Below are 57,671 nucleotides of genomic sequence, written 5' to 3' on the forward strand. Positions count from 1 at the left end.
GAAAGCGCCCGCTCGCGCATCGCGCACACGATGGAAGAAGCGCTGGAAGCGCTGGAGTTCACCGGGCTCCCCTCGATCATCCGGCCGAGCTTCACGCTCGGCGGCACGGGCGGCGGCGTTGCCTACAACAAGGACGAGTTCAAGCAGATCGTGGCCGCCGGCCTCGACGCCTCGCCCACGACCGAGGTGCTGATCGAGGAGTCGCTGCTCGGCTGGAAGGAATATGAGATGGAGGTCGTGCGGGATCGCAACGACAATGCCATCATCATCTGCTCGATCGAGAATGTCGATCCGATGGGCGTCCATACGGGCGATTCCATCACCGTCGCGCCGGCGCTGACGCTGACCGACAAGGAATATCAGATCATGCGCAACGCGAGCATCGCGGTGCTGCGTGAAATCGGCGTGGAAACAGGTGGTTCCAACGTGCAGTTCGCGGTCAATCCGAAGGATGGCCGCCTGATCGTGATCGAGATGAACCCCCGCGTCAGCCGCTCCTCGGCGCTGGCGTCGAAGGCGACCGGCTTCCCGATCGCGAAGGTCGCGGCCAAGCTGGCCGTCGGCTACACGCTGGACGAGATCGAGAATGACATCACCGGCGCGACGCCCGCCAGCTTCGAGCCGACCATCGACTATGTCGTGACCAAGATCCCGCGCTTCGCCTTTGAGAAGTTCAAGGGGGCCGAGCCACTGCTGGGCACCGCGATGAAGTCGGTCGGCGAGGTCATGGCGATCGGCCGCAACATCCATGAATCGATGCAGAAGGCGCTGCGGGGGCTGGAAACGGGCCTTTCCGGCTTCAATCAGGTCGATCATCTGGTCGGCGCCCCCAAGGACGACATCATCGCGGCTTTGTCCCAGCCGACGCCGGACCGCCTGCTGGTCGCTGCGCAGGCGCTGCGTGAGGGCCTGACCGTCGCAGAGATCCATGCGATCGCCAAGTTCGATCCCTGGTTCCTGGAGCGGATCAAGGAGATCGTCGACGCAGAGGCAGAGGTGCTGGCTAACGGCCTGCCGCAGGATGCCGAAGGGATGCGTCGGCTCAAGTCGATGGGCTTTTCCGACAAGCGGCTCGCCTGGCTGGCGCTCAAGTCCGCGAATCTGCGCGGCATGGAGCGCGGCATCGCACGCGGCAGCGGCCTGATCCACGAGGCGGTCAAGGCCATGACCGGCGGCGTTACCGAGGAAGAGGTCCGCAAGCTGCGTCACAAGCTGGGCGTTCGCCCGGTCTTCAAGCGCATCGACACCTGCGCAGCCGAGTTCGAGGCGAAGACGCCCTATATGTATTCCACCTACGAAGCCCCGATCTTCGGCGAGCCGGAGAATGAGGCGCAGCCCAGTGACCGGCAGAAGGTCGTTATCCTGGGCGGCGGCCCCAACCGCATTGGTCAGGGCATCGAGTTCGACTATTGCTGCGTCCATGCCTGCTTCGCGCTGGCCGAGGCCGGCTATGAGACGATCATGGTCAACTGCAATCCGGAGACGGTGTCGACCGACTATGACACGTCGGACCGTCTCTATTTCGAGCCGCTGACGGCCGAGGACGTGCTGGAGATCCTGCATGTCGAGATGTCGCGCGGTACGCTGGCCGGCGTCATCGTCCAGTTCGGCGGACAGACGCCGCTCAAACTGGCGCAGGCGCTGGAGGATGCGGGCGTGCCGATCCTGGGCACCAGCCCCGACGCCATCGACCTGGCCGAGGATCGCGAGCGCTTCGCGGCGCTGATCGACAAGCTGAAGCTCAAGCAGCCGGCCAACGGCATCGCTCGCAGCCGGGAGGAAGCGATCGCGGTCGCCAACCGCATCGGTTATCCGGTGCTGATGCGTCCTTCCTACGTCCTTGGCGGCCGGGCGATGGAGATCGTCGACGGTCAGGCGCAGCTGGAGGAATATATCACCACCGCTGTCCAGGTTTCGGGCGATTCGCCGGTGCTGATCGACCAGTATCTGCGCGACGCGGTCGAGGTGGACGTGGACGCGCTGTGTGACGGTGATGACGTCGTGGTCGCGGGCGTGCTCCAGCATATCGAGGAGGCAGGCGTCCATTCGGGCGACAGCGCCTGCTCGCTGCCGCCTTACAGTCTGTCGGATGACATCATCGCGGAAATCGAGCGGCAGGCCGACGTGCTTGCCCGTGCGCTTTCCGTGCGTGGCCTCATGAACATCCAGTTCGCGGTCAAGGACAACACCGTCTATCTGATCGAGGTCAACCCGCGCGCCAGCCGCACTGTCCCCTTCGTCGCCAAGGCGATCGGCACGCCCATCGCCAAGATTGCCAGCCGCGTGATGGCCGGCGAGAAGCTGAAGGATTTGCCGAGAATCGACCGCAACGCCATTTCGCATGTCGCGGTCAAGGAAGCCGTCTTCCCCTTCGCGCGCTTCCCCGGCGTCGATCCTGTCCTCTCGCCGGAAATGAAGAGCACGGGCGAAGTTATGGGAATCGATAGTGATTTCGCCACCGCTTTCGCCAAGGCGCAGATCGGCGCGGGCACCATGCTGCCGACCAGCGGGACCGTGTTCGTCTCGGTCAAGGACAGCGACAAGCCGGTGATCCTGCCGGCCGTGCAGAAGATCGCCGCGATGGGCTTCACCATCATCGCGACCGGCGGCACTGCCAGCTATCTGGAAGCGGAGGGGATCGCCGTCCAGCGCGTCAACAAGGTCGCCGAAGGCCGCCCGCACATCGTCGATCGCATCACCGACGGGGAGGTGCATCTCATCTTCAACACCACCGAAGGCTGGCAGTCGCTGAAGGATAGCAAGGCGATCCGCACGTCGGCGCTCCGTGCGAAGATCGCGAGCTTCACCACCGCCGCCGCCAGCGTCGCCGCCGCTGACGCGATAGAGGCCTTGCAGGCCCGCGCCCTTGAAGTGCGTTCGCTCCAGTCCTATTATCCAGGGTCGCAAGCCTGATCCCCTGCACAAGGAATGCACGCTGCGGGTGGCCTCATGTCGGGGCCGCCAAAGGGAAGTTTTGACGAAGGATTTGCAAGAATGGCGACCGTCGAGAAGATGCCGATGCTGCAGGTGGGCTATGACAAGCTCAATGGGCAGCTCCGCGAGCTGAAGGCGGAACGTCCGCTGATCGTGGACGCCATCGAGGAAGCTCGCGCGCACGGCGACCTGTCGGAGAACGCCGAATATCATGCCGCCAAGGAGCGTCAGGGCCAGGTAGAGGCGACCATTGCCGATCTGGAGGACAAGCTGTCGCGCGCCCAGGTCATCGATCCAAAGACTCTGTCCGGCGACAAGGTGATCTTCGGCGCGACCGTGACCTTGCTGGACGAGGACGACAAGCCGGTCCGCTATCAGATCGTGGGCCAGGCGGAGGCGGATGCCAAAATGGGCATGATCAGCTATTCGAGCCCTCTGGGCCGTGCGCTGATCGGGCGCCAGGTCGGCGACGAGGTCGAGGTATCGGTTCCTTCGGGCGATAAGTTCTACCTCGTCGAAAAGATCGAGTTCATCTGATCCCGTGAAGCTGCCCGCCGGCCGCCTGACCGATGGGGTCGCGGCGATCACCTTCGTCGCGTTCCTGCTGCTGACCTTCAGCGGGCAGGTCGATAATGTCGCGATCGTCGCCGGTTTCATTCCGGCGCGCATTGGTGATCCTGCTTTGCTGGACGGCATGGCGGCCGTGCCGGTCTGGCTTACGCCTCTCAGTTGCACGCTGGTCCATGCCAACTGGCTGCATGTCGGCTTCAACCTGCTGATGCTCGTCTTTTGCGGACGGCAGGTCGAGCATGTGCTGGAAAAAGGCGCGACGCTGCTGCTTTATGTCGTCGGCGCTTATGGCGCGACGTTCGCGCAATGGGCGGTCGATCCCGGCTCGACGAATCCGATGGTAGGCGCCAGCGGCGCCATTTCCGCTGTCATGGCCACCTATGCCTTGCTTTACAGCCAGCAGAAGGTGAGCCGGCTGGGACCTCTGTCTGCCAGCACCGTGCGATTGCTTTGGCTTGCCGGAGGGTGGATCGTGCTCCAGGTCATGATCGGCATCGCTACCTCCGGCGGATTGGAAGGTCTCGGCCGGATCGCGGTGGCCGCCCATATTGGCGGTTTCCTGGTGGGACTGGCGCTGACCCGACCTCTCCTGCGGTGGCGTTTTCGCAAGCGGCAGCAGCCCCAGTCCTGACGTTCAGGTGCTGCGGTTACGCGGGCTTCGGCAGGTCGGGTTGAAGCAGCCGGTGAAGATGAACGATGACGTAGCGCATTTCCGCATCGTCCACCGTCCGCTGGGCCGCGCCGCGCCATGCCTTTTCCGCTGAATTATAATCGGGATATACGCCGACCAGATCGATCGACGAAAGGTCATCGAATTCCAGCGTTTGGGGATTGCTGACGCGCCCGCCCATTACAAGGTGCAGCTTGCTCATGATGTTCCGATATTCTCCCATGGGTGAAGCGCGACAGTAGCAGTGCTGCCGCGCCCATCCAAGGGGAACCGCCACTTTCAGCGGAAGGCCGGTGACTATCGGCGGGGCAGGCGCGCCCGCACGGCTTCGCTGAAGGCATCGATCCTGTCGGCGATGAGGGACGTCACATCCTCCGCAAGGCGCGACGCCTTGCCGCCGAGATCGGCCGAGGCGGCAGTGTCGCGGGCGGCGGAGACGGCATCGCCGGCATTTTCCCTCGCGGCATCCAATACGGTGCCGGCGCTTTCCCTGATCGTCTGCGCGCCTTCCGTCGCTGCCGCCCGGGCGGCCATGGCCGCCTCGACCATGCGCGAGCCGGCTGTCGTGGCCAGGGCAGGGATCGCCTTTATGACGGCCCGGCTCTTCGGGAACATCCATGCGATCACCGCCCCCGCGGCTACGGCGCCGGCGACGGCTGCGATGGGATGTTCCTGGATGATCTCGTTCGCGCGGGTGGCAGCCCGCTGCGTGCGATCGCGTGCACCGGCATAGACGTCGCCAGCCTTGTCGCGGCTCGTTTGCAGCAGGTCACCGGCGCCTTCTCGCGCCTTTTCGGTCGTTTCGCGGATTCGGCCGGATGCGGTTCCGGCGATGTCGTTGGCGGCCTCACGGGCTCGATTCAGCTGCGTGCGAATATCAGACATCGTCACTCTCCGGTTTGCGGTTCCTCAGTCGAACGTACAGCCGTCCGAAAAGTGCCGCCAGCGGGCGACGCGCCAGATAGGCCAGCAATGCGGCGGCCGCTGTTCCGATCGCGATCGGCCGCTGACGTGCCTTTGCGGCCATCCTGCCGACGACGTCGGCAGCCTGCGCCTGGGCGTCTTGCTTGAGTCGGGCGGGGGTGATGCGATCTCTGGCCGCCTGGGCGCTGGTGAGGAAATGCGCCCGCGCTTCCCGGGCACGCGCGGTCGCCGCTTTGTAGTCCGCTTCCCCGCTCATGGCGTGATCGCTTTTTTCATACATTCGATCCGGGCCTTCGCCAATAGCAGAAGCACGAGCGTGGCCAGCAGGGTGCCACCAACCACGGCAAGGGTGGCCCATAGCGGGCCGATGCTACGTTCGAGGGTGAGGATCAATCCCACCAGCAACGCCACGATCGCGGAAAACAGGAGAATGAGTGCCACGAGAGCGAGAACGGCTGCATCGCGCACGCCGGTGCCGAGGATGCCCGCCCGCAGCCTCTGTCGGTCCATTTCCGCAGAGGCGTAAGCCCGACCGTCGGAATAGAGCCGGGCAAGGGTGTCCCGCACGGACTCGTCCAGCGCTTCAGCCTGCGGCATCGCCGGATCGGCTGCATCATCCGTCAAGAAAAACCTCCGCCCTGCTTCTGGGATGCGTATGCGACCTGAAGCCGTGTCGGGCTTCTTCCTTAGTCGTTGTCGTCAGGGCCCTTGGCAAGCCGCATCAGGACGAAACCGACCACAGCCGCCGCGCCGATTGCCACAGCGGGGCTCTTGCGGACGAAATCCCGCGCCTCCGCCATCAACTGATCGACATCCTTGCTGTCCAGCGTTTTGGCCGCGCCGGCCACCGATTCCGCCGCCTGCCGGGCATAGTCACCATATTGTGGACCCAGCTTGGCATCGACCGTGCCGGCCGTGTCGGAGATCAGCTTGGCCAAGCTCTGCATGGCCCCGCCGGTCTTGTCCTTCGCTACGGTTGCGGCTGACTTTGCGGTCTTGCCCGCCTGTTCCTTCAGCGGATCGATACGCGCCTTCCAGTCAACGGACTGCAGCTTTTCCGAGGCGGCCTTGGCGGCCTTTTCCGCCTGCGCCTTGAGCGGTGCGATCTGCGCCGCAAAGCTATGGGAGGCAGCGCCATTGCCGGACTTCGCCGCCGGAGCTTTGCGCGTGGCGGCCGTCTTGACGGGGGCAGCCTTCACCGGCGCTGGCGAGGTCCCGGCCTTGGCGGGCTTCGCTTTGGCGGGCTTGGCAGCGTCGGATTTCCTGCCGCGCTTGACGGGCGGCGTTTCCGGGGTGTCGGCCATGGTCAAGAGTCTCCTTCCAGATCGGCATGGCCCATCGCTGCATGAAGCAGCAGGGCCTTTCCTACCCCAATGCTTCGCGATGACGACAGTTCCGATGCCGTTACTATTTTGAGCATCGGCATTTTTGAGCGCCGCGCAACCCCCTGCATTGCCAAGCCGCAAGGTGGTGGCTAAGCGAAGCCCGAAAACGGCCCAGCAGCAGTTCAGGGAGCGACCATGACCGCTATTCTCGACATCCACGCCCGCCAGATCCTCGACAGCCGTGGAAATCCCACGGTCGAGGTGGACGTCATGCTGGAAGACGGCAGCTTCGGCCGTGCTGCTGTACCCTCTGGTGCGTCCACCGGCGCCTATGAGGCGGTGGAAAAGCGGGACGGGGACAAGAGCAAATATCTGGGCAAGGGCGTGCTCGCCGCGGTTGCCGCGGTCAATGACGAGATTGCCGAGCAGATCATCGGCCTGGATGCAGAGGATCAGGCGGAGGTCGATGCGGCGATGATCGCCCTCGATGGCACGGAGAACAAGTCGCGCCTGGGCGCCAACGCGATCCTGGGCGTCAGCCTGGCGACGGCAAAGGCGGCCGCAGACGCGCGCGGCCTGCCGCTCTACCGCTATGTGGGCGGGGTGAACGCCCATGTGCTGCCGGTGCCGATGATGAACATCATCAACGGCGGCGAGCATGCCGACAATCCCATCGATTTCCAGGAATTCATGATCATGCCGGTCGGCGCGGAAAGCCTTGCCGACGCCGTCCGCATCGGGTCCGAGATCTTCCACACGCTCAAGAAGGGCCTGCATGACAAGGGGCTCGCGACCTCGGTCGGTGACGAGGGCGGCTTTGCGCCGAACATCGCCTCGACCCGGGATGCGCTCGACTTCATCATGCTGTCCATCGAGAAGGCGGGTTACAAGCCGGGCGATGACGTCGTGCTGGCGCTGGACTGCGCCGCGACCGAATTCTTCAAGAACGGCAAATATGAGATTTCGGGCGAAGGCCTTTCGCTCTCGCCGGTCGAAATGGCCGATTATCTCGCTGCGCTGACGGCAGACTATCCCATCAAGTCGATCGAGGATGGCATGAGCGAGGACGATTTCGAGGGTTGGAAGGCGCTGACCGACAAGATCGGCGGCTCGGTCCAGCTTGTCGGCGACGACCTGTTCGTCACCAACCCGGCGCGCCTGTCGATGGGCATCGGCAAGGGGCTCGCCAACTCGCTGCTGGTGAAAGTGAATCAGATCGGCTCGCTGACCGAGACGCTGGCTGCCGTCGATATGGCGCACCGCGCCCGTTACACCGCCGTGATGTCGCACCGCTCGGGCGAAACGGAGGACGCCACGATTGCGGACCTCGCCGTCGCGACCAATTGCGGGCAGATCAAGACCGGCTCGCTCGCCCGGTCCGACCGGCTCGCCAAGTACAACCAGCTCATCCGAATCGAGGAAGAACTGGGCGATGTCGCGCTCTATGCCGGCCGTTCGATCTTTCGCTGAATAACATCCTGAATCGACTGGCCGCACATTAACGCTTTTTCGCTTGCGGCCAGCCGAATCCTGTGATTCACCGGAAGTATGGCGCAACTCGCTAAGCTTCGTTCCCTGCTTTTTTCGACATTCGGTCCGGCCGTCGCGGTTCTGCTCCTGCTGTTCTTCGCGGGATATGTCGTGCTGGGCTCGAACGGCGTGCTTGCTTGGGGCGATTATAGCCGCCAGCTGCGCAATGCCCGGCAGGAACTGAAGCGCGTCGAGGCGCATCGCGCTGAAATGCGCAATCGCGTCGATCTGCTGAATCCCAGGCGTGTCGACCCAGATCTGAGCGATGAACTGATCCGCCGGCAGCTGGGCGTCATCCATCATGACGAAGTGGTCGTTCCGCTCGGCTGATCCCATCATGCGGGGCCGCAGGCGTTGCATTGCGGGTGCTTCTGCCTCTATATCGGGGGCCCTTCCATCCCTACCCACGCAAAAGGATAAGAGCCTTGGCGAAACCTACGACGCCGCGTCCTCCGCGCGCACAGGCAAAGGCAGACAGCCCCGCCGCCGCGGACCATAACCGGCCTCGCCCCGCAGACCCTGCCGACTATGAAGCCACCAAGGAAGAGCTGCTGGAATTTTACCGGCAGATGGTGCTGATCCGCCGCTTCGAGGAAAAGGCCGGCCAGCTCTACGGCCTGGGCTTCATCGGCGGCTTTTGCCATCTCTACATCGGCCAGGAAGCGGTCGCCGTCGGCATCCAGTCGGCCTTGGAGGTCGGCAAGGACAGCGTTATCACCGGCTATCGCGATCACGGCCACATGCTGGCCTATGGCATCGATCCCAAGCTGATCATGGCGGAGCTGACCGGCCGCGAGGCGGGCATATCCAAGGGCAAGGGTGGCTCGATGCACATGTTCAGCGTCGAGCATAAGTTCTATGGCGGGCACGGCATTGTCGGCGCGCAGGTATCGCTCGGTGCCGGACTGGGCTTCGCTCACAAATATAATGGCGACGGTGGTGTGTGCGTCGCCTATTTCGGAGATGGCGCGGCGAACCAGGGCCAGGTCTATGAAAGCTTCAACATGGCAGAGCTGTGGAAGCTTCCGATCATCTTCGTGATCGAGAACAACCAATATGCCATGGGCACCAGCGTCAATCGTTCTTCGGCCGAGGACCAGCTCTATCGCCGCGGCGAAAGCTTCCGCATACCCGGCATCCAGGTCAACGGCATGGATGTGCTGGCGGTGCGCGGCGCGACCGAGGAGGCGCTGCGCTGGGTGAAGGCGGGCAACGGCCCCATCCTGCTGGAGATGAAAACCTATCGCTATCGCGGTCACTCGATGTCCGACCCTGCCAAATATCGTTCGCGCGAGGAAGTGCAGGCGATGCGCGACAAGTCCGACCCGATCGAGGGCGTGAAGAAATATCTGGCCGAGGCGGGCGTCAGCGAGGACGACCTCAAGAAGATCGACCAGGACATCCGCAAGATCGTGAGCGACGCCGCTGACTTCGCAGAAAGCTCGCCCGAGCCTGAAATGTCCGAACTCTATACCGACGTGCTGGTGGAGCAATATTAATGGGTATCGCAATCAAGATGCCGGCGCTCTCGCCGACCATGGAAGAGGGCACGCTGGCCAAGTGGCTGGTGAAGGAAGGCGACGAGGTCAAGTCCGGTGACATCCTGGCCGAGATCGAGACCGACAAGGCGACGATGGAATTTGAGGCTGTCGACGAGGGCAAGATCGGCAAGATCGTCATTGCCGAAGGAACCGAGGGCGTGAAGGTCGGCACCGTCATCGCGGAAATGGCGGGCGAAGGCGGCGAAGCCGCTGCTGTGCCCAAGGCGGCGGAGAGTGCCCCGCCGGCCCAGCCGGAAGCAGCGCCCGAAGCGCCCAAGAAAGCCGAGAGCGGTACGTCCAAGCTCGCTTCGGAAGCCAAGGCGACCGTTGCCGATCCGGACCTGCCCGAAGGCACGGAGTTCGTGAAGACCACCGTCCGCGAAGCATTGCGCGACGCCATGGCAGAAGAGATGCGCGCCGATGAGCGCGTTTTCGTGATGGGCGAAGAAGTCGCCGAATATCAGGGCGCCTACAAGGTCACGCAGGGCCTGCTGGAGGAATTCGGCGCCAAGCGCGTGATCGACACGCCGATCACCGAATATGGCTTTGCCGGCATCGGCGCGGGCGCGGCGATGGGTGGCCTCAAGCCCATCGTCGAGTTCATGACGTTCAACTTCGCCATGCAGGCGATCGACCACATCATCAACTCTGCAGCCAAGACCAACTATATGTCCGGCGGCCAGATGCGTTGCCCGATCGTCTTCCGCGGCCCCAACGGCGCGGCGAGCCGTGTCGCGGCCCAGCACAGCCAGAATTATGGTCCCTGGTACGCTGCCGTTCCCGGCCTGATCGTGATCGCGCCCTATGACGCCGCCGATGCCAAGGGCCTGCTCAAGGCGGCGATCCGTTCGGAGGATCCGGTCGTGTTCCTGGAGAACGAGCTGGTTTATGGCCGCAGCTTCGACGTGCCCAAGGTCGACGATTATGTCCTGCCGATCGGCAAGGCGCGGATCGTGCGCGCGGGCAAGGACGTGACCCTGGTCAGCTATTCGATCGGCGTCGGCGTCGCGCTGGAAGCCGCCGAGAAGCTGGCGGGCGAGGGGATCGAGGCGGAGGTCATCGACCTGCGCACGCTGCGCCCGCTCGACACCGCGACGGTACTGGAAAGCCTGAAGAAGACCAACCGACTGGTAGTGGTCGAGGAAGGATGGCCGACCTGCTCGATCGCTTCGGAGATCGCAGCGGTGGTGATGGAGCAGGGCTTCGATGATCTCGATGCCCCGGTCCTGCGCGTCACCAACGAGGATGTGCCGCTGCCTTATGCCGCCAACCTGGAGAAAGCCGCGCTGATCGACGCCGCCCGCGTGGTCGAGGCGGTGAAGAAGGTGACCTATCGGTAAAAAGGAGGAGGGGGTGGCTAAGGCCTGTGGACATTCAGGATTCCCACGCTGCCTGATTTCTGATTCAGGATTCCCAAGGGGAGTTCTGAATGGACGAGCAGCGATTTGTGGTGACGGATGGGATATGGGCGCGCGTTGAACCCCACCTTCCCGGCAAGAAGAGCGATAGCGGTGTGACGGGTAAGGACAATCGCATGTTTTTAGAGGCGGTTCTCTGGCGTGTGCGCACCGGTCTTCCATGGCGGGATCTGCCGCCGGAATTCGGCAATTGGAACAGCGTGTTCCGGCGCTTCCGACGATGGGCGAAGGGTGGTGTTTTCGAACGTCTTTTCAGAGAGATCCGCGGCGAGCCGGATTTTGAATACGCGCTGATCGACGGTACTATCGTTCAGGCTCACCAGAAGGCGAGCGGCGCAAGGGGGGGACTCACGCTCAGGCCATCGGGCGCTCGCGCGGCGGACTGACCACCAAGATCGTGGCGCTGGTCGATGCGCTTGGAAACCTGTTCAACCTTGTTCTCCTGCCGGGTCAGGCTCATGACCTGAAAGGCGTCGCACCGCTGATCGAGGACGTAGCATTCGATGCGCTTCTGGCCGACAAGGCCTTCGATGCTGACTGGCTGCTTGCCGAGTTGGATGTGCGCGGCGCGAGCGCAGTCATTCCGCCCAAAGCGAACCGCAAGATCAAGCGCAATTACGACCGGCATGCCTATAAGTGGCGACACCTGGTCGAGAACTTCTTCGCGAAGATCAAGGAGTTCCGAGCCATCGCTACGCGCTACGAGAAAACTGCCTGCAGTTACACCGCCAACTGGCACCTCGTCGCGACAATCCTCGCCGCGAAGTGAATGTCCACAGGCCTTAGATGGTCGCCCCCTTTTTCTTAGGACGTGAAATAGTTGCAGGTCGCCTTTGCGTTTGCGGCAAGATTCTGGCCATTCTGCAGGGTCTGAAGCGTGCGGTCGCGGACCGAAAAGGCAGAGGTGTATTTGACCGTGCCGATGTTGAAGAAGCGCCGCGTCATCAAAGGCTGATAATCGTAGAAGATCTGCACGATGATAACCGGATTGCCAGGTTTGGCCGTGATTTGTCTGCCAGTTTCTCCGATCGGATTTGTCAGGACCGCACCTTCGGACCCTATGGTGTCGGCTGCAGGGACGTTGTTTTTCGTACCTTTGCAGCGCTGCCATGTGATTACCTGATCCGTGGTGGGAGTGGTGGTGGCGGCATTGTCCTCCACGGTTGAGATGATGATCCGTCCGTTGGACGTCAGGTTAAGACTGCCGCTGGCGAGCTTGGCACCAGTGATGATGTCATTGATATCATTTTCGTCGATCCGGTCACGCACGCGCGCCACGCCGTCTGCGACCATGCTGGTAATCGAACTGATCCTTGCATGGGTGATCGCTAGATTCGCCATTTCCGCGCCTCCGAGCGTCAGCAGGAGCATGAACGGCACCGCATAAGCGAATTCCACGAGAGCCAGACCGGCTTCATCACGGCAAATCCTGCGCATCAGCATTGTGGCGGGCTGGATCGTCGCCATCGTCAGACTCCGCATTTAATGGGCGGGTCGACGATGCCCGCATAGGGTTCGTTGCGCATGAAGGTCGTACGCGTGATTGTCACGGACCGGCTCATCCCTAACAGATAGGGAGCAGGGGAGATGCGGTCATACGTCACGCTCACCTGATAGCGAACAACATCCTCGGCGGTGCCGATCCCCGATGCGCCCTGACTTGCCGTATCGTAGACGTTGTTCCTGTTGTCGTCGATGAAACAGTCAGGTCCATTCTTATCGTACACGCCATTGCCATTGACATCCGTGGTCAGCTTCTCCGGCTTACCGATCTTGTTATAGGTCAGGAAGTTGGCCGAAGTGATCTGAATGTTCTGACCGCTGGCGATGCCTTTCAGCTGTTGGTTGATATAGGCCTGGATGGTGGAAGCCGTCGCATCTTCGAGCGTGGCCATGCGCGCCGCGGAGTTGACCGTGCCTTGCACCAGCGCCGTCGCATAAGCCTGATAGGCAAGGTCGATGCCACCGAAGATCAGAAAGCATAGCGGCGCCGCGACCACGGCAAATTCCACCACCGTGACACCTCGTTGGTCGGAATGAAGCTGCCTGAACAGTGCGCGCATCATTCGCCCAGCCTCAGATTGCCGACCTTGTCGGAAATGCGCTTGAATGCATTTGCCAGATCGGTCGCGTTGCTGACGTTGATATACTGGCTGGTGTTGGTCGCGCATGCCTTGACCTCCGCATCCGGCGTCGCGCCAGAAAGCACACCGATGACCCAGACATCGATATTATAAGGGTCCGATTTCGCCATGGAGCAGATCAATTGAAGACGGCGTCTATGGATCGCCTCCAGATTGGTGTCCGATGTGCCGGCCGAAGCCGTCCTGCCCGCATATTTCGCGACGCCGTAGGCGGTGTAGGCATCCCTGAACGCCTGATAATTACCATCGGTCATCAAGACAATCGTGCGGCGGACCTTCACATTATTGAACTTGTCGGGATTGTCCGCGCCGAAAATGCCGTCATTGGCGATCAGCCGGAGCCCCCATATCATGCCGATGTCATGGTAGGTGCCGCCGTCTCCCTGCGTAAGAGTATCGACCTGCCCGTCGAATTCCGCCTGGCTGGCCCATGCCTTCAGGCGCACGGCAGGCTTCGGGCAAGCGGCTTTATAATAGCTCGAACCGGTTACAGATCCCATCGACTGTTCGCCCGACGTCGAAAAATCGTATGGCGCCCAGCGAGTGGCATCACTGTCCGGAATCTTTGATACGTTGAGATCGTACGCGTCGCTCGGAATGGTGGTGCTGGTCGAAGTGAGCGCAGTGGAGGTGCTTCGCTCCTCAATGCAACCACTCCAAGTGCTGTCCATCCAGGAAGTTGACCAAGAGGTGGCAGTCTTGAGGTTTCCGCTTCCATTCCGGTATCTGTAAGATGTCAGGACGTAGTCCGAATTAACGGCGCGTATCAGTTTCCCTACATTGGTCGTAATCGAGAAGGGGACGAAACCTATACGCATGCGAAGATTTTTCGATTCGAGCGCCAACTGCGCGGGCCGCAAATTGGTGTACAGCGTCTTCAACGCATTGCGCATCTCCAGCATCTTCGACTTGTCTGTGCCCGAAGTCGGCTTTTCCGTTTCCTGAGCGCAGTTAGTGTCCTTAAGATAGCAGTTCATCGAGCCCGTGGTGTCCAGCACCAGCATCAGGTCGGTGTTGACATAATACTCCTCGCCCAGGCACTCGACGCTCACGCGCATGTCGTTGATACCGACGATCCGCAGCAGGGTAGTGGGAACGGAAGTCGTCGCTTCAAGGTGGAGCTGACCGTCTTGCAGGCTGGACGCGACGTGATTGGGGGCAGTCGCGTCCGTGGTGGACATGGCAGCGGATTCCATCAATCGGGTCGGGAAATTGAAGTTGAAATAGCGCAGAGCTTCGTCTTTATCGGCCTGGGTGAGTACCGTGCCACTCATCGAACGCCGGCCCGCCAAGGCGCCGGCGTCGCAGGCCTGCTGCAAACGCGCCTTCACCAGGTAGGTTCGGCTGAAGTCGACGCCTGCGCCGACGACAGCGACCAGGGGGATCAGCGCCGCCGCAACGATGGCCAGCGTATTGCCTGCGCGATCGCGCATGAGCCGCGTGAGAAATCCCATATGATGCGTGTTCATCTTGCCCATTTGCCCGCAACCACCCATGTCGCACCCATGCCCCCCTTGGAAATGGGCCGGGCAGCTTGCCGGCTTATGCATGGGCTCCGGTTAGAATCTGTATGAGGAAGATGGTTAAAGGTCCGATAATCTGCACAAGCGGCCCCGCATCGAGGTGTATTATGAAGGTGCCTGACGACGCGCTTTCGCCGATGGGGGCGGTGCTTGCGGCATATGCGGGTGCTGGGGTGGATCCACATCGCGCCATATGGGCCTTTGATGCGCGTCTGGCGCAGGTAGTGCGAACCACCAAGGAAACCGCCATTGGACAAATGCGGCTGGCTTGGTGGAACGATGTCCTGGACGACCCCGGCGGAAGCAAGGGGCGGGGCGAACCGCTGGTGGATGCGCTCCGGGCGACGGGCGTGATCGGCGCGGAGGGGCTGGTTGCGATGATCGACGGATGGGAAATCGTGCTGGTGGAGCCGGAGATGGATGCCGCATCCCTGCACGCTTATGCGGCTGGTCGGGGCGGCGGGTTGTTTCGCGCACTCGCCGATACATCGGACCCACCAAGCTGGCTGGATATTGCGGGGCAGGTTTGGGCACTCTGGGATCTGGCGGGCCATGTGGGTGACTCCGCGCTGGCGGGCGCGGCACTTGCGCTGGCGTCCGATCTCCTGCCGCAGGCAGCGGCTGCCCGATGGCCCAGTGCCTGGAAGCCGCTGCGCATTGCCTTCACGATGGCGCGGCAGGATGTGCTGGCAGGCTGTGGCGCTCCTACCGGCATGTCGCGTAGTCACGCGCTGCGGCTGCTGCGGATCGCTCTTGTCGGGCGCTAGCGCATCGGGATAGGCTCCTTTCGGGAGGACGAGGCATGGGCAGAAGTCTGGCAGCCGGAATGGCGACCCTGCTGCTGGTGGCCGCTGGCCTCTTCTGGTGGCAGGGGCGTGCCCGAGAGCAGCCCATTCCGCCGTTTGTTGCCGCGGCCGCGCCTCCGCCCCCGGTCGAAGGGCTGCCCGAAGGCGATCCCGACGCGGTCGGGGACGCGCCGCCGATGCCGGGGGAAGCCAGCCCGCAGAGCCGGGAGCAGAAGCGCTTCGCCCGGTATGACCGCAATCGCGACGGCGTGATTACCCGGATCGAGATGCTGGGCAGCCGCACCAGGGCGTTCAAGGTGCTCGACAAGGACGGCGACAATCTGCTGTCCTTCGAGGAGTGGGCTGTCGCCACCTCCGACCGTTTCGGTGCGGCCGATGCGGACAAGGACGGGAAGCTGACCCCTGCCGAATTCGCTGCCACGGCCCCGAAGCGCGTGGCGACGCCGAAATGCAGATGCTAGCGGAGGTCAGGCGGTTTCCATCTCCCCCAGCCATTCGCCCAGCGATGCCCGCGCCCGCGCGGTATAGGCTTCCTTGCGGCTCTTCTTCTTGACGTCGGAGAGGGGCGGGAACAGGCCGAAATTGACGTTCATCGGCTGGTAGTCCGCGGTTTCGACATTGCCCGTCACATGGCCCAGCAGCGCGCCCAGCGCGGTGTCGGCGGGCGGCGGCGTCAGCATCCGCCCCAGCAACTCCGCCGCGGCGAAGCGGCCGGCGAGCAGGCCGATCGCGGCGCTCTCCACATAACCTTCGCACCCCGTCATCTGGCCGGCGAAGCGGATATGGGGCGCTGACTTCAGGCGCAGCGTGGAATCGAGCAACTTGGGCGACTGGATGAAGGTGTTGCGGTGCAGGCCGCCGAGCCGGGCGAACTCCGCCTTCTCAAGGCCGGGGATGGTGCGGAACAGCGCCACCTGCGCGCCATGCTTCAGCTTGGTCTGGAAGCCGACCATGTTCCAGAGCGTGCCGCTGGCATTGTCCTGCCGCAGCTGGACCACGGCATAGGGCCAGCGCCCGGTGCGCGGGTCATCCAGGCCCATGGGCTTCATCGGGCCATGGCGCAACGTCTCCGGCCCGCGCGCCGCCATCACCTCGATCGGCATGCAGCCCTCGAAATAGGGGGTGCTGGCCTCCCATTCCTTGAATTCGGTCTTCTCGCCGTCCAGCAGCCCCTGGACGAAGGCCTGATACTGGTCCTTCGTCATCGGGCAGTTGATATAGTCCTTGCCCTCGCCGCCGCCGGGGCCGACCTTGTCCCAGCGGTTCGCCATCCAGCATTTGTCCATGTCGATGCTGTCGAAATGGACCACTGGTGCGATCGCATCGAAGAAGGCGAGATGCCCCATGCCAGCCGCTTGCCCGATGCTGTCGGCGAGCGCTGGCGTGGTCAGCGGGCCGGTAGCGACGATGGTCATGCCGTTCGCGGGGAGCGTGTCGATCCGCTCGCGCACGATCTCCACATTGGGGTGGTCGGCCAGCGCGCGGGTGACGCCATCGGAAAAGACATGGCGGTCGACGGCGAGCGCGGAGCCGGCGGGCACCTTGGCGGGCTCCGCCTGCGCCATGATGAGCGAGCCGAGCCGCCGCATTTCCTCATGCAGCAGGCCCACGGCATTCTTGTCGGCGTCGTCGGAGCGGAAGCTGTTGGAGCAGACGAGTTCGGCGAGGCCATCGGTCTGGTGCGCGGGGGTCATGTCGCCGCTGCCGCGCATTTCCGACAGGCGCACCCGGATGCCGGCCTGCGCCAGCTGCCACGCGGCTTCCGACCCGGCGAGGCCGCCGCCGATGATATGGACCTGATGGTGGGGCACGGTGATCTTCGGATCTCTCAATTGTTGACGGGCGCCCGCCGCCAGTGGAGCATCGCGCCGCCCGGAGCAAGGTTTAGCGGATCGAGGCGGTGTAGGACAGCGGCGAGTGACGGCGGTTCGGCGCTGCGAAGGCTGCGAAGTATACAGTGTTGCAGAGTTTGGAAATGCGTCGGAACGGGGTTGGCAGCCGCACTTCGCAATAGGAGATTTTTTGCGAAACGCACCTTGCCCACCGCCCACCGCCCACCGCCCACCGCCCACCGCCCACCGCCCACCGAATGGCACAACTATGGCTAGGCCAGGCGCAAAAGCCGCTGGTCACGGTGATTAAATGCGAGCTCGCTCTCGTGTCCTGTCCCATACCGATGAACCACAAAGAGGCTGCGCGGTGCTGTCAGGCGAACTGCACCAGACTTTGGGGTTATAGAGGATAGGGCGGCGGGATGCCCCGTCCTCGCAAGCCCGCCAGCCCATTTCGGTACTTCAACTCCTCGCTGAATTGCAGGTGGCCAACAAGACGATGAAGGCCCTGTCAGGTCGGGACAAGGACGAAGTGCTGGAGATCTACACCGCCGATACGGATCAGATGAGACTAGCGGACCAGACTGTCACCATTGTTGGCGCGCTGGAAGATGCACAAGAATCACCAGGCTGCTTCGAGCGAATATCGCTTCACGGCGCACGATTGATTCATCTCACCTTGGTTCAAGGTGAGAAAAATAACTGGGATGAGAAGCGCAGAAATACTAGGATTTCTGGAAGAGTGTGGCTCCCCTCGTGGGAGACATTTCGAACTTTTTCCGACTTCCAACTGTCGAGTCAAGGCAGTTGGTCGCGCGCTATCGCGCCGCATTTAAGAATGCCGCGTCCTAAAGATAATCATCATATTTAAAATTTGCGCGCTACACTCTACAAGTGTGGTGCGCCATTTGCATTTTGTTGGGAAGAATCGAACTGTCCCTGCCTTGGCCGTCCGGAAAGGTTGTATTTTAAGCATGACTTGGCACATGACATTCCAGCGGCAGTTCAAGACGCATTAGCATCCTGTAGCACGGTCCGCTCGAAGCCAAGGAGCCCTGTTGGACGAGAGCGGCAGTTCAGGCCCCTGGCGGAACTTGTGGCACATCCGTTCCCGAACCGCAGGCAACATGCCTCGTTCGTTCATCCAGTTCACATGTTCAAAGAGCAGGTCCGAGCCGGATGCGCTCGAAACCTGGACCATCTGATCGAACAGGCAGTTCAGAGCCCCGGAGGGTCTGTGGCACATCCGGCCTTTTCATCTGATCCATTAGCACCATGCAGCAGCCCGATTCGCGGCGCAAGGGGTAGGGCACTGAAGTGCCGAATGTGCAGATTTCTGCCCTTTTGGGCCGGATGATGCGCATGTGCCGGATACGGTGCATTGGGGTGGGGTGGTGCCGAATGCGTGCCAGAAGGAATGTTGCGCGTCGGCGAGGATGAGGAAGCTATTCCTTTGATTCTGCCTCTGATCTGCTGGCGCGAGCGCAATGCGGCTTCTGCTGAAAACACAAGCAGGAGCAATGCGTTGGCAAGACCAGTAAGAGCATCGAGACGGTTCGGACGGCGGAGCGCCAGGGACATGAAGGTGCCCCATGCGCTTCGCGGCGGCCAAATCTGACTGATATCTTCGTGATCTGCACCGTCTTTCGGAAGAAGATATGGTGGCACTTACTAACGAAAAAGCGCTCACAACCTCTCATCATTCCGCAATATGGCATGCCAATGAGAAAAATGTCGGCGATATGTGAAGAATATTGCCCGATTGACTCTGTTAATGGCATGCCATAGGCTAGCGATGGGAAGGCCGTTACGAGCTTTCACACCAGAATGAAATGGTCCTGCGCTCGACGGGAGGGGGAGAAAAATGAAGGGCTTTTCCATAGCCGGATTGGCTGCGACCTTGTGCGCATCTGCAAGTGGCATTTCGACCGGTGCATTTGCACAGTCTCGCGTGTCGGGAGTTGCCCCAGCTGAAGAGCAATCGACAACTGATGGCTCAGGCGTTTCCGAAATTATCGTGACCGCGCAGCGGCGAGAGCAAAGCCTTCAGAAAGCGTCTCTGACAATTCAGGTGGTGCGAGGCGATGACCTGATCCGGTCCGGCGTCACCGATGTCTCTTCGCTGCAGAAGCTGACCCCGGGCGTCAACATCGGCATGACGGGCGGTAATGGCCAGATATTCATCCGCGGGGTCGGGGATTTTTCCGTCAGTCCGCTTTCCAGTCCCGGCGTCGCGTTCAACGTCGATGGCGTTTATGTGGGCCGCCCCGATGGTGTAAACGGCTTCTTCTATGACGTTGCCCGCATCGAAGTTCTCAAAGGCCCGCAAGGCACTCTTTATGGCCGCAACGCGAACGGCGGATCGGTAAACCTGATAACCAACGATGCCCGGCTTGGCGCGCGCACGTTGGACCTCAACATGCAGGCCGGCAATTACGACCTCATTCAGACCAGTGGAGCCGTCAACCTGCCCGTCGGACAGAATGCAGCGATCCGTGGCGCATTCAACTTTGTGCATCGTGACGGTTATCTCTCCGACGGCTCGAACGACGACGCGCAGCGGTCCGGCCGGCTGCGTTTCCTGTGGGAGCCCAATGCCGACATCACGGTCCGCCTGAGCGGAGATTACACGCATCTTGGCGGCAAGGGCAATGATATGGTGTATCTGCCTCGCCGTCCCGGAGCCAGCCCCTATGAAGCGCAGTCGTCGGCGGCGGCGAATGCTTACCTGGATACGCTTGGGCCGCTCGCTCCCCTGCTCAAGGACATTGCCGATGACAACTTTCGCGATACGACGCTGTACGATTTGAGCGCTCAGCTTGACTGGAAGCTTTCCTTTGCCACGCTCACCTTATTGCCCGCCTATCGTTACCTCGACTCGAACTATTCCGATCATTTCGCGGAGCGCTATGAATCGCGGGTCAAGACACGGCAGCGTTCGCTTGAAGCGCGTCTAGGCAATGCTTCTAGCGCGCTGACATGGGTTATCGGGGGATATTATTTTCGGGAAAGCTCGCCGGGCGGCGTCGTCCTGGTCGACGGCGGCAACATCCTCCAGAACTATCGGATACTCTACAAGCCTTTCACCGAATCCTACGCCGCGTTCGGCCAAGCGACGGTCAGCCTGACAGACTCCTTCCGCCTGATCGGCGGTATTCGCTACACCCATGAGAAGCGCTCGCTGTCAGGCTCGATCAACGATCAGGCACGTACGCCTCCTGTCGTGCTCGAGAACTTCGGTGGCCGGAAGTCCTTCTCCGGAACAACCTACAAGGTCGGAGCCGAATTGGATCTCACACCACGGAACATGCTCTACGCCACATACAGCACCGGCTTCAAATCAGGCGGCTTTTCGCAGACGATCGAACCCCTCAACGTCTACAAGCCCGAACGATTGTTCGCGCTCGAGATCGGCTCGCGGAATCGCTTCCTTGATAATCGTCTTCAGGTGAACCTCAGTGCATTCCACTGGAAGTACAAGGATATCCAGGATTCGCGGGTCAACTTCGACGCCTTGAACAACGTCAATTTCATAACCTTCAATTCCGGCGATGCGACCCTTTATGGCGGTACCCTGGATATTGTGGCGCGTCCGTCCTCCTCGGATACTATCACGTTGGCCGGCGAATATGTGCATTCGCGTTACGATCGCTTCTACTTCCGCACGCCGGTGCCCTTCTTGCAACCGGGCAGCACGGGTTGCCCGCTGAGCGGACCGTTCGCGCCGGGCGCTACTTTGCCCTATGCAGATCCCAGTGGGAGTACGACCAACAACGGGCCGCTGCCCGTGATCGTGGGCGACTGTCGCGGGTTCCAAATGGCAAGGGTACCAAAATTCACCGGAACCGCATCCTATCAGCATAATTTCGCGATGCCCAATTCGGCCAACCTGACGCTCGGCGGAAGCGTCACCTATTCCTCGGGGCGCTGGATCACCATCGACTTCATTCCCGCCGCGCGGCAGGATGCCTATGCTGTCGTCGATGCCGACCTCACCTATCACGCCGCCGATGACCGTTGGTCCGTCGGCATATTCGGCCGGAATTTGACGAAAACCGTCTATTATAATGGCGGCGTTCAGGCGAGTTTCGTCGGTGGACTTTTGGCAGCGGATATCGCCGCCCCGCGCACCTACGGCATCCGCGCCAACTTTCGGTTCGGATCCTGATCCTCATGCACTATCGCATCACCGCGTCGCGGCGGCCAGCTTTGGCGGCGGGGCGGCCAGTCGCGGCCGCTCTCCTGCTCGCACTGGCCGCCTGCTCCCCAGCGAATGTCGACTGGGCCGAACATGGCAACGGCCCGGAGGAACAGCGTTTCAGCCGGTTGGACGATATCAATGCGGAGTCGGTCGATCGTCTGGGACTGGACTGGTTCGCCGATCTCGACACAGACCGCGGGCAGGAGGCGACGCCGATCGCGGTCGGAGGAAAGCTGTATGTGTCGACGGCGTGGAGCATGGTCAAAGCATTCGACGGCAGGACCGGCAAGCTCCTATGGGCCTATGATCCCAAAGTGCCCCGTGAATGGGCGGTCAATGCCTGTTGCGACGTGGTCAACCGCGGCGTGGCGGTTAGCAAGGGGCGGGTATTTGTCGGCACGCTCGATGGCCGGCTTGTTGCGCTGGACGCGGCGACGGGCAGGCCGGTCTGGTCGACGCTGACCATCGATCCGGCCAAACCATACACGATCACGGGCGCGCCGCGCGTCGTGAAAGGCAAGGTCATCATCGGCAATGGTGGCGCGGAATATGGCGTGCGTGGCTATGTGTCGGCCTACGACGCGGATACGGGCAAACTCGCTTGGCGCTTCTATACCGTTCCGGGCGATCCTTCGAAGCCCTTCGAAATGCCCATCCTTGCCCGGGCTGCCCGAACCTGGGCGGGAACATGGTGGAAGATGGGCGGCGGCGGTACCGTGTGGGATTCGATGGCCTATGATCCGACCTTGGATCTGCTCTACATCGGTACGGGTAATGGATCGCCCTGGAACCGCCGGATACGTAGTGCGGGGAAGGGCGACAATCTGTTCCTGTCCTCGATCATCGCCTTGCGGCCGGAGACTGGCGCATATGTATGGCATTATCAGGTGACGCCGGGGGACGAGTGGGATTTTACTGCCACCCAACCCATCATGCTTGCGGACCTGACGTTCGACGGAAAACCTCGTAAAGTGCTGATGCAGGCACCCAAGAACGGTTTTTTCTATGTTTTGGATCGGGCGACGGGGAAGCTCCTGTCGGCCAAGGCTTTCGCGCCTGTGACATGGGCCAGCGGGATCGATCTCAAGACGGGTCGGCCGATCGAGAATCCCGCCGCGCGTTACAGTGAAACCGGGAAACCGTTTCTTCAGATGCCCGGTCCTCTGGGGGCCCATAGCTGGTACCCGATGTCGTTCAACCCGGGTACGGGCCTTGTCTACCTGCCCACGCAGACCTTCCCTTTCCTTTATGCCCCGGACGGCGAATATCGCCACAATCGCAGGGGGTGGAACCTGGGCGCGCAAATGGGTACGCCGGCGCTTCCGGACGCCCACGGCGCCCTTGCCGCCATCCGCTCCACGATCAAGGGCGCTCTGGTTGCCTGGGACCCGGTGCGGCAGAGGGAAGTCTGGCGCGTCGATTACGGTGAGGCGTTCAACGGCGGGACGCTGGCCACCGCCGGCGATCTCGTCTTCCAAGGCAATGCTTCCGGTCGCTTCGTCGCATATAAGGCCGATGACGGCAGGCGGATGTGGAGCTTCGACGCCCAGAGCGGCATCATGGCGGCTCCTGTAACCTACGCGGTCGCGGGCAAGCAGTATATCGCGGTTATGGCCGGCTATGGCGGGGTCGGAGGCATGGGGCCGGGCGCATTGACCAACCCCGATCGCAGCAAGCGGAATATCAGCCGGCTGCTGGTATTCAGCCTTGAGGGCAAAGCGCATCTGCCGCCGGCTCCGCCAGTGGCTGCCCTGCCTTCTCCCGCGCCGCCGGTCGATCTGTCCGCCAACGCCGATCTCGAATCCGGGCGGCGGCTTTATGAGCGGAGCTGTGGCACATGCCACGGCAGCGCCGCCATCAGCGCTGGGATAGCGCCGGACCTTCGATATAGTCAGATGCTGGCGAAGGAGGCATTCCACGCCGTCGTCCTGGACGGCGCGTTGAGGGATGCGGGCATGGCAGGATTTGCCGGCACGCTGTCGGCTGCTGAAGTCGAGAATGTGAGGGCGTATCTGGTAGCGCGCGCAAAGCTGGCACTCGCGTTGAGGCGCGCCACCCATGCGGCATCGCCGCAAGGCCATGCGCCGTGATGCTCCGGCACAGCATCAATGGTGAGTACGTCAACGGCGAACGCTCGATCGGGGTTGTTGTCCTGGCTACTGGACAGATACTTGCGCAACGCGTCATCGCGGAAGAGGCGCAGCTGCCGCCGGCGGCGGCAGCAGAGGTCTACTTTTCCCGCTGGCCGTGGCCGCTCTCAAGGATCGTTCAGCGACGATACTCTGCATGGACGCAATAAAGTTCGGTGCCGAAAAATCGGGTCGAATGCCGACGGTCGAGCAAGGCGGGCCGCTGGACTATACCCGTTTTCGAAGCAGGGGGCTGCGGTCAGGCTTCGCGCCTTAGTCGCCGCACGGTGATAATGATCGCCTGCTCGAACTCTCCTCCTTGCCTTTAAATCTGGACCGGATCCTGTCGCTCGTCTGAAGGCGGCGAGCTGTGGCTCAGCACGGATGGGCGGCGAGGTTTTTGGCACTTGAGATCAGCTTTGGTAAAACTTGTTGTATGCCAAATATGAGTATATTCGAGAATAATGGGGAAAAATGACTTGATTATCCCCTTTATGGCATGCCATTTGAAGCGGCGGCTGTTATCGGAACAGCGATCGAGCCACACGGGAGATGAACGGATATGGGGGCGGAGTTTCTGGATCTTCTCATCGTCGGCGCGGGGCCATCGGGGCTCCTGGCCTCGTCGATCGCTTCCGCCCTCGGCCTTAGTCATCAGGTCATCGAGAAGCGGAGCAGCCTTCACACCGAACCGTCGGCCCATGTGCTCAAGACGCATACGATGGAGGTTTACAGGCGCATCGGCGTCGCAGACGAGATCTTCCGATTGTGCACGCCGCCCGAGCTTCAGACCTGCATCGTCTGGTGCGAAAGCATCGGAGGGCTCACCTACGGCCGGCTGGATCTCACCAATCGCCGGGGCAAGGTGCCTCGGTTCATGAACATCAGTCCGGTTCATTCGGCCAACTTGCCGCAGAGCGTCGTGGAGCCCCTCCTTCACGAACGGGCGAAGGTCTTGGCGGGGCATGATCCCGTGTCGTTCGGCGCGGCATTCGAAGATTTCACCCAGGATGCCGAGGGCGTCACCGTCACCGTCAGTCAACAGAGCGGCAGGCGGCAACTGCGCGCGCGCTACCTGATCGGTGCAGATGGGGCCGCAAGCGCCGTGCGCCGGCAGGCGGGTTTGCGCATGGACGGGCCGCAGGCACTCGCGCATTTCCTGGCGATCCATATCAAATCGGACATGATGCCTTTTCTGGCACAGGACCCGGCGCTCATTTTCTTCATCCGGTCAGCCGGGCTTGAAGGCTTCTTCATCGTCCATCAACCGGTCGGGTCACAGGTATTCATGATGCGCTTCGATCCGGATAGCGCGCCCTTCGAAACCTTTGACGAAGCGCGATGCCGCAGCATCATGGAGGAGGTGTTCGGCCGTCCGCACGTCTTTTCGATCGCGGCCATCGATCGCTGGGCCATGTCCGCGCAAGTCGCGTCGGGCTATCGCAACGGCCGGGCATTCCTCGTCGGTGATGCCGGGCATCGCTTTCCGCCCACGGGCGGCCTCGGCCTCAACACCGGGGTCGAGGATGTGGAGAATCTGATCTGGAAGCTCGGCGCGGTCTTGCGCGGGGAGGCGGGCGAGACGTTGCTGGACAGTTACGAAATGGAGTGCCGGCCCACAGCCGTGCGCAATACCAACCAGTCCGTACTGAACCATTCGCGCATGAGCGAGGTCGATCACTCGATCGGCTTCGATGGCGGCCCCACACCTTTTCAGGCGATCCTTGAGCAGTTGAAGGCCGACCCCGATGACGCTCGCTTTGCAAAAATTCAGGCTGCCATCAACGGACAAATGCCCCATTTCTCCTTCCTGAAGCTGGAAGTCGCAGCATCGCCGAAGGAGGGGGCGTTCTTGCGGGCGGGCCGCGCCATCCCTCAGCCCGTGCCTGAGAACGAAGGCTATCAGCCCTCCTTCACGCCGGGCAGCCATCTGCCGCATTTCTGGGTTACAGCGGAATGTGCGTCCCTGGACACCCTCGCCTATGACAGGCTGACGCTGTTCGTCCCCCGCGACCTGCAGGAGGTTTGGCGCGCTGCTGTGGGCGCGCTGCCGGTCGATTGGATGGCGGTGAAGATTGTGCCGCTTGATGCCGAGATGCGAAGCCCTCTAACCAGCGTCGGCGATTTCTGGGGAGGAACGCCCTTCGCCATGCTCGTGAGGCCGGACGGACGGATCGCCTGGGTCGAACCGGATGAGCCCGGCGACCGTGACGTGGAACTCGCGCGCGCCGTCGCCGAAATAACCGGCCGGCAGAGCGAGGGGACGTCTGCATTATGAGCCTCGATCCGGAAACGTTCGAGCTTCTGCTTGCCGCCGTTAGACGTTTCGTCGATGAACGGTTGCGCCCGCTCGAAGCGGAGGTCGAGGCCCAGGACGCGGTCCCCGACGAGGTCATCGAGGAGATGCGAGCGCTCGGCCTGTTCGGCATGTCGATCGACCCGCAATATGGTGGCCTTGGGCTCTCGATGGTTGAGGAAGTCCATGTGGCGATGGCTTTCGGCCATGCCACGCCGGCTTTCCGGTCCGTCTTCGGGACCAATGTGGGGATTGGCAGTCAGGGCCTGGTCATGGCCGGTTCGGATGATCAGAAAGCGCGGTGGCTGCCGCTGATCGCGGCCGGCCAGATCATCACCAGCTTCGCGCTGACCGAGCCGGATGTGGGTTCGGACTCAGGGGCGGTGAAGACCAGGGCAAGGCGCGAAGGGGACGTCTATCGGCTTACGGGCACGAAGCGCTTCATCACCAATGCCGACAAGGCTTCCCTGTTCACGGTCATGGCGCGCACCGGCGATGCGCCGGGGGCAAAGGGCGTGACCGCTTTCCTCGTGCCGCGCGACCTTCCCGGCCTGTCGGTGGGCGAGCCGGAACGAAAGATGGGGCAGCGCGGGGCGAAAGTCGCGGATGTGATGTTCGATGACGTGGCCGTCCCGCTCGACAACAGGCTCGGCGCGGAGGGGGAAGGGTTCAGGATCGCGATGCGGGTGCTCGACCGCGGCCGCCTGCACATGGCTGCGCTTGCGGTAGGCCTTGCCGAGCGGCTGATCGAGGACAGCGTGGCTTACGCCCTGCAGCGCAGGCAGTTCGGAAAGCCTATTGCGGAACATCAGCTTGTCCAGGCGATGATCGCGGACTCCAAGACGGAAGCGCTCGCCGCGCGCGCCCTGGTGCTGGAAACGGCAGCGGCGAAGGATGCGGGGCGCGACGTCGTGCTGGAATGCGCATCGAGCAAGCTGTTCGCGACCGAGATGGTGGGGCGTGTGGCTGACCGCGCGGTCCAGATCTTCGGCGGGGCCGGCTATATAGCGGATTATGGCATCGAACGTCTGTATCGCGATGTGCGGCTGTTGCGGCTCTACGAGGGGACGAGCCAGATTCAGCAATTGATCGTTGCCCGGGAGACGCTGCGTCGTGGCGGCTAAACTCAAATCGGACACCCCGGGGAGGCCGGTATTTTAACGGTCGAGTATAGCCTCGAAGGGACTGTCGCGGTCATCCAAATAAATAGTCCGCCTGTTAACGCGCTCTCGCATGGCGTGCGTTCCGGATTGATGCGGGCGATCACTCGTGCCCTCGCTGAAGACGCGGTCGAAGCCATCGTCATTGCCGGATCTCAGAAGATTTTCTCGGGCGGCGCGGACATTCGCGAGTTCGGCCAGCCCGCCCAATACCCCTCGCTCGTGGATGTGATCGATGCGATCGAGCAGTCGCCCAAGCCCGTGGTGGCTGCGATCCACGGCGTGGCTCTCGGCGGCGGACTGGAACTGACATTGGCCTGCCATGGCAGGCTTGCCGCTGACGGCGCACGGCTTGGCTTGCCTGAGGTCACGTTGGGTCTGATCCCCGGCGCGGGTGGCACGCAGCGCCTGCCGCGCCTTGTTCCGCTAACGCAGGCCCTGCCGATGCTGGTGCTGGGCGAGCCGGTGGACGCCTCATCTGCTGCTGCGTGCGGCTTGATCGATCGAGCCGTCGAGCCGGAAGCCCTGTTTAAAGCGACCCAAGACTTGGCGCTCGATTTGGCGCGACGGCCTTTGCGGATGACGCGTGATCTACCGGTCAGGGCGATCGGCGACGCCAACGCGCTGATCGAGGCCTTCTCACTAAAGCACGAAGCCCGTATAAAGGGGCGTGACGCGCCGGCGGCGGCGCTAGCGGCCTTGCGTGATGCCGTGTCCCAGCCCGTTGAGACCGCACTGGCCCGCGAGCGGGCCGTTTCCCTCGACCTGCGCGCGGGGGCGCAGTCGCGCGCGCTCAGGCACCTCCATTTCGCGGAAAGGCAGGTGTTCCGCTATCCCGGGCTCGAATCGGCTTCACCACGCGCGATCGAACGGGTCGGGATCGTCGGCGCCGGCACCATGGGGAGGGGCATCGCTCTCTCGATGATTTCCGCAGGCTTGCCGGTCACGCTGGTCGAGCCGAAGGCCGACATTCTGGGCCATGCGCGCACCGCTATCGCGAATAGCCTGGCCAGCAGCGTCGCCAAGGGCAGGATGCTGGAGGCCGATGGGGTTGCCGCCTCGCAGCGCCTGACCTGCGCGGCCGACCTTGCAAGTCTGGACGATGCCGATCTCATCGTGGAAGCGGCCTATGAGCGGATGGAGGTCAAGCAGGACATTTTCGCGAGACTCGACCAAGTGGCGAGGCCGGGCGCGATGTTGGCCTCCAACACGTCTTATCTGGATATCGACGCGATCGCCTCTGCTACCCGCCGTCCGCAAGACGTCGTGGGATTGCACTTTTTTTCACCCGCCAACCTCATGAGGCTGCTGGAGATCGTGCGCGGCGACCGAACGGCGCCGGATGTCCTTGCGACCAGCCTGGCTCTGGCCCGGCGGATCGCGAAAATTCCGGTGGTGGCGGGCAACTGCCATGGATTTATCGGCAACCGCATGCTGGCCGTGCGCCGGGCGCAGGCGGAAGCGATGCTCACCGAGGGCGCCGACATCGGCGAGATGGACGAGGTGGTCGAATCTTTCGGGTTTCCGATGGGGCCGTTCCGCATGGCGGACCTCGCCGGACTCGATCTGGGCTGGAGCGCGGCCATCTCGCGCGGAGCCTCGATCCGCGAACGGTTAAACGAGGCGGGTCGGCACGGACAAAAGGCCGGAGCCGGCTTCTACGACTATGACGCGGCGGGAAAGCCGAGCCCGTCCTCAGTGGTGATGGACCTTGTTCGAGGATTTGCGGCGGCGCGTGGGATAGTCCAGCGCCGGATCGGCCGGGACGAGATGCGCACGCGGTTGTTCCTGCCGATGATCGATGAAGGCGTCCGTATCCTCGCCGAAGGCATCGCGCTGCGCCCGGGGGACATCGATGTGGTGTGGGTCAATGGCTATGGCTGGCCCCGTCATACCGGCGGGCCTATGCACTATGCCGAGGCAATGGGGCTCGCCGAGGTGGCGAACGGCCTGAGCGCTATTGGACTGAAACCGTCCCGGGCGTTGAGCGACCTTGTCGCGGCCGGAGCGCCGCTCGCCAGCTTGGCGCATCCAGAGGCCTGATATCCATCTGACCCAATGGAGATACAGCATGACAATTACGCTTTACCACTTTCCTGCCGCTTGCTCGCGCGTGACGATGAACGCGCTCGAGGAAATCGGCCTCGCCTATCAGGACATCGCCGTTAACATGCGGACATCCGAACAGAAGAGCCTCGACTATCTGTCGATCAATCCCAAGGGTAAGGTGCCGGCGCTGGATGTCGACGGGCGAATCATGACCGAGAATGCGGCAATCCTTTGGTTTCTCCATACACGCTACCCGGATGCGGCTCTCTTGCCTGCCGATGACGATCCACGCGTTGCGCACCAGGGACTGATCGACCTGGTCTGGTGTTCCGGGACGATCCATCCGATGGTGCGACAGATCCGCATGCCTGCCAAATGGACCACGGACGATCCGGCTGGGGTGAAGGTTGATGGCATGGAGAAGCTCGCCCAGGAGTGCTCGGCGATCGCGGATCGCATAGGAGAGGACTGGTGGTATGGCTCCCGCTGGTCGATTATCGACACCTATATCTACTGGGCCTACAGCACGGCTGCGAAGGGCGGCTTCGCGCTGGACCGTTATCCCACGCTGCTGGCGCATGCGGAGCGGGTTCGAGCGCGCCCGGCCTTCCTGCGCGCGCTGGCCCGCGAGCAGGCGGCGCTGGACGGCATGGGCGTCGCCGACCTCATGCTCTGAGTGCTTCCCGAAACGCCTGCTCCTGCGCACTGGTGCTCCGATCGACGATGACAGGGGTTCGGCGCGGCCTAGGCCATTCATGACGCGCGAGCGGCAGCAATTGCTTCGACAAATTTAGGCATGCCAAATTCGCAGGATAATATTAAAAAGCGCAAGATTGTCGTTGCATAATCCTAATATGGCATGCCATAAGCTGTGTGCACCGTCCAGAGAGACGCGGCATATTGGAGGGGCAGAGAGATGAAGCCTTCGCGCAAGACATTGATGATCGGCACCGCAATCCTGGCAATGGCGACAACCCGTGCCGGGGCCACTGAGGCAGCAGTCGACAACCAGAATGTGTCGCCGACAGCTCCGGACGCTCAAGCGGATGCAAGTGTCGCGGATATCGTCGTGACCGCCAACAAGAGGTCCGAAAGCATTCAGCGGGTGCCGATATCCGTCGTCGCCATCGCTCCACAGATATTGAAAGAGGCTGGCGTCGTCAGCACCATCCAGCTTCAGCAGACGGTGCCGGGCATATCCTTCTCTCCATCCGGGGAGTCCAAGCTTAATAGCTTTTATGTCCGCGGCGTGGGCACCTATGCGCTCGCCTCCACGCTTGAATCTTCGGTTGGCGTCGCTGTCGATGGCGTGCCATTGGCGCGGGTGGGCGGCAGCATATCCGATCTGGTCGATATCGAGCGGGTCGAGGTCTTGAAGGGCCCTCAGGGCATGCTGTTTGGCAAGAACGCGACGGCCGGCCTGATCAGCATCGTGACCCGCAAGCCCGAACTGGGCGTCAATGGCGGCGCGATCAACCTGTCCTACGGCTCCCATAACGAGTTCAATATCGACGCGACCGTCAACATGGCCCTTGGCGAGAAGGCAGCCCTGCGGATGAGTGCGTGGCGATTTGGGCATGACGGCTTCGTGAAGGGGCTGGATGGGCGCGAATATCTCGACAAGAACAGCTATGGTTTCCGCGCCGCCCTGACGCTCGCGCCGTCCGATCGGGTGCGCATCACGCTGATGGGTCAGTTCGACGGGAAAGACGAGCATGGCACGGCCTTCACCTATCGAAAGTTCAACAACACGCCGCCGTTCGGATCAATCGTGGAAGCATGGGAGACATCGCGCGGCATCGTTCCGTCGCCGACCAATCTGGTCGCCGATCCGGGACCTCGGCCCCGTGCCGCTGCGAAAAACTATTATCTGACCGGATTGATCGATGTCGATCTGGGCGGCGGATACTCGCTCGCGTCCGTGACATCCTATCGCAAGGTCAACAGCAGTGGCCAGATGGACCCTTTCCTGTCGACCTCGCCGCTCGTCCGTTTGCTGCGGCTGGACGATCAGGAAATCTATCACCAGATCACGCAGGAGTTGCGGGTCGCATCGCCAACGGACCAGCCGCTGAGCTTTGTCGCGGGTCTGTTCTATTATTATTTCAGCGACAAGGACGTGCAGCACCAGACCTTCTTCGGCGTGCCGGTGCCCGGCGTTTCCTCCTATGGCCGACGTATCCAGGTCGACAACACCCTACGCAACATCGCCGCGTTCGGCGAATTGACCTATCGGATCACACCGGGCCTTCGCATCATCGCTGGCGTGCGGCAGTCGCATGACTCCATCAGCGGTTCGCTGGACCGTTCAAGGATCGGCGTCGATGCCGGCCCGGTTCCGGCGAGCAATAGCGTCTTCGCCTACACGCCCAAGGATCGGGGCTACAGCGCGACCTCCTATCGCGTCGGCGTCCAAGCCGATCTGGCGCGCGATGTCATGGCCTACGCCACCGCGTCGCGCGGCTACAAGGCTCCCGGCTACAACCTGACCCAGACCTTGGCGGCCGGTACTGTCGTCAACGATACGCGGGTGGATGCGGAGATCGCCAAATCCTATGAAATCGGGATCAAATCGCAATTTTTCGACCGGCGCCTGACCGTCAATGTGGCAGCATTCCATTCGATCTTCAGCAATTTCCAGACGACCGTCGGCCTGCCCACGACCCCGCAGATATTCGTCATCCAGAATGCGGGTGAACTGAAATCAAGCGGTGTCGAATTCGACATCTCAGCGCGTCCGACGGCCGGTCTGTCCTTGGGGATCAACGGCGCCTATATCAACGCGCGTTACACCGACTTCAACAATGCGGCCTGCTATCCCACGCAGCCGACGCTGCCGGCAGGAAGCGCCCTGCAGCCCGGCTTCTGCGTGGGCGGGGTGCAGACGCTGAATGGCTGGACGCTGGCGCAATCACCCAAATGGAGCTTCAATGCGTCGGCGCGGTACCAGACAGCGCTTGGCGACAACTTTAAAGGTTTCATCGGCGGCAACTATTCCTTTCGCAGTCGCACCTATTACGAAGCTGCCCGCAATCCGGGCGAAGTGCAGGATCCTTACGGCTTTTTCAACCTGACCGTGGGGGTGGGGCCGTCGGACGAGCGCTGGACCCTGTCTTTCTATGCGAGAAACCTGTTCAAGGAGAATTTCGTCGCCCGCGTCCGGCAGAATTTCAACAGCTTCTACCAAATGCCCGCCTGGGAGGCGCAGCGGCGCTTTGGCGCGCAATTGTCGGCGCGTTTTTGAAAATGACCGTTTCCGCGCTACTCGACTCGCGGCCGCATCTGTTGCGCGCGCCCGAAAGGAGTGGATCAATGTCGACACGCGGAGAAGCCGTTACCCTGAAGCTGCGGGAGATGATCGTCGCGCGGGAATTGCCTCCCGGGTCACGCGTGACCGAACGGGATTTGGCGGCGGCGCTCGGTGTATCGCGCACGCCGGTGCGCGTGGCGCTGGGCATATTGGAGGCGGAGGGGCTGGTGTCCGGCTCCCCCAACAAGGGCTTCATCGTCAATGATTTCAGCATCGACGATATCTTGTCCGCCTTCGACGTGCGCGGCGCGCTGGAAGGGCTGGCGGCCAGCACGGCGATCGAGCGCGGCCTATCTCCCGACGCGCTTGAGAAGCTGGAAGCGTGCGTGCGTGAAGGAGACGCGCTGGTGCGGTCGGGGCTGTGCGGGGCGGACGACATGCGGCGGTGGTCGCTGGCGAACGAAACCTTCCACCGGACGCTGATCGAGGCGGCGGGTCTGCCTACCCTGGAAAAGGTGCACGCCTTCATGTCGCGCATGCCGCTGGTTGCGCCGGTCGCGATCATGTTCACCAGCGACAAGCGGGACGACGCCCATGCGCGCATGTGCGACGCGCACAGCGACCACATGCACATCATGGACGCGATCCGGCAGGGGCAATCGGCGCGCGCCGATTTTTTGATGCGCGAACATATGCACCGTTCCCGCGAGCATTTGGGCAGGCTCCTGAACATGGGGGCCAAGGCTGGGGCGCAAACGGACCGCGAGCCAGCCAAGCGGAGGCGAAAAGTTAAAATGGCTGTGGATGGCGATTGATGTGGTTGGCCGGTCCGTCGGGGGCGAAGGCAGGGCGACGATGCAATCGTTCGCTCCAAAAAAATTCGGGCTGCGCGATGGCCAAGGAGTGAAAGCATGAACAAGGCAGGCGCGTCGGCGATGAAGGCGGTGGAAATCCGCAGGATCGGCGATCATTTCGAGCTTGCGCCAACGACCCGGCCGGTGCCGGTGGCGGGCGCTGGGGAAGTGCTGATCCGCGTCCATGCGGCGGGCGTCAACGGACATGACGTGCATCAAGTACACAATGGCGGGCACCCGGTCCTGCCCGGTGAAACGGATCTGCCCGGACTAGAAGTGTCCGGCACGGTCGTGGACGCGGGACCGGACGTTACCCGCTGGAAGGCCGGTGACCGGGTCTGCGCCCTGCTGCGTGGCGGAGGCTACGCGGAATTCGCCGTGGCGCCGGAAGGCAACTGCCTGCCGATCCCCGGCGCGCTCGGCTGGGCCGAGGCGGCGGTGCTGTCGGAGACATTCTTCACCGTCTGGAGCAACGTCTTTGTCGATGCCGGCCTGTCGGCGGGCGAAAGCTTCCTGATGAACGGCGGGACGAGTGGGATCGGCGTGGCGGCGATCCAGATCGCCTCCGTCCTCGGGCACAGGGTCTTCGCGACGGCAAGGGGGGCGGCGAAGGTGGCACTATGCGCGCGCTTGGGGGCGTCGCGGGCGATCGATTACGAAACGGAGGATTTCGCGGAGGTCATCCAGACGGAGACCGGGGGGCGGGGGGTAGACGTCATCCTGGACATCGTCGCGGGCGACTATCTGGAAAAGGACATAGCGGCGTTGGCCGAGGGCGGCAGGTTGGTGTTCATCGGCGGAGCGAGAGGCTTTCGCACCGAGATCGACCTGCGGCAGCTGATGCGCAAGCGATTGACCGTGGGCGGCAGCCTGCTGCGGCCGCGCAGCAACGCGTTCAAAGCGCAGGTCGCGGCGGAACTGGAGCGGAAAATCTGGCCGCATGTCGCATCGGGGCGCATAGAACCGATGCTGGATCGCACCTTCCAGCTGGACAAGGCGGCGGACGCGATCGCCTGCCTGGAGAAGCGTCGCCACATCGGCAAGGTCGCCCTGCTGGTCGGGGAGCCCTGACATGGCGAGCCTGGCGAAGGCCGATGGGCAGGAGAGGGGCGGCGAACGGGTGACGACACCACGACGTGCGGCCCTGCTGGTGCTAGCGCTGATGCTTGCCCTGACATTGTCTTTCATCGACCGTCAGATATTGGCGCTGCTGGTCGAGCCGATAAAGGCCGAGCTGCGGATAGACGACACGCGGTTCGGGGTGTTGCAGGGCACGGCCTTCGCCCTGTTCTACATTGGTTTTGGCATACCGCTCGGCCGGCTGGCGGATCGGGGGAGCAGGCGGAACCTGATCATCGCCGGCATCATCCTGTGGAGCCTGACCACCATGGCCTGCGGAACGGCGTCATCGTTCGCGGCCCTGTTCGCCTGGAGGGCCGGGGTGGGCATTGGCGAGGCGGCGCTGTCGCCGGCGGCCTATTCAATGATCACCGACGTCGTGCCCAAGCGAAACCTATCCCTGGCGCTCGGCGTGTACAATATGGGCGTTTATCTGGGATCGGGCCTCGCCCTGCTGGTGGGCGGCGCACTGCTGCACTGGCTGAAGACTGCAGATCTGAGCGCGCTCGCCTTTCTTCCTTCCGCCGCGCCCTGGCGCGTGGTTTTCCTCTGCGTGGGCATCCCCGGTCTGGTGGTAGCGATCGGTTTTAGCTTTATCAGAGAGCCCCGGCGCACGGACTTCGATGTGTCGGCGGAGACGGCCATGCCGTCGATCGGCGAGACGGCGCGCTTCATCGTCTCCGAACGGCGGCTATTCGCCAGCCTCGTGCTGGGATTTGCGTGCCACAATAGCTCCCTTTACGCGCTCCTGAACTGGATTCCTGCCTTTCTTGGCCGCCACCATCATCTGATGCCTGCCCATGTCGGCCTGCTGCTGGGCGTGTCGACACTGATCGGCGGCGGCGTCGGCCTGATCGGCGGAGGCATGCTGAGCGACCGGCTGTTCGCCGCCAAAAGGGGCGACGCCCCCCTGATCGTCGGCATGATCGGGTCTGTGGGCATCGCGCTCGGCACGCTGCTGACCGTCGGCGCGCCGAGTCCGCAACTGGCCGCAACTGCCTTCGCCTTCCTCATCATGGCGGTTGCGTTGCCGATCGGTTCAGCGTCCGCTGCGCTTCAGCTGGTCGTGCCGAACCGCTTTCGCGGGCAGGTCTCCGCATTCTATCTGGTATCCATATCGCTGGCGGGCCTGACGATCGGCCCCATCGTACCGCCTCTGATCAGCGATCATCTGTTCCATGACCCCAGCCGGATCGGGCAGGCGGTAGCTGTGACGGTGGTCGGCGCCGCAATGCTTTCCATCATTCTCTTTCTGATCGGCCGCCCCGCCTATGCGCGGCGCTATGCGGCCATCCATTTGACGCCCCGCGCGCAACAGGAGACGAGCCTATGAAAATGATCAGCTTTGCCCGCAACGGGCGTGAGGGATATGGCTTGCTGAAAGAGGGCGGCGTCATCGACGCGGGCGGCCGTCTGCCCGACTATCCAGACCTCACTTCCCTGCTCGCCGATCCCGCACCGCTCCGCGCGCTGGAGGGATTGCCCGCCGACTTCGCGGAGGAGGATGTGACGACCCTGCCGCCGATCCCCCGATCCGGCCGCATCATCTGCATCGGCCTCAACTATAAGAGCCACATCGCGGAGACGGGCAACGATACGCCCGCTTATCCCATCCTCTTCCCCAGATATCCGAGCTCGCTGGTGGCGAACGGCGCGCCCATGGAAAAGTCGTCGCTGTCGGAACGCTTCGATTTCGAGGGGGAGTTGGCGTTCGTCATCGGTCGTCCGGGCCGGCACATCCCTAAAGAGCGTGCGCTGGAGCATGTTGCTGGCTATGCCTGTTTCAACGATGGGTCGATCCGGGATTTCCAGCGGCACACGTCTCAGTTCCTGCCCGGCAAGAATTTCGAGCGATCGGGCGCGTTCGGCCCCTGGCTCGTGACCCCGGACGAGGTCGGCGACGTAAACGCGCTCAAGCTGACGACCCGATTGAACGGGGAGGTCGTCCAGCAGGCGGACATCGACGATTTGCTGTTCGGCGTCGAAGATCTGATCGCCTATATTTCGCAGATATGGACGGTCCAGCCCGGCGATGTCGTCGCCACTGGCACCACCGGTGGCGTCGGAGCGCTTCGCAAGCCGCCGCTGTGGATGAAACCGGGCGATCGCGTCGAGGTGGAGATCGACCGCCTGGGCCTTCTGTCCAATCCGATCATCGAAGAGGTGCAAGCATGACAGCCCCGATGAAACTGGCCCATATCGTTTTTCGCACCAACGATCTGCCGGCCATGCAGCAATGGTATTGCACCGTCCTCGACGCTCACGTCGTCTTCGGCAATGATCGCATCGCCTTCCTGACCTATGATAAGGAACATCATCGTATCGCCCTGGTCGCCGCTGGACCTTTCGCCGCCAGACCCAAGGAGCCAGCGGTGGGCTTCTATCACGCGGCCTTTGCCTATCGCGACCTGCGCGAGCTGCTGGACAATCATGATCGGCTGCTTGCGCTAGGGATCAAGCCTTGGCGAGTCATCAACCATGGGCTCACCATCTCCTGCTATTATGCCGATCCGGACGGCAATGACATCGAATTTCAGGTCGATCGTTTCGAGGACGCCGAAGACGCCAAGATCTGGATGACGGGCGATGCGTTCGCCAACAACCCCGTCGGCTTAGAAGTCGATCCGGATGCGTTGCGTCGGCGATTGGATTCGGGTGAACCGATCGAATCCATCATGCGCCGCGCCGACGAAATCCAATGATCGACAAGATTTGCGCCGCCGCCGACGCCCTGCGCGACGTTGCGGACGGCGCGACCATCCTGATCGGCGGATTCGGCGAGGCGGGAAGCCCGACCGAACTCATCCACGCATTGATCGACCAAGGCGCCAGCGGGCTGACGTTAGTCACCAACAATGCCGGCAATGGCGAGATAGGGCTGGCGCGGCTGATTCAGCGGGGGCGCGTCCGCAAGCTGATCTGCTCCTATCCCCGCAGCGCGCATGGCTATGTCTTTGACGGGCTTTACCGGCAGGGCAGGATCGAGCTGGAACTGGTTCCGCAAGGAACGCTGGCCGAACGTATTCGCGCGGGCGGTGCGGGCATTCCCGCCTTCTTCACGCCGACGGCGGCGGGAACCGACCTGGCGCAGGGCAAGGAAAGCCGCATGTTCAACGGGCGACCCCATATTCTGGAACAGGCGATCCGGGCCGATGTGGCGCTGATCAAGGCGGAGGCGGGCGACCGCTGGGGCAACCTGATTTATCGGAAGGCAGCGAGAAATTTCGGGCCGGCGATGGCGACGGCGGCCGATCTGACCGTGGCGCAGGTGTGCCGGGTCGAACCTCTGGGCGCGATCGACCCCGAAGCGATCGTGACGCCCTCCATCTTCGTGCAGAAGGTGGTGCACATTCCCGATCCGATCAGCGAACGGGCGCATATCAAAGAGCTTGCGGCGGGGCAGAGAACATGAGCGGCTGGACTCTCGACGAGATGGCGGCGCGCGCCGCCGCCGATATCCCGGAAGGCTCTTTCGTCAATCTGGGCATCGGCCAGCCCGAACGGGTCGCCAATCATATCCCGCCCGGTTTCGAGATCATCCTGCACAGCGAGAACGGGATATTGGGCATGGGGCCAAGCCCCGATCCCGAGCAGGAGGACATGGACCTCATCAACGCGGGCAAGAAGCCGGTGACGCTGATACCGGGCGGCGCGTTTTTCCATCATGCCGACAGTTTCGCGATGATCCGGGGCGGCCATGTCGATGTCTGCATTCTGGGCGCGTTTGAAGTGGCGTGCACGGGCGACATCGCCAACTGGTCGAGCGGCAAGGACGGAGTGCCGGCGGTCGGCGGCGCCATGGATCTGGCCGCTGGTGCTAAGAGCCTGCGGGTCATCACGTCCCATGTGACCCGGTCGGGGAGTCCCAAGCTGCTGTCCCAACTGACCCTGCCTGCTACGGGCCGTGGCGTCATCGACCGCATCTACACCGATCTGGGCGTCCTGGACCCCAAGGGCGATCATTTTCGCCTCGTCGAGATGGCGCCGGGCGTCACCGTCGACGATATCCGCCGCCAGACCGGCGCGCCGATCGAAGGATCCGCATAGCAGGTCCGGGCGCGGCGGATTTGCTCCGGCGCGCCCGCCCGATCAGGTCACCGGCACACCGAGCAGCGGCAATTCCCGGCGCAGATATTGTTCGAACGTTATTGGCTTGCGGCCCAGGAACCATTCCAGGATGTTGGAATTGCCGACGAACTCATGATCAGAATACCAGGCCGCGATGGATGTCAGGACGCGGTGAATGCCCTGATTTTGTGGCGTGATCTCGGATGAACCCCATCGGTGCGCGATGGCTTCGTCCACATTGCTCTGGACGACCGGAATCTCCTTGCCCATCACGCGCGAAAATATCCGCGCCATTTCGCGCGAGGTCAGCTTGTCCGTACCCGACAACTCATAGCTGGCATAGAAATGCCTGGACCCCTCGACCAGAACCTTGGCGGCGACGTCGGTCAGGTCCTCGACGTCGATCAGCGATCCCCTTCGTCCTTCGCGCACTTTCCAGAACACCCTGAGTTCGCCGGTCGCGAGGACCGGGCCGAACTGCATGGCCGGGATCATGAAGTCGCACGGCTTGAGCACGGTATAGGGAAGGCCGGATTCATAGAGCTTTTCCTCTATGTCCCGCTTAAAGCGATGCTGGACGATGTCGATAATCGAATGGAGCACCGAACTGAACACCACATGCGGCGTGCGGCAACGGCGGGCCGCTTCTATCATGGAGTGTCCCATCTCCAGTTCGGTCCAGCGCCCTGCCGGCCCGATATGATAGACGGCATCGCAACCCTCGAGCGCGCGGGTGTAGAAGTCGACGTCGGTAAGATCGCCGATAAGCACTTCCGAGGCACCCAGCGCTCGCGTTTCCGCTTCCTTGTCGCCCGACACGCGGACGGCCCGCACCTGATGTCCCATTGCCGACAGTTTGGGGATCAACCTTCGTGACTGATTGCCGCCCGCAGCGGTCACCAATATCTTCATTTTCACTCTCCCGGGTTGATGTTTCAGCCGACCGAGCCGATCACGCCGCCTCCTTAATGTCGACGATCGTCCCTGCGAGAACACACGTCATCGCCTTGGCCAACGCGGCGCCCGCATCCGGCAAGGTTCCAGGTTCCACCCATGCGATCCGTCCATCGGGACGCACCAGCAGAGCGAAAGGCGTCTCACCCCAATAGTCCGCCGCGCTGGCCTTTTCCGACCGGGCATCTCGGCGGAGCGGCACTAAGGAGACGGGCATTCCGCCACGTGGGAGCGCGGCTATGGCGCGCTGCCACATCGCGCTGTGCTGCTCGGGCGCAAACAGGGTGAAGCGATCGAAGGCAAGGCAATCGATCGTCGATCGCTCCGGCTCGACCCAGAGATGTGGTACAGGATGCCCCGGCGCGAAGCAGGGTTGATAGCCTTCTTCATCGGGCACTGGCAGAGCAATCGCCCGCTTCGGCTCGATGAAAGCGCCCTTCGCGGCTACGGCGGCCATCTCCAGTTCGAGGAAGGCGAAGTGCCGGACCTGTGCGTCGATGGCGGCCTGGACCGCCAACCGCCGGGGATGGTCCGGTGATGAGGCCAGCTCTCGTATCGCGGTCGCGAATATATCATTGCCGTCCTGACAACCCAGGGCGTCGTCAACCTCGCGGGTGCGCGCATGATTGCTGACCGACTGGGCGGTGTTGCGTAATGCTATCGGCCTGCATTCCACCTCATAGCTGTCCAACAATCCATCGCTGGCCTGCCCGCGCAACACCGCGCCCAACTTCCAGATCAGATTCTCGACATCCTCGACCCCTGTGTTGAGACCCAGCCCTCCTGTCGGCGGAAAGCGGTGCCCGGCGTCGCCGATCAGGAAGACCCGGCCTTTGCGGTACCGCGCGGCGATCTGCGCCGACATGGCCCATGTATCGATCGCCGCCAGCGAATAGGCGTGCGGCGCGCCCATCACTTCGTCCATGATGGCCTTGCACTTTGTCTCGTCGAAGCTTTCAAAGGGTGTCACTTTGGGATCGTATCGCATCATGAAGACCTGCGAGCCAACGGGCTGGTGCATGATGAAGAAGCCCTCGCGGCCGATCGATCGGACGAAGAACACGACCCCCGGATTGCGCTCGAGAAACGGACGCATATCGGACTTGATGTGAATCGCTAGAAACTGAGCGATAAGGGACGGCCCTTCCATCGGGATGCCGGCTGCCCGGCGAACGCCGCTGGCGGCGCCGTCCGCGCCTATCAGATAGCGCGCGCGGACCGTTTCCTCCCGGCCGTTGGCTAGAATAGTCGCGCTGACCAGCGTGTCTTCTTCGGTATAGGTTTGAAACTTGCTGTTGAAATGAACCGGGTCGACGCCTCCGGCCAGTTCGATTGCGCGGGCATGAAGCAGGGGTTCCAGCAAGCTCTGCGGCAGATTCTCGGAGTGGACCGGGCTGATGTCGGTAAAACGGGCGACCCGGCCCTTCTTGCCGGTAAGGTCCAGCCTGCCATAAGTGAGGCCGCCGATGCTCTCGCACCAGGGGATGCAGCGCTGGAGCTCGACCGGGGTGCTGAGACAGGAAATCTTGTCCGCGATCCCGATGCGACGATATATTTCCATCGTATGGGTTTTGAGAACATGGGCCGAAGGCTCGGTATGGAGCCCGGAGCGGGCCTCTGCCACCCTGTGTGAGAGGCCGAGTTTGGAGGCGATGCAGGAGGCGAGAAGGCCCGCCGGGCCGGCTCCTACGATAAGCAGGTCAAGTGGTTCAATCGACATTGGACTTTCATTTCCTAAATCGCCGTCGCCCCGGGACGGGGAATTCCGCGATGGTGGTGGAGTGGAGCAATCGCGCCAGATGACAGTGCGAACGATGCGCGTGTTCTCGCAGCAGGCTAGCGGCCGTGGCCATCGCGGTTCCCGAGACCAGGGAAGTCGGGACGTTTGCGCCAGAGCCTATGTCGCTCATCGGCTGGGCGGGGCTGCCCCTTTACAGCAGCCGAGCACGCCAAACATTCCGACGAGATTGCCAGTCGCTGCTGCATTTCCTCTCATCCCTTCTCCTAAATCCAAGTCCGCCACTCACGCTATCTCTAAGCCATATGGCATGCCAAAATGCCAGTTTGCAATAAGAATCCTTGCAATGCTCCTGCTATTACTTAGTATATGGCATGCCGTAAAAGATTGCAGGCACAGAGGAGGGCGTCCATGTTCATCACTAACGGCTGGTATTGCGCGGCCTTCGCAAGCGAGATGGGGGCACCGTTCGCGCGGAGGATCTTGGGCCAACCGGTCTTGCTGGTGAGAGACGCGAGCGGAGCGCCGCACGCGATGGGAGACCGCTGCCCCCATCGATTTGCGCCGCTGCACAAGGGCTCCGTGATCGACGACCGGATCGAATGTCCGTATCACGGCTTGCAATTCGGCATGGACGGGCGCTGCGTTCATAATCCGCATGGCGATGGGCGAATTCCAGGCGCGGCGAAGGTTCCGGTTTATCCCGTGGTGGAGCGCGATGGGCTGATCTGGATATGGATGGGACATCCGGAAGCGGCCGATCCCTCCTCGCTCCCGGACCTGCACTTGATCGACCGCAGCTCCCGGCCGATCGTGGGCGGCCACATCATGATGGACGTCGATTATCGGCTGGTGCTCGATAACCTGACGGATTTGAGCCACGCGGCCTATATCCATGCGGGAACGCTCTCGCCATCGCGCGCGAAGCGGGAGAGCACCAACGAAGCGACCAGTCATTCGGTGGCTGTTCACACCGTGATGCGCGGCGTACCGACGCCGTCGAGTCAGGCGCTCTATTTCGATCAGCCTGTCGGCGACTATCATTCCGACATCGAATGGATCGCGCCGGGAATTGTGCGCCAGCAGCTCGCGATGACGGCCTGTGGGGAGGATGCCGATGCTGGCGCCGTGACACGCAACGTCCACCTGATCACGCCAGCCACGGCCACGAGCACGCATTATTTCTGGATGCATACGCGCAATCGGTTGATGGATGATCGCTCGATCGACGAGCAGACCGTCGCCATCATCACCAACGCGTTCACCACCGAAGACGAGCCCATGATGGCGGCGTGCCAGGACTATATGGGCGGCAAGGCCTTCTTCTCTCTCAAGCCGCTGTATCTCGCGACGGACTTCGCCGGAACGCGCTGCCGGCGTATCGTCGAAGGGCTGATCGCGGCGGAGAACGGCGAAGGCGGGCATGCTGATGCGGACGCCATGACCGACGAAATAGCATGATCGTCGCCTGACAATATTCGCAGGCGCGGCTCGGCAGGGAGGGGCTTCCCGCCAGGGCGTTCACTATAAAGAGAAAGGATGCGGATGTCTGAGTTTGACTGCCAGGATTTCTTCGCGCTCGATGACCAACTGACCGATGTCGAACGGATGATACGTGACACGGCGCGCGCCTATGCGTCGGAAAAACTCGCGCCGCGCGTTCTCGATGCCTTTGTTGCGGAGAAAACGGACCCCGCCATCTTCCGCGAAATGGGGGAGCTCGGGCTGCTGGGATCGACCCTGCCGGCCGAATATGGCGGGGTAGGGGCGAATTATGTCTCCTATGGCCTGATCGCTCGTGAGATCGAGCGGATCGACAGTGGCTACCGTTCGATGATGAGCGTGCAGTCCAGCCTCGTCATGCACCCGATCCACGCTTATGGCTCCGAAGCACAGCGGCGGGAATATCTGCCTCGGCTGGCGTCGGGGGAATGGATCGGCTGCTTCGGCCTGACCGAACCCGATGCCGGTTCCGATCCCGGCGGCATGACCACGCGAGCGGTGAAAATCGACGGCGGATATTTGCTCAATGGGGCCAAAACCTGGATTTCCAATGCGCCGATCGCCGACATTTTCGTCGTCTGGGCAAAGTCGGACGCCCATGGCGGGGCGATCAGAGGCTTCGTGCTGCGCAAGGGGATGAAGGGGCTGTCGGCGCCCAAGATAGAGGGCAAGCTGTCCTTGCGCGCATCGATCACGGGGATGATCGTCCTGGATGACGTGGAGGTGGGCGAGGATGCGCTGCTGCCCAACGTCGAGGGGTTGAAGGGGCCATTCGGCTGTCTCAACCGGGCGCGTTACGGGATCGGATGGGGCGCGATGGGCGCGGCTGAATTCTGCTATGCCGCGGCGCGCCAATATGGCCTGGATCGGCATCAGTTCGGCAGGCCGCTGGCCGCCACGCAATTATACCAGAAGAAGCTCGCGGACATGGCGACCGAGATCACGCTTGGCCTTCAGGCCTGCCTACGCGTGGGCCGGCTGATGGACGAAAAACGCGCCGCGCCGCCGCTCATCTCCCTCCTCAAGCGGAACAATGTCGGCAAGGCGCTCGATATCGCGCGCATGAGCCGCGACATGCATGGCGGCAACGGCATCTCGGCGGAATATCAGGTCATGCGGCATGCGATGAACCTGGAAACCGTCAATACCTATGAGGGCGCGCATGACGTGCATGCGCTGATCCTTGGCCGGGCGATCACCGGCATCGCCGCCTTCTGATCGACCGCTCGCCGACACGCACCTCTGGAGTCTTTTATGCGGGAAGCCGTCATCATCTCTACCGCCCGTACCGGAATCGGCAGGGCCAATCGCGGATATTTCAACGCTACCGAAGCGCCTGTTCTCGGCGGCCACGTCATGCACGCCGCGATCGACCGCGCGGGCATTGATCCCCGGCAGATCGATGACATTTTTTTCGGAGCCGGCAACCAGTGGGGCACGCAGGGCGCCAATCTGGCGCGCATGAGCGTGTTTGCGGCAGGCCTGCCTATCGAAACGCCCGCTTTCACGCTTGATCGCAAATGCGGGTCGGGCCTGACCGCCATCGCGCTGGCGAGCCGCTCGATCATCGCCGGAGACATCGACGTCGCGCTGGCGGGGGGCATGGAATCGATCAGCCTGACGACGAAGCAGGCGGCTGCGCCCTACCACAACATGTCGGTCACCGATTTCAAGCCACATGCCTATATGACGATGATCGAAACCGCTGAAATCGTCGCCGAACGCTATGGGATCAGTCGCGCTCAGCAGGACCAATTCGCTGCCATCAGCCAGCAGCGCGCCTTCGCCGGACTGCGAAATGGCGCCTTCCGCGAGGAGATCGTTCCGATCACCGTCGACAAGGCGCTCTACGATGCGGACGGCAACCGGGCCGGAACGGAACAGGTCACCGTCACGCAGGACGAAGGGATCAGGGGCGATACCACAGCCGAGCGGCTGGCGGGGCTGCGTCCGGTTTTCAAGGACGGCATGGTGGTGAAGGAGGGCAAGCATGTCACGGCCGGGAACGCCAGTCAGCTTTCCGACGGCGCATCCGCCCAGATCATCATGGAGCGAAGCGAGGCGCAAGCACAGGGCAAGGAGATTTTGGGCATCTATCGCGGATTCCAGGCGGCCGGTTGCGAGCCCGACGAGATGGGCATCGGCCCGGTCTTCGCGATCCCAAAACTTCTGAAGCGCGCGGGCCTGCGGATCGAGGACATAGGATTATGGGAAATCAACGAGGCCTTCGCCAGCCAGTGCCTCTATTGCAGGGACCATCTGGGCATCGATCCAGCCATTTATAACGTCAATGGGGGCGCCATCGCCGTTGGCCATCCCTTCGGCATGACCGGTAGTCGGCTCGTTGGCCATGCGTTGATCGAAGGACGCAGGCGCGGCGTGCGCTATGTCGTCGTATCGATGTGCACGGCGGGCGGCATGGGCGCGGCCGGGCTGTTTGAAATCCCCTAAAGTTGAGCCCCGCCACAATATGCCGCTGACGCTCGTCTCCGATGCCACGCGTTGCACTGTCACGCGCTCCTATCCCTGGAGAATATGATCATGGCCACTTTAGTTCCAAGCCGCAAGGAAGAGCTTATCAACACCCTGGAAATGCTTGATAGCCGCCTGCTCTGGCTGTCATCGTGGATGATCCACAACGCGAACTATATTCGTGAGAAGCGGGACGGATTGAAGGTTGGCGGGCATCAGGCGAGTTGCGCATCGATGACCGCGATCATGTCGGCGCTGTACTTCCACGCCTTACGTCCGCAGGACAAGGTCGCGGTCAAGCCGCACGCAGGGCCGCTTCTGCACGCAGTCCACTATCTGCTTGGCAACCAGAGCCTTGATCGCATGCAGCGTTTTCGCGGGCTGGGTGGTGTGCAGAGCTATCCGAGCCGCACCAAGGACGCGATCCCCGTCGATTTCTCCACCGGTTCGGTCGGTCTTGGCGTCGCGATCACCGCTTTCACCTCGCTAGTGCAGGACTATCTGATCGCGCATGGACAGGTGCGGGAGGAAGACGCCGGTCGCATGATCGCTCTCATGGGCGATGCCGAACTGGATGAGGGCAATATCTACGAATGCCTGATCGAAGGTTATAAGCACGACCTGCGCAATTGCTGGTGGATCGTCGACTATAATCGCCAGTCGCTCGACGCGACGACGGCCGATCGCATGTTCCGCCGGTTCGACGATATATTCGAGACCTGCGGTTGGCGGGTCGTGACGCTGAAATATGGCAAGCTCCAGCAGGAGGCGTTCAGTCGGCCCGGCGGGAAGTCGCTGGAAGAATGGATCGACGGCTGTCCCAACGCGGAGTTCGCCGCGCTCACCTATCAGGGCGGCGCCGCCTGGCGGGAACGGTTGCTGAACGACATCGGTAGCAAGCCGCATGTCAGGACGTTGCTGGACAGCTTCAAGGATGATGCGCTCGCGCGGCTGATGACGAATCTGGGCGGCCACTGCGTCGAAACGCTGGTGGAGGCCTTCGACGGCGCCAATGACGACAAGCCGACGCTTTTCATCGCCTATACGGTGAAGGGCCATGGCCTGCCCCTGGCGGGTCACAAGGACAATCATTCGGGCATGATGAACCCGCCTCAGATGGAGCAGTTTCGCGCCAGCCTGGGCATCAGGAAAGGGGAGGAATGGGAGCCTTGGGGCGGGCTCGGCGACAATGTCGCGACGCAACTCCAGGCTTTTGTAGATTCGAGCCCGCTGGCTCGGAAGAATACCGAACCCGTCGCACCCCCCGTGCCAGTTCCCGCGCGCCTGCCGGTTCCGGAGGGCGGCGAGCAATCCACGCAGGGGGCGTTCGGGCGCATTCTTCTTGACCTCGCCAAATCCCGGGAAGAGCTTGCCGACCGCATCGTCACGACGGCGCCGGACGTCACGCAGACCACCAATCTCGGGGCGTTCGTCAACCAACGCGGGCTGTTTCGCCGTCAGGAACTCGCCGACGTCTTCCACAAGGCGAAGATACCCTCGGCCCAGAAATGGGCGCAGCACGCTGCGGGCCAGCATGTCGAGCTGGGCATCGCAGAAAACAACTTCTTCCTGATGCTAACGTCGCTGGGCCTTGCCGCGCCGCATTTCGGCACGCGGCTGCTGCCGGTCGGGACGGTCTATGATCCCTTCATCGCCCGCGGCCTGGATGCGCTCAACTATGGTTGTTACTCGGACTCGCGCTTTCTGCTTATCGGCACGCCGTCGGGTCTGACCCTTGCCGCCGAGGGTGGCGCGCACCAATCGATCAACACGCCGCTGATCGGCATGGGCCAGCCCAACCTCACCTATTTCGAGCCGGCCTATGCCGATGAACTGGCGTTGATGATGCGCTGGGCGTTCGACTATATGCAGCGTCCCGAGGGCAGCTCGGTCTATCTGCGCCTGACCACCAGATCGATACCACAACTGGATCGCGACGACCGCGACTGGGAGGCCGATGCGCTCAGGGGCGGCTACTGGCTGTGCAAGCCGGCGCCCGGATCGGACGTCGCGATCGCCTTTACCGGCGTGGTCGCCCCAGAAGCCCTGGCGGCCTGGGAGCAGCTGGCCGAGGATATCCCCGGGATCGGCCTTCTCAACGTCACCTCGCCCGATTTACTGCATCGCGGATGGTCGGCGAGACGGGCGGCGCGCTGGTCGGGCGGGCAAAGCGAACCTTCTCATGCGGAAAAGCTGCTTTCCGTGCTGACGCCCGGCGCGGGACTCGTGACCGTCCTCGACGGCGCGCCGGGTGCCTTATCCTGGCTCGGCGGGGTGACGGGCATGCGGGTCAGTCCGCTGGGCGTGGATCGCTTCGGCCAGACGGGCGACCAGCCCGATCTCTATCGTACCTACCGGCTGGATGCCGACGCCATCGTCGAGGCCGCCGCCGAACTTTTCCTGGGGGACTGACCAATGGCCATCGAACTCAAGATGCCGGCCCTTTCGCCGACCATGGAAAAGGGCACGCTGGCCAAATGGCTGGTAGCCGAGGGCGACATGGTCAAAGCCGGCGATCTCATCGCGGAGATCGAGACCGACAAGGCGACCATGGAGGTTGAAGCCACCGATGATGGCCGTGTCGCCGGGCTTGTCGTCGCCGAGGGGACGGATGATGTCGCCGTGGGCACGGTGATCGCCCTGCTGGCTGGGGAAGACGAAGCCGCGCCGGATCCTGCGGCGGCCGGCATGATCGCCGGCCCCGCTATGGCGCCGATGCCTGCCGCCGCGTGGTGGCCCGAGCCGGTTCAACCCGAAGTCGCGCCGGCGGTTTCCGACCCGCTCACACGCCTCCCTCCATCAGAACGGCTCAACGCGAGTCCGCTAGCCCAGCGCATCGCCGAAGCGAGGGGCATCCGCCTGGACGCTATTGTCGGTACTGGGGCGAATGGCCGCGTCACCCGATCCGACCTTGGCGTTGTGCCGCTCACTGCGTCGTATCCCGCCACGCCTGCTGCGGATACAGCGCCAGCCGACGCCGTCATCGCGCCGCCGCCGGCGGGGGTGCCAGTGGAGACGGTCAAACTCAGCGCGATGCGCAGGACGATCGCGCGGCGACTGACCGAATCCAAGCAGACCATCCCGCATTTCTATTTGACCGCGCGTTGCAACATCGATGCTCTGCTGGCCTTGCGAGTCAAGCTGAATGCTGCTCTCGCCGAACGCGGCATCAAGATCAGCGTCAACGACATGGTGTTGAAGGCGATGGCGCTGGCCATCGTCGAGGTGCCCGACGCCAATGTGCAGTTCGGCGGAGAAGCGCTGCACCGCTTTGGCCGCGCGGACATCGCGGTGGCCGTGGCGATCGAGGGAGGGCTTGTCACGCCGGTCATACGCGATGCGGGGGCGCTGTCGCTGTCGGCGATCTCCCAGGCGAGCAAGGTGCTCGCGGCCAAGGCGCGTGACGGCAAGCTGGCGCACGAGGAATTTCAGGGCGGCACTGCCTCTCTCTCCAACCTCGGCATGTTCGGCATCGACGAAATGGTGCCGGTGATCAATCCGCCGCAGGCTCTCATCCTCGGCATCGGCGCCGGGGTCGAGCAGCCGTGGAAGGTCGATGGCCAGCTCGGCCTGGCCACCGTCGTGACGGCAACAGCCAGCTTCGACCATCGCGCGATTGACGGCGCGGTCGCGGCCGCTTTTATGGCCGCCTTTCGCCGCTATGTCGAAGCGCCGCTTCTCATGGTTAGCTGACGTCACGTCATTCCTTCTCGGATTGTCGAGTCAGGCGGCGATTTCGTCCCTGATGCTGTTGGTAAGCCTGCCCATGCGATCGATCCCCACCTCGACCGTGTCGCCCAGCTTTATTCAAATTGGCGGCTCGCGGAACAGGCCGACGCCGCCCGTGGTGGCCGTGGCGACGACATCGCCTGGCTGAAGGGGTATGATGGTCGAAAGATACGTGGACCCAATGGTGCCCAGGATGAATTCCATCTCGCCGCAGCCGCCCAAAACCTGCGCAAGCTCGCCAAGATCAGCCTGGCCAGGCAGCCGGCCATGACCTGACGTCGGGCATCCGCGCGCGTCCGTTTCAATCAGGACCCTCCGCATCAACCAAAAGGCGACTTTTTCAACGGCATCATGACAAAACCGGCCATTCGACGCACTCCTCACGAACGGCAGGAAAGTCCCACGACGCGGCATACGCTGCCGGCAACCATCGACCCATTCCGGTCATTAAGAGCTCGAATTTCGCTCCTCGGATGCGGCCGGCTAACAGCTGCCCCTGGGGGTGGGCCCGTTCGGATTTAATGACCCTTGCGCCGACGATTATGCCTCTCTATTGCAAATAGATCGCATTAGCGAATCTGTTGATAGGGGGCTGATTTGTCTTTCATTCGCGTGGCGCTGCTCGCGTCCGCTTCTCTCTGCACCACCATGGCATATGCTGAGCAGATACCTGTTCCCTCCACGGAAGTTGTTGAGGGGGGCCAGATCATCGTTACCGGCCGCGCCCAACGCCTGTACCGCACCGAAACCACGACGGTAGGCAAGAGCGCGCAAGACCCGCTCGATATTCCGCAGGCATTGCAGGTGATCAACAAGGACCTGTTCGCCGATCAGGGCGCGCGCGATGCGACAGATATTTATCGCAACATCTCGGGCGTCAGCTTCTTCAGCTATGCCGGCGTCACCTTCCGCGGCTTCCGGCAGGATCAGTCCTTCTACGACGGCATGCGGGGCAACCCTTTCATCGGCTTTTCGGTGCCCCAGCTCTTCAACATTGAGCGCGTCGAGGTGCTGAAAGGTCCGGCGGGCCTCTTCTTCGGGCCGGGCTCACCCGGCGGCATCATAAACTATGTGTCGAAGGTGCCGGATACCAAGACAGCAATGCGGCTTGTGGCGACCGGCGGCAATTACGACCGGCGCGGCATATCGGCCGAAGCGACCGGCCCAATCGACAGCGACGGCATCGTCACCTATCGCCTTGGCGGCTTCTATGAAGCCATGAACCCGTATCGCCTGAACACGAAAAATGTGTCGCTGATCGGCGATGGCGGCGTTGCGATCCGGACGAACGAAGGCGGCAAGCTGACGCTGCAGGCGACGGTCTACCACAATGACCTGCAAGCGAACCGGCTGCGCGGCGTACTGACCGACAATGCTGGCAACTTTCTGACCGACATTCGCTGGAACGCCAATGAACCCACCGACTTCCTGCATCTGAAGTCGCAGGCCTATCAAGCGCGCTACGCCACGGCGATCGGCGATGCCGTCACGTTCGACGCTGGCGTGCGCTATTTCAAGGCGACCGAGACACAGCAATATCACGAACCGCGCGGCTTCGTGGCGGGAAGCACCGATCTGGTCGCGCGCGAGTTTCGCGACCAGATCCGCGATGTGGATGGGCTTTCCTTCTCCGCCAATCTCACCGCACGCCTGGACCTGCTCGGTATGGAGCATAAGGTCCAGGCTGGCGCGGACTGGTACGACGAAACCAGCGTGCTCAATAGCCGCATCCTGCGCGCGGGTGTGACGCCGCTCAGTCTCAGCAACCCGGTCTATACCAATAGCGCGCGCGATGCGGCTCGGGCGGCGCTGCTGCCCTTCACCGTCACCGATACCCGCACCAAGCGCAAAGGCGCCTATCTGCAGGACCAGATCAGCCTGACCGAGAGGGTCATACTTGTGGGTGGCGTTCGGTATGACAAGTTCGAGGACGGCGTGGTCGGCAACCGGTTTTATACCGATGATGACGTCACCTTCCGCACGGGCGCCATCTTCAAGCCGCGTAAGGACGTTTCGGTCTATGTGAGCTGGTCGCAGAGTTTCGAGCCACAGAGCGCGTCGAGCCAGACGGTCGACGCGGGAGGCCCCTTCGCCCCGGTAACGGGCGATCAGTTCGAGGGCGGGGTCAAGACGGACCTGTTCGACGGCCGCCTTCAGGCCAATTTCGCCGCCTACCGGATCGTGCGCAAAAACATTCTGCAAGCAGACCCGACCCTGCCTCCGGTCAACGGCCAGGATCAGTTGCGTCCGATCGGCGAGGTCACGAGCAAGGGGTTCGAGGTCGACCTATCGACCGACATCACGGCCAATTGGGTCGCGCTGGTTAACTATGGCTATAACGATACGAAGATAACCGGAACGATTGCGGGGCAGGCGATCACCAATGCCGTAGGGGATCGCTTCGCCAATGCGCCCAAGCACAAGCTCGGCTTCTGGACCCGCTATCAGGTGCCTGCGATCGACGCGGCCTTCGCCGTCGGCGGGGAATATGTGTCGCGACGCGTCAGCCTGTCCGGGCAGGGCGTGAAGCCCTACACGATCTTCGATGCGTCCATAACCAAGGGGCTGGGCTTTGCCGAACTGATGCTGCGCGTCGACAACATCTTCGACAAGGTCTACGCGGCCTCCGGCTTTTCCGCGCAAAGCGGGCATTTCCCTGGGGAGCCTCGCACCTTCCTCGCCGAACTACGCTTCAGCTTCTGATCCATGGGCAAGGCGCACGCCAAGAAGGGCCGCTCGCTCTGGTGGGTAGTGCATAGCTGGATCGGGCTCAAGCTCTCCATCTTCCTGACCTTCATCCTCGCGACCGGTACGCTCGCGGTCTTCGCCCATGAGATCGACTGGCTGGTGACGCCCTCCATGCGGGTATCGCCGCGCCCGGAGCCGATCGCCTCCTGGGGCGCCTTGGCGGACGCGGTGACGCGCGCAGCGCCGCAGGCGCGGCTTCAGACGCTCTACGCACCCATCGATCCGTGGTTCGCGGCCGAAGCATGGGTCAGCCTTGGCAAGGGTGCGCCGGAGCGGATCTTTGTCGATCCCTGGACGGCAGAGGTGACCGGCCGGCATGGGTGGGCCAATGTCCACCGCTTCCTGCGGCAGGTGCATCGCCATCTCATGTTGCCGACGAAGATCGGCATTCCGCTTGTGTCTTCACTGGCTCTGTTGCTGATGCTGTCGCTGATATCCGGAATCGTCACGTACAAGAAATGGTGGCGCGGCTTCTTTCGCGCACCGCGCGGTGGTGACACTCGTCGCCTGACCGGCGACCTGCATCGCCTGATCGGCTTGTGGAGTCTCTGGTTCGTTGCGCTCATCGCGCTGACAGGCGTTTGGTATCTGGTGGAAACGTTGGGCGGGAACGCGCAAGTGCCGGAATTGCCGCAGGTTGCCGCCGGTACTCCCCCGGTCGGTGCCCGGCTGGATCGCCTCGTGGCGATCGCCCGACGATCAGACCCGAAGCTCGACATTCGGGAAATCCGCTTCACGCCGGAGCATGGCGTCATACTCCTGGGGCAGTCGTCTGCCTGGCTTGTGCGCGATCGCGCCAATGGCGCCGCGATCGATCCGGCAACCCAGAGGGTGATTGCCCGACTGGATGGGCGCAATCTCAGTGTCCATCAGCGCCTTTCCGAAATGGCCGACCCGCTGCACTTCGGCACGTTCGGCGGGCTTTGGACGAAGGTAATCTGGTTCCTCTTCGGCGCGGCGCTCACCGCCATGGCAGTGACTGGCACCGTGATCTACGCGACCCGGTTGACAAAGATCGCTCGGCTGGATGCAAATGGCTGGAAGCTAGCTTGGCGCGGCATGGGGATATGGGCCTATATCGGCATTGCGCTCGTCCTGATGGCTCTGGCGCTCACGCCAGGCGCTATCGGCGGTGCGAGTTGAGAATATCGACCCATGTCGAACACTCAACACCCAGTCTTCACTCCCCAATTCCGGACGGTCAGCTATTCTGCGATCCGACCGGACGACCGGCGCGGGATCAGGGTTGGAGCTACAAGCATCTTAGTCTGTTTGCCAGCCGCCAGTGGCATATCCAACAGCTCAAGTGCCGCTGCAGCAATTTGATCGAACGGCACCCGCATCGTTGTCAGTGGCGTCGGCAGATGGCTGACAATCGGGATATCGTTGTAGCCGACCAGTGAGATGTCGCCGGGCACGGCAATTCCCATGTTGGTGAGCTTCGAGAGTGCACCGATGGCGGTATTGTCGTTCACCGCGAATATGGCGGTAGGCCGCTGGTCCAGAGCCATGATTGCCTCGGCGGCCTCGGCACCCGCCTCGATGCTGAAACTGGATTCCACCACGAGCGATGGGTCGACCGAAATCGATGCTTCTTCCAACGCCTGCTTATAGCCAGCTAATCGATCGCGGCTACTCGATGCAAAGGAGGGACCGGCGATGATCGCGATCCGCCGGTGGCCGAGATCGATGAGGTGTCGGGTTGCGAGGTAGCCGCCCAGACGATCATCGCCGATCGCGGACGGGCTATGTCCGTCCGTGCGCAGCGCCAGCACATGAGGCACCCCACGCTTTTCAAGCTTATCTGGCAGATCGTCACCGGTTCGCGCCGTGGCCAGGATCAAGCCATCGACCCCACGCTGGATCAACGTCTCGGCCGCGCGCTCATCGGCATCGATATTGTCATCGGTCGTTGCAACCAGCGCGATCCGCCCGCTCTTTGCGCAGGCCTTGGCAATCGCTTCATATAGCATCGCCATAACCGTGTCGGTCAGACGCGGGACGATCACGCCGATCGCCATCGTCTTACCCCGCCGCAGGCTCGAAGCGGAAATATCACGGATATAACCAAGATCTGCCGCCACCTGCCGCACCCGACGTGCGGTCTCGTTGTCAGAGTGGGGCAGCCGTTCGTCGAGAATGCGTGAAACCGTCGATTTCGATACGCCGGCTGCCGCGGCAACACTGTGCAGCGTGACCCGGCCGCCGCGTCCTTCCAAATCCCTGCCCATCAGCGCCATTTCCCTTCAATCTTACCTGCTCTCTTCATCGCGCCGATAGCCCGCTTTGTATCTTGCCGCAAAATCCGCCTTGACACCAGCGATGATTCGAAACGATAACGGGAACGTTCCCATCAACGTTTTCATATAGGAGAGTTTCATGAGCCTTTACGATCCTGCGCCCAACAAGCGTCCTGCCCCCGCCAATGTCATCGACCTGCGCGGCCTCAATCCTGCGCCCGTCACTGTGTTTGACAGCGAAGGCAAGGTTGACTGGGCCGCTAATGCTGACCTCGCCAAATGGCTGGCCGGTAAGGAGGGCGTGAAGAGCCTCGTGATTCTGGGGCATGCCGGTGAAGGCACCTTCCTCACCACCGAAGAGCAGGTCCGCCTGATCGAAGTCTATGTCGAAGCGCTGGACGGCAATATCCCGGTCATCGCCGGCATCACCGGTGAAGGCACCGAGGTCGCCGCCAAGGAAGCCAAGCGCGCGGCCGACGCCGGCGCGATCGGCGCGCTGGTTTATCCCTCGCATGGCTGGCTGCGCTTTGGCTATCAGGACGGTGCCCCGCAGGATCGCTACAAGGCGATCTACGAGGAATCGGGCCTACAGTGCATCCTGTTTCAATATCCCGACGCCACCAAGGCGACCTACAACCTCAAGACCCAGCTTGAAATCGCCGCGCAGCCGGGCGTCGTCGCTACTAAGAATGGCGTGCGCAACATGAAGCGCTGGGACACGGAAATCCCCGTTCTGCGCAAGGAATTCCCGGACCTGCAGATACTGACCTGCCATGACGAATATCTGCTGCACACCATGTTCGACGTCGACGGCGCGCTGGTCGGCTATGGCAATATCGCTCCCGAACTGCTTTTCGCGCTGATCCAAGCCGGCAAGGCCAAGGACTACGCCAAGGCCCGCGCCATCCATGATCAGCTGCTGCCGGTGACGAAGAATGTCTATCACCGTGGCTCGCATATGGAGGGCACCGTCGCTCTCAAGATCGCGCTGCGCGCTCGTGGCGTACTGAAGGACGCCACTGTGCGCTCCCCGCTGATCGACCTGTCGAGTCAAGCCGAACAGGAAATCGAAGCTGCGATGAAGGAAGCCGGCATCGTCTGACACTGTCGCTGGACGCCTTTTCGGTCCGGGGCGGACCGACTGAAATGGAAGGAAGTTGATCTGCCCCGGCGGAAAGGCCCTGACACGGCATAGGCGGTTCCTGCTTTTGGGCAGGACAGCCTATCGCCATCGACCCAACAGAACAGACGCGCAGGCTTTCCAAGTCCCAGATAAGCGCGCAAATGGGAGAGGCTCAGATGAATGCTTCGATTGCATCTACCATGACGGCCGACCGCGTCAACGCGACGGCCATTGCCAGCGACAGCGGTGCAGCGCTGATCGCGCGGCTTGAGCGCCTGCCGGTGACCCGCCCCGTGCTATGGGCACGAGGCTGCGTCGGCATGGCCACCTTTTTCGACGGATATACCACAATCGCGCTCGCCTATGCGATGCCGATCCTGGCTAAGGAATGGAGCCTCGCCCCGTCTATGACGGCGGCGATCATCTCTTCGGGCTATTTGGGGCAATTGATCGGCGCGATCTTCTTCGGTTGGCTGGCCGAACGGATCGGTCGCCTGCCGGTATTGGCCATCGCCATCGGCATCTTCGCGGCGATGAGTGCCGCGTGCATCTTCGCCTGGGGGCCACAGTCCCTTATCCTGTTCCGCTTCCTGCAAGGGATAGGCACGGGCGGTGAGGTTCCGGTCGCCAGCGCCTATGTCAATGAACTGTCCGGCGCAAAAAGGCGCGGACGTTTCTTCCTGCTTTACGAACTCCTGTTCCTGGTCGGCCTGACCGCCGCCGGTGCGATCGGCTATACCATGGTGCCCAGCCTTGGTTGGCAGTCCATGTTCATCGTCGGCATGGTGCCGGTGGCGCTGGTGATCCCGCTGCGTTTCTTCCTGTCGGAAAGCCCACGCTGGCTCATCAATCGCGGCCGCTTCGCCGAAGCCGACAAGGTGATCCGCCGGCTGGAGGATAGCGCCATTCGTTATGGCCAGGCGCTACCCGAACCCCGCGCGGCGACTGCCATTCTGGTTCAGGCAAAGCCGGCTGGGTCGATCCGCGAAATGTTCGGCCCGCTTTATGGCCCACGCACGCTGTTGCTCTGGGGCATGTGGTTTGGCGCCTATATGATCAATAATGGCCTGCTAACTTGGCTGCCAACCCTCTATCGAACGGTGTTCGACCTGCCGATCGATCAAGCCATCGGCTATGGTTTTGCCATGACCGGGGTGGCACTGATCGCATCTTTCATTTGCGCCCTGACGATTGACCGGGTCGGTCGCCGCCGCTGGTACACCGGCGCCCTGCTGTTCGCGGCCGTGCCGCTGACGGCGCTTTACCTGCTCGGCGCGTCAACACCGGTCATGGTCTTTGCCCTGGCGACGCCGGCCTTTGCGGCGCTCCAGACCGTTACCTATTCGCTCTACCTCTATTCCGGCGAGCTTTATCCGACTCGATTGCGCTCGGTGGGCGCTGGGTTAGGATCAGCATGGTTGCGGGCAGGATCGATTGCAGGTCCTTGGGTAATTGGACTTGTCATGTCGGGCGGTCCGATCGCACCGGTCTTCCTTGCTTTTGCAGCGGTCGCGGTCCTGACCGGCTTTGCAGTGCTGTGCTGGGCGCCGGAAACCAGCGGCAAGTCTTTGGAAGAACTCTCTCCCTGAGCCCTTCCTCCTCGCCGCCTGCGCCCTGACCCGCCGGCGGCCCTTTTCCCGTCATATTCGGGCACGCGCACGCAGAATGCCGGCCCGATGAGAGGATGATCCATGACCTATAGGTTCCTGGCATGCGCCGTTGCGACGCTGCCCTTCACACCCCTGTCTTGCGCCCATGCCCAGACCGCCAACATTACGGCCGATCGGCAGGCAGTGGAGGGGAATATACTGCCTCCGCACGTCGTGACTACAATCGCATCGGCCAATTATCCCAAGCCGCAGGTCCAGTTTTCGCAAGTCCCGCTACCCGAAGGAAAGACGCTCATCGGGCCGCTTGCCCCGCTCAGTCGTTTACTTGCCGACAAGGGTATCTATCTTCGTTTCCTGGCGGTCGACGAATTTGCCGGCAGCGTCAGCGGTGGACAGGGGCGCGGCGTCGGCAACTCCTATGCCCTGCCATTCGGCGCCGATCTCGACCTCGATCGGATGATCGGCCTCAAGGGCAGCTTTATCCATGTGTCGATGAACGTCTCGAAGGGCACATCGCTGTCCGCAGATCATGCCGGCAACGCGATCAGCTTCCAGACGCGATACAAAGCTTTCCAGAATTTGCGGCTCGCGGCGCTCGCGATCGAGCAGAATCTGTTCGACGGCAAGCTCAACATTTCAGGCGGGCGCGTGTCGCCGCTGACCTATTTCAATCAGTCCAACATCTATTGCACCTTCCAGACTAACTCGGTCTGCTTCAACCCGGCGGTCGTGCCGATCCAGGATCGGGCACTCGGTTTCTTTCCCTACGGAACTTGGGGCGGCCGGATAAAGCTGGCGCCGACCAAGGGTTTCTATTTCCAGGCAGGGCTGTTCGAAGCCAATCCCTCGCTCAATTCAACCAATGGGTTCGATTGGTCGACCCACGCATCGACCGGACATCAGACCGCGGTGGAACTGGGCTTCCAGTCATCTTCGCCCAAGGCACGTAGGCCGTGGCATCTGCGCATTGGCGGCTATCACAATACATCGGACGTCACCGATCCCTACCTCGACAGCGATCATCAACCGCGCCTTGCGACCGGGGGCACGCCACTCCAGCATGATGGTCAGGCTGGCTGGTACGTCATGGGCGACGCTGTCACAGGCCACCTCCATGACGACGTCAAGCGGCCGGTGACGGTATTTGGCGGACTGATCGGTTCGACGGAAAACTATGTCCCGTTCAAGGAGCAGGCGATCGCCGGCGTCAT

Annotated in this window: 47 protein-coding genes and 1 pseudogene (2 of these 48 cut by a window edge); 35 read left to right on the forward strand and 13 right to left on the reverse strand. The window is 62.4% G+C overall.

Features of this window, described 5'->3' with window-relative positions; translation table 11 throughout:
- From carB to M529_RS42345, 3 genes are all read left to right on the forward strand, one after another.
- Positions 1-2,913 carry the 3' portion of a carbamoyl-phosphate synthase large subunit gene (gene carB / locus M529_RS42335; protein WP_021319285.1) on the forward strand. It extends 423 nt beyond the left edge of the window, so only the last 2,913 of its 3,336 coding nucleotides appear in the window; its start codon lies beyond the left edge, outside the window; it ends in the stop codon at positions 2,911-2,913.
- An 81-nt stretch (positions 2,914-2,994) separates the two neighbouring features.
- Complete coding sequence (greA, locus tag M529_RS42340) at positions 2,995-3,471, forward strand: transcription elongation factor GreA (RefSeq protein WP_021319286.1); 477 nt, start codon at positions 2,995-2,997, stop codon at positions 3,469-3,471.
- Positions 3,472-3,475: 4 nt separating this feature from the next.
- Entirely contained in the window at positions 3,476-4,135 is a 660-nt protein-coding gene (locus M529_RS42345) for a rhomboid family intramembrane serine protease (RefSeq protein WP_021319287.1), read from the forward strand.
- A 16-nt stretch (positions 4,136-4,151) separates the two neighbouring features.
- Here M529_RS42345 and M529_RS42350 read toward each other — a convergent pair whose 3' ends face one another.
- From M529_RS42350 to M529_RS42370, 5 genes are all read right to left on the reverse strand, one after another.
- The gene (locus M529_RS42350) at positions 4,152-4,376 is read right to left on the reverse strand and encodes a DUF4170 domain-containing protein (RefSeq protein WP_031295326.1); all 225 of its coding nucleotides are present in this window, start codon (positions 4,374-4,376) and stop codon (positions 4,152-4,154) included.
- 95 nt (positions 4,377-4,471) lie between these two features.
- On the reverse strand, positions 4,472-5,059 hold the full coding sequence (locus M529_RS42355; RefSeq protein WP_021319289.1) for a DUF883 family protein: 588 nt from the start codon (positions 5,057-5,059) through the stop codon (positions 4,472-4,474).
- Entirely contained in the window at positions 5,052-5,354 is a 303-nt protein-coding gene (locus M529_RS42360; RefSeq protein WP_021319290.1) for a hypothetical protein, read from the reverse strand. Before M529_RS42360 ends, M529_RS42355 begins: the two co-directional genes overlap by 8 nt.
- Positions 5,351-5,722: a phage holin family protein gene (locus M529_RS42365; RefSeq protein ID WP_031295328.1), complete on the reverse strand. Its 372-nt coding sequence runs from the start codon at positions 5,720-5,722 to the stop codon at positions 5,351-5,353. Before M529_RS42365 ends, M529_RS42360 begins: the two co-directional genes overlap by 4 nt.
- A gap of 62 nt (positions 5,723-5,784) precedes the next feature.
- A complete protein-coding gene (locus M529_RS42370) occupies positions 5,785-6,402 on the reverse strand; it encodes a hypothetical protein (protein ID WP_021319292.1) in 618 nt (205 codons plus the stop codon).
- Between the two features lie 216 nt (positions 6,403-6,618).
- Between M529_RS42370 and eno the strand changes: the two genes are divergently transcribed.
- From eno to M529_RS48605, 5 genes and pseudogenes are all read left to right on the forward strand, one after another.
- A complete protein-coding gene (eno, locus tag M529_RS42375; RefSeq protein ID WP_021319293.1) occupies positions 6,619-7,893 on the forward strand; it encodes a phosphopyruvate hydratase in 1,275 nt (424 codons plus the stop codon).
- Between the two features lie 78 nt (positions 7,894-7,971).
- Positions 7,972-8,283, forward strand: a complete 312-nt coding sequence (locus M529_RS42380; protein WP_021319294.1) for an FtsB family cell division protein — start codon at positions 7,972-7,974, stop codon at positions 8,281-8,283.
- 95 nt (positions 8,284-8,378) lie between these two features.
- Positions 8,379-9,452, forward strand: a complete 1,074-nt coding sequence (gene pdhA, locus M529_RS42385; RefSeq protein WP_021319295.1) for a pyruvate dehydrogenase (acetyl-transferring) E1 component subunit alpha — start codon at positions 8,379-8,381, stop codon at positions 9,450-9,452.
- The gene (locus tag M529_RS42390) at positions 9,452-10,834 is read left to right on the forward strand and encodes a pyruvate dehydrogenase complex E1 component subunit beta (protein ID WP_021319296.1); all 1,383 of its coding nucleotides are present in this window, start codon (positions 9,452-9,454) and stop codon (positions 10,832-10,834) included. Before pdhA ends, M529_RS42390 begins: the two co-directional genes overlap by 1 nt.
- A gap of 89 nt (positions 10,835-10,923) precedes the next feature.
- Positions 10,924-11,681, forward strand: a pseudogene (locus tag M529_RS48605) (IS5 family transposase).
- A gap of 35 nt (positions 11,682-11,716) precedes the next feature.
- On the opposite strand, the gene M529_RS42405 reads toward M529_RS48605, so the two are convergent.
- The 3 genes from M529_RS42405 to M529_RS42415 are packed head-to-tail and all read right to left on the reverse strand — an operon-like array spanning position 11,717 to position 14,606.
- On the reverse strand, positions 11,717-12,379 hold the full coding sequence (locus tag M529_RS42405; protein WP_021319297.1) for a TadE/TadG family type IV pilus assembly protein: 663 nt from the start codon (positions 12,377-12,379) through the stop codon (positions 11,717-11,719).
- Positions 12,380-12,381: 2 nt separating this feature from the next.
- Positions 12,382-12,978 carry a TadE/TadG family type IV pilus assembly protein gene (locus M529_RS42410; protein WP_021319298.1) on the reverse strand — a complete coding sequence of 199 codons (597 nt, stop codon included), beginning with the start codon at positions 12,976-12,978 and terminating at the stop codon, positions 12,382-12,384.
- Complete coding sequence (locus tag M529_RS42415; RefSeq protein WP_084491252.1) at positions 12,975-14,606, reverse strand: TadE/TadG family type IV pilus assembly protein; 1,632 nt, start codon at positions 14,604-14,606, stop codon at positions 12,975-12,977. The genes M529_RS42410 and M529_RS42415 overlap by 4 nt, the downstream gene beginning before the upstream one ends.
- Before the next feature lie 80 nt (positions 14,607-14,686).
- Here M529_RS42415 and M529_RS42420 point away from each other — a divergent pair, with 80 nt between their 5' ends.
- Both M529_RS42420 and M529_RS42425 read left to right on the forward strand, forming a co-directional pair.
- Entirely contained in the window at positions 14,687-15,346 is a 660-nt protein-coding gene (locus M529_RS42420; RefSeq protein WP_021319300.1) for a hypothetical protein, read from the forward strand.
- A gap of 35 nt (positions 15,347-15,381) precedes the next feature.
- Positions 15,382-15,846 (forward strand): EF-hand domain-containing protein, encoded by a 465-nt coding sequence (locus M529_RS42425; RefSeq protein ID WP_031295332.1) that lies wholly within the window; start codon positions 15,382-15,384, stop codon positions 15,844-15,846.
- A gap of 6 nt (positions 15,847-15,852) precedes the next feature.
- Here M529_RS42425 and trmFO read toward each other — a convergent pair whose 3' ends face one another.
- Positions 15,853-17,196, reverse strand: a complete 1,344-nt coding sequence (trmFO, locus tag M529_RS42430) for a methylenetetrahydrofolate--tRNA-(uracil(54)-C(5))-methyltransferase (FADH(2)-oxidizing) TrmFO (RefSeq protein WP_021319302.1) — start codon at positions 17,194-17,196, stop codon at positions 15,853-15,855.
- A 505-nt stretch (positions 17,197-17,701) separates the two neighbouring features.
- On the opposite strand from trmFO, the gene M529_RS49405 reads away from it, so the two are divergent.
- The 15 genes from M529_RS49405 to M529_RS42505 all read left to right on the forward strand — a co-directional run bounded on the left by M529_RS49405 (position 17,702) and on the right by M529_RS42505 (position 38,322).
- Positions 17,702-18,088: a hypothetical protein gene (locus M529_RS49405; protein ID WP_152522642.1), complete on the forward strand. Its 387-nt coding sequence runs from the start codon at positions 17,702-17,704 to the stop codon at positions 18,086-18,088.
- 993 nt (positions 18,089-19,081) lie between these two features.
- Entirely contained in the window at positions 19,082-21,385 is a 2,304-nt protein-coding gene (locus M529_RS42435; RefSeq protein ID WP_084491253.1) for a TonB-dependent receptor, read from the forward strand.
- A 5-nt stretch (positions 21,386-21,390) separates the two neighbouring features.
- Complete coding sequence (locus M529_RS42440; RefSeq protein WP_021319304.1) at positions 21,391-23,508, forward strand: PQQ-dependent dehydrogenase, methanol/ethanol family; 2,118 nt, start codon at positions 21,391-21,393, stop codon at positions 23,506-23,508.
- 601 nt (positions 23,509-24,109) lie between these two features.
- Positions 24,110-25,825, forward strand: a complete 1,716-nt coding sequence (locus M529_RS42450) for an FAD-dependent monooxygenase (protein WP_021319306.1) — start codon at positions 24,110-24,112, stop codon at positions 25,823-25,825.
- The gene (locus M529_RS42455; protein ID WP_021319307.1) at positions 25,822-26,967 is read left to right on the forward strand and encodes an acyl-CoA dehydrogenase family protein; all 1,146 of its coding nucleotides are present in this window, start codon (positions 25,822-25,824) and stop codon (positions 26,965-26,967) included. The genes M529_RS42450 and M529_RS42455 overlap by 4 nt, the downstream gene beginning before the upstream one ends.
- A 30-nt stretch (positions 26,968-26,997) precedes the next feature.
- Positions 26,998-29,046 (forward strand): 3-hydroxyacyl-CoA dehydrogenase NAD-binding domain-containing protein, encoded by a 2,049-nt coding sequence (locus M529_RS42460; protein ID WP_051184085.1) that lies wholly within the window; start codon positions 26,998-27,000, stop codon positions 29,044-29,046.
- 28 nt (positions 29,047-29,074) lie between these two features.
- Positions 29,075-29,728: a glutathione S-transferase family protein gene (locus M529_RS42465; protein ID WP_021319309.1), complete on the forward strand. Its 654-nt coding sequence runs from the start codon at positions 29,075-29,077 to the stop codon at positions 29,726-29,728.
- 240 nt (positions 29,729-29,968) lie between these two features.
- Positions 29,969-32,296: a TonB-dependent receptor gene (locus M529_RS42470; RefSeq protein ID WP_021319310.1), complete on the forward strand. Its 2,328-nt coding sequence runs from the start codon at positions 29,969-29,971 to the stop codon at positions 32,294-32,296.
- A 68-nt stretch (positions 32,297-32,364) separates the two neighbouring features.
- Entirely contained in the window at positions 32,365-33,117 is a 753-nt protein-coding gene (locus M529_RS42475; protein WP_021319311.1) for a GntR family transcriptional regulator, read from the forward strand.
- Between the two features lie 96 nt (positions 33,118-33,213).
- Positions 33,214-34,227 carry an NAD(P)H-quinone oxidoreductase gene (locus M529_RS42480; protein WP_021319312.1) on the forward strand — a complete coding sequence of 338 codons (1,014 nt, stop codon included), beginning with the start codon at positions 33,214-33,216 and terminating at the stop codon, positions 34,225-34,227.
- Positions 34,228-34,318: 91 nt separating this feature from the next.
- Entirely contained in the window at positions 34,319-35,608 is a 1,290-nt protein-coding gene (locus M529_RS42485) for an MFS transporter (RefSeq protein WP_040601129.1), read from the forward strand.
- Positions 35,605-36,450 carry a fumarylacetoacetate hydrolase family protein gene (locus tag M529_RS42490; RefSeq protein WP_021319314.1) on the forward strand — a complete coding sequence of 282 codons (846 nt, stop codon included), beginning with the start codon at positions 35,605-35,607 and terminating at the stop codon, positions 36,448-36,450. Before M529_RS42485 ends, M529_RS42490 begins: the two co-directional genes overlap by 4 nt.
- Complete coding sequence (locus M529_RS42495) at positions 36,447-36,977, forward strand: VOC family protein (protein WP_031295341.1); 531 nt, start codon at positions 36,447-36,449, stop codon at positions 36,975-36,977. Before M529_RS42490 ends, M529_RS42495 begins: the two co-directional genes overlap by 4 nt.
- Positions 36,974-37,687, forward strand: coding sequence for a 3-oxoacid CoA-transferase subunit A (locus tag M529_RS42500; RefSeq protein ID WP_021319316.1), 714 nt, complete (start codon positions 36,974-36,976; stop codon positions 37,685-37,687). The genes M529_RS42495 and M529_RS42500 overlap by 4 nt, the downstream gene beginning before the upstream one ends.
- Positions 37,684-38,322, forward strand: coding sequence for a 3-oxoacid CoA-transferase subunit B (locus tag M529_RS42505; RefSeq protein ID WP_021319317.1), 639 nt, complete (start codon positions 37,684-37,686; stop codon positions 38,320-38,322). The genes M529_RS42500 and M529_RS42505 overlap by 4 nt, the downstream gene beginning before the upstream one ends.
- Before the next feature lie 42 nt (positions 38,323-38,364).
- Here M529_RS42505 and M529_RS42510 read toward each other — a convergent pair whose 3' ends face one another.
- Together M529_RS42510 and M529_RS42515 are read right to left on the reverse strand one after the other, a co-directional pair.
- Positions 38,365-39,255: an SDR family oxidoreductase gene (locus M529_RS42510; RefSeq protein ID WP_031295342.1), complete on the reverse strand. Its 891-nt coding sequence runs from the start codon at positions 39,253-39,255 to the stop codon at positions 38,365-38,367.
- A 40-nt stretch (positions 39,256-39,295) separates the two neighbouring features.
- The gene (locus M529_RS42515; RefSeq protein WP_021319319.1) at positions 39,296-41,017 is read right to left on the reverse strand and encodes an FAD-dependent monooxygenase; all 1,722 of its coding nucleotides are present in this window, start codon (positions 41,015-41,017) and stop codon (positions 39,296-39,298) included.
- 429 nt (positions 41,018-41,446) lie between these two features.
- Here M529_RS42515 and M529_RS42520 point away from each other — a divergent pair, with 429 nt between their 5' ends.
- From M529_RS42520 to M529_RS42540, 5 genes are all read left to right on the forward strand, one after another.
- The gene (locus tag M529_RS42520; protein ID WP_021319320.1) at positions 41,447-42,496 is read left to right on the forward strand and encodes an aromatic ring-hydroxylating dioxygenase subunit alpha; all 1,050 of its coding nucleotides are present in this window, start codon (positions 41,447-41,449) and stop codon (positions 42,494-42,496) included.
- An 84-nt stretch (positions 42,497-42,580) separates the two neighbouring features.
- On the forward strand, positions 42,581-43,756 hold the full coding sequence (locus M529_RS42525; protein WP_021319321.1) for an acyl-CoA dehydrogenase: 1,176 nt from the start codon (positions 42,581-42,583) through the stop codon (positions 43,754-43,756).
- Between the two features lie 36 nt (positions 43,757-43,792).
- Positions 43,793-44,989 carry an acetyl-CoA C-acyltransferase gene (locus M529_RS42530; protein ID WP_021319322.1) on the forward strand — a complete coding sequence of 399 codons (1,197 nt, stop codon included), beginning with the start codon at positions 43,793-43,795 and terminating at the stop codon, positions 44,987-44,989.
- 90 nt (positions 44,990-45,079) lie between these two features.
- Positions 45,080-47,422: a transketolase family protein gene (locus tag M529_RS42535; RefSeq protein WP_031295346.1), complete on the forward strand. Its 2,343-nt coding sequence runs from the start codon at positions 45,080-45,082 to the stop codon at positions 47,420-47,422.
- Positions 47,423-47,425: 3 nt separating this feature from the next.
- Positions 47,426-48,703 carry a 2-oxo acid dehydrogenase subunit E2 gene (locus M529_RS42540; RefSeq protein ID WP_021319324.1) on the forward strand — a complete coding sequence of 426 codons (1,278 nt, stop codon included), beginning with the start codon at positions 47,426-47,428 and terminating at the stop codon, positions 48,701-48,703.
- A 114-nt stretch (positions 48,704-48,817) separates the two neighbouring features.
- Here the strand turns inward: M529_RS42540 and M529_RS50620 are convergent, their stop codons facing one another.
- A complete protein-coding gene (locus M529_RS50620; RefSeq protein ID WP_161626370.1) occupies positions 48,818-48,943 on the reverse strand; it encodes a fumarylacetoacetate hydrolase family protein in 126 nt (41 codons plus the stop codon).
- A gap of 393 nt (positions 48,944-49,336) precedes the next feature.
- On the opposite strand from M529_RS50620, the gene M529_RS42550 reads away from it, so the two are divergent.
- Positions 49,337-51,442: a TonB-dependent siderophore receptor gene (locus M529_RS42550; RefSeq protein ID WP_021319326.1), complete on the forward strand. Its 2,106-nt coding sequence runs from the start codon at positions 49,337-49,339 to the stop codon at positions 51,440-51,442.
- A gap of 3 nt (positions 51,443-51,445) precedes the next feature.
- On the forward strand, positions 51,446-52,630 hold the full coding sequence (locus tag M529_RS42555) for a PepSY-associated TM helix domain-containing protein (RefSeq protein WP_021319327.1): 1,185 nt from the start codon (positions 51,446-51,448) through the stop codon (positions 52,628-52,630).
- A 62-nt stretch (positions 52,631-52,692) separates the two neighbouring features.
- On the opposite strand, the gene M529_RS42560 is transcribed toward M529_RS42555, so the two are convergent.
- Positions 52,693-53,727 (reverse strand): LacI family DNA-binding transcriptional regulator, encoded by a 1,035-nt coding sequence (locus M529_RS42560; protein ID WP_021319328.1) that lies wholly within the window; start codon positions 53,725-53,727, stop codon positions 52,693-52,695.
- A 139-nt stretch (positions 53,728-53,866) separates the two neighbouring features.
- Between M529_RS42560 and M529_RS42565 the strand changes: the two genes are divergently transcribed.
- The 3 genes from M529_RS42565 to M529_RS42575 all read left to right on the forward strand — a co-directional run.
- Positions 53,867-54,829: a dihydrodipicolinate synthase family protein gene (locus M529_RS42565; RefSeq protein WP_021319330.1), complete on the forward strand. Its 963-nt coding sequence runs from the start codon at positions 53,867-53,869 to the stop codon at positions 54,827-54,829.
- A 341-nt stretch (positions 54,830-55,170) separates the two neighbouring features.
- Positions 55,171-56,439 carry an MFS transporter gene (locus M529_RS42570; protein WP_269078886.1) on the forward strand — a complete coding sequence of 423 codons (1,269 nt, stop codon included), beginning with the start codon at positions 55,171-55,173 and terminating at the stop codon, positions 56,437-56,439.
- Positions 56,440-56,541: 102 nt separating this feature from the next.
- Positions 56,542-57,671: the 5' portion of a carbohydrate porin gene (locus M529_RS42575; RefSeq protein WP_021319332.1), read on the forward strand. Its footprint extends 334 nt past the window's final position; 1,130 of the gene's 1,464 nt are visible here — the first part of the coding sequence; it begins with the start codon at positions 56,542-56,544; its stop codon lies off the right edge, out of view.

The organism is Sphingobium ummariense RL-3 (assembly GCF_000447205.1).
GTDB classification, from domain to species: Bacteria; Pseudomonadota; Alphaproteobacteria; order Sphingomonadales; family Sphingomonadaceae; genus Sphingobium; species Sphingobium ummariense.

What these genes read in the sequence shown, in the direction of transcription:
- M529_RS42440 (WP_021319304.1), top strand. Translation starts at nt 21,391, where the DNA reads ATGCACTATCGCATCACCGCGTCGCGGCGGCCAGCTTTGGCGGCGGGG.
- M529_RS42535 (WP_031295346.1), top strand. Translation starts at nt 45,080, where the DNA reads ATGGCCACTTTAGTTCCAAGCCGCAAGGAAGAGCTTATCAACACCCTG.
- M529_RS42465 (WP_021319309.1), top strand. Translation starts at nt 29,075, where the DNA reads ATGACAATTACGCTTTACCACTTTCCTGCCGCTTGCTCGCGCGTGACG.
- M529_RS42570 (WP_269078886.1), top strand. Translation starts at nt 55,171, where the DNA reads ATGGCCACCTTTTTCGACGGATATACCACAATCGCGCTCGCCTATGCG.
- M529_RS42515 (WP_021319319.1), bottom strand. Translation starts at nt 41,017, where the DNA reads ATGTCGATTGAACCACTTGACCTGCTTATCGTAGGAGCCGGCCCGGCG.
- M529_RS42410 (WP_021319298.1), bottom strand. Translation starts at nt 12,978, where the DNA reads ATGATGCGCGCACTGTTCAGGCAGCTTCATTCCGACCAACGAGGTGTC.
- M529_RS42425 (WP_031295332.1), top strand. Translation starts at nt 15,382, where the DNA reads ATGGGCAGAAGTCTGGCAGCCGGAATGGCGACCCTGCTGCTGGTGGCC.
- M529_RS42360 (WP_021319290.1), bottom strand. Translation starts at nt 5,354, where the DNA reads ATGAGCGGGGAAGCGGACTACAAAGCGGCGACCGCGCGTGCCCGGGAA.
- M529_RS42455 (WP_021319307.1), top strand. Translation starts at nt 25,822, where the DNA reads ATGAGCCTCGATCCGGAAACGTTCGAGCTTCTGCTTGCCGCCGTTAGA.
- M529_RS42370 (WP_021319292.1), bottom strand. Translation starts at nt 6,402, where the DNA reads ATGGCCGACACCCCGGAAACGCCGCCCGTCAAGCGCGGCAGGAAATCC.
- M529_RS42485 (WP_040601129.1), top strand. Translation starts at nt 34,319, where the DNA reads ATGCTTGCCCTGACATTGTCTTTCATCGACCGTCAGATATTGGCGCTG.
- M529_RS42555 (WP_021319327.1), top strand. Translation starts at nt 51,446, where the DNA reads ATGGGCAAGGCGCACGCCAAGAAGGGCCGCTCGCTCTGGTGGGTAGTG.
- M529_RS42520 (WP_021319320.1), top strand. Translation starts at nt 41,447, where the DNA reads ATGTTCATCACTAACGGCTGGTATTGCGCGGCCTTCGCAAGCGAGATG.
- M529_RS42450 (WP_021319306.1), top strand. Translation starts at nt 24,110, where the DNA reads ATGGGGGCGGAGTTTCTGGATCTTCTCATCGTCGGCGCGGGGCCATCG.
- M529_RS42470 (WP_021319310.1), top strand. Translation starts at nt 29,969, where the DNA reads ATGAAGCCTTCGCGCAAGACATTGATGATCGGCACCGCAATCCTGGCA.
- M529_RS42490 (WP_021319314.1), top strand. Translation starts at nt 35,605, where the DNA reads ATGAAAATGATCAGCTTTGCCCGCAACGGGCGTGAGGGATATGGCTTG.
- M529_RS42405 (WP_021319297.1), bottom strand. Translation starts at nt 12,379, where the DNA reads ATGGCGACGATCCAGCCCGCCACAATGCTGATGCGCAGGATTTGCCGT.
- M529_RS42350 (WP_031295326.1), bottom strand. Translation starts at nt 4,376, where the DNA reads ATGAGCAAGCTGCACCTTGTAATGGGCGGGCGCGTCAGCAATCCCCAA.
- M529_RS42565 (WP_021319330.1), top strand. Translation starts at nt 53,867, where the DNA reads ATGAGCCTTTACGATCCTGCGCCCAACAAGCGTCCTGCCCCCGCCAAT.
- M529_RS42510 (WP_031295342.1), bottom strand. Translation starts at nt 39,255, where the DNA reads ATGAAGATATTGGTGACCGCTGCGGGCGGCAATCAGTCACGAAGGTTG.
- M529_RS42390 (WP_021319296.1), top strand. Translation starts at nt 9,452, where the DNA reads ATGGGTATCGCAATCAAGATGCCGGCGCTCTCGCCGACCATGGAAGAG.
- M529_RS42355 (WP_021319289.1), bottom strand. Translation starts at nt 5,059, where the DNA reads ATGTCTGATATTCGCACGCAGCTGAATCGAGCCCGTGAGGCCGCCAAC.
- M529_RS42530 (WP_021319322.1), top strand. Translation starts at nt 43,793, where the DNA reads ATGCGGGAAGCCGTCATCATCTCTACCGCCCGTACCGGAATCGGCAGG.
- eno (WP_021319293.1), top strand. Translation starts at nt 6,619, where the DNA reads ATGACCGCTATTCTCGACATCCACGCCCGCCAGATCCTCGACAGCCGT.
- M529_RS42380 (WP_021319294.1), top strand. Translation starts at nt 7,972, where the DNA reads ATGGCGCAACTCGCTAAGCTTCGTTCCCTGCTTTTTTCGACATTCGGT.
- M529_RS42475 (WP_021319311.1), top strand. Translation starts at nt 32,365, where the DNA reads ATGTCGACACGCGGAGAAGCCGTTACCCTGAAGCTGCGGGAGATGATC.
- M529_RS42540 (WP_021319324.1), top strand. Translation starts at nt 47,426, where the DNA reads ATGGCCATCGAACTCAAGATGCCGGCCCTTTCGCCGACCATGGAAAAG.
- M529_RS42525 (WP_021319321.1), top strand. Translation starts at nt 42,581, where the DNA reads ATGTCTGAGTTTGACTGCCAGGATTTCTTCGCGCTCGATGACCAACTG.
- M529_RS50620 (WP_161626370.1), bottom strand. Translation starts at nt 48,943, where the DNA reads ATGGAATTCATCCTGGGCACCATTGGGTCCACGTATCTTTCGACCATC.
- M529_RS42480 (WP_021319312.1), top strand. Translation starts at nt 33,214, where the DNA reads ATGAACAAGGCAGGCGCGTCGGCGATGAAGGCGGTGGAAATCCGCAGG.
- M529_RS42500 (WP_021319316.1), top strand. Translation starts at nt 36,974, where the DNA reads ATGATCGACAAGATTTGCGCCGCCGCCGACGCCCTGCGCGACGTTGCG.
- M529_RS42560 (WP_021319328.1), bottom strand. Translation starts at nt 53,727, where the DNA reads ATGGCGCTGATGGGCAGGGATTTGGAAGGACGCGGCGGCCGGGTCACG.
- M529_RS42415 (WP_084491252.1), bottom strand. Translation starts at nt 14,606, where the DNA reads ATGCATAAGCCGGCAAGCTGCCCGGCCCATTTCCAAGGGGGGCATGGG.
- M529_RS42495 (WP_031295341.1), top strand. Translation starts at nt 36,447, where the DNA reads ATGACAGCCCCGATGAAACTGGCCCATATCGTTTTTCGCACCAACGAT.
- M529_RS42420 (WP_021319300.1), top strand. Translation starts at nt 14,687, where the DNA reads ATGAAGGTGCCTGACGACGCGCTTTCGCCGATGGGGGCGGTGCTTGCG.
- M529_RS42435 (WP_084491253.1), top strand. Translation starts at nt 19,082, where the DNA reads ATGAAGGGCTTTTCCATAGCCGGATTGGCTGCGACCTTGTGCGCATCT.
- M529_RS42505 (WP_021319317.1), top strand. Translation starts at nt 37,684, where the DNA reads ATGAGCGGCTGGACTCTCGACGAGATGGCGGCGCGCGCCGCCGCCGAT.
- greA (WP_021319286.1), top strand. Translation starts at nt 2,995, where the DNA reads ATGGCGACCGTCGAGAAGATGCCGATGCTGCAGGTGGGCTATGACAAG.